This is a genomic window from Microcoleus sp. C2D2 (assembly GCF_036702495.1).
GTDB lineage: Bacteria > Cyanobacteriota > Cyanobacteriia > Cyanobacteriales > Microcoleaceae > Microcoleus.
In genome coordinates, this window is the sequence record NZ_JAUBTO010000060.1 from 1 (window position 1) to 43,575 (window position 43,575).

Annotated in this window: 47 protein-coding genes and 3 rRNA genes; 27 read left to right on the forward strand and 23 right to left on the reverse strand. The window is 46.3% G+C overall.

Annotation, left to right across the window (positions count from 1 at the left end; translation table 11 throughout):
- Positions 1-141 precede the first annotated feature (141 nt).
- The gene (gene nadC / locus QUB61_RS19595) at positions 142-1,005 is read right to left on the reverse strand and encodes a carboxylating nicotinate-nucleotide diphosphorylase (protein ID WP_333136814.1); all 864 of its coding nucleotides are present in this window, start codon (positions 1,003-1,005) and stop codon (positions 142-144) included.
- Positions 1,006-1,486: 481 nt separating this feature from the next.
- Here nadC and vapB point away from each other — a divergent pair, with 481 nt between their 5' ends.
- The 7 genes from vapB (at position 1,487) to QUB61_RS19630 (ending at position 6,333) form a co-directional block, all read left to right on the forward strand.
- The gene (gene vapB, locus QUB61_RS19600; RefSeq protein ID WP_333136816.1) at positions 1,487-1,714 is read left to right on the forward strand and encodes a type II toxin-antitoxin system VapB family antitoxin; all 228 of its coding nucleotides are present in this window, start codon (positions 1,487-1,489) and stop codon (positions 1,712-1,714) included.
- 274 nt (positions 1,715-1,988) lie between these two features.
- Positions 1,989-2,540 carry a hypothetical protein gene (locus QUB61_RS19605; protein WP_333131795.1) on the forward strand — a complete coding sequence of 184 codons (552 nt, stop codon included), beginning with the start codon at positions 1,989-1,991 and terminating at the stop codon, positions 2,538-2,540.
- Positions 2,541-2,958: 418 nt separating this feature from the next.
- A complete protein-coding gene (locus QUB61_RS19610) occupies positions 2,959-3,219 on the forward strand; it encodes a hypothetical protein (RefSeq protein WP_333131797.1) in 261 nt (86 codons plus the stop codon).
- A 30-nt stretch (positions 3,220-3,249) separates the two neighbouring features.
- Complete coding sequence (locus QUB61_RS19615; protein WP_333131799.1) at positions 3,250-3,453, forward strand: hypothetical protein; 204 nt, start codon at positions 3,250-3,252, stop codon at positions 3,451-3,453.
- A 100-nt stretch (positions 3,454-3,553) separates the two neighbouring features.
- On the forward strand, positions 3,554-3,712 hold the full coding sequence (locus QUB61_RS19620; protein ID WP_333131868.1) for an HNH endonuclease: 159 nt from the start codon (positions 3,554-3,556) through the stop codon (positions 3,710-3,712).
- 177 nt (positions 3,713-3,889) lie between these two features.
- The gene (locus tag QUB61_RS19625; RefSeq protein ID WP_333131801.1) at positions 3,890-4,078 is read left to right on the forward strand and encodes a hypothetical protein; all 189 of its coding nucleotides are present in this window, start codon (positions 3,890-3,892) and stop codon (positions 4,076-4,078) included.
- A gap of 392 nt (positions 4,079-4,470) precedes the next feature.
- Positions 4,471-6,333 (forward strand): ATP-binding protein, encoded by a 1,863-nt coding sequence (locus tag QUB61_RS19630; protein WP_333131803.1) that lies wholly within the window; start codon positions 4,471-4,473, stop codon positions 6,331-6,333.
- A gap of 158 nt (positions 6,334-6,491) precedes the next feature.
- On the opposite strand, the gene rrf (QUB61_RS19635) is transcribed toward QUB61_RS19630, so the two are convergent.
- The 9 genes from rrf (QUB61_RS19635) to sufR all read right to left on the reverse strand — a co-directional run bounded on the left by rrf (QUB61_RS19635) (position 6,492) and on the right by sufR (position 9,670).
- Positions 6,492-6,608, reverse strand: a 5S ribosomal RNA gene (rrf, locus tag QUB61_RS19635).
- A 45-nt stretch (positions 6,609-6,653) separates the two neighbouring features.
- A complete protein-coding gene (locus QUB61_RS19640) occupies positions 6,654-6,839 on the reverse strand; it encodes a hypothetical protein (protein ID WP_333131805.1) in 186 nt (61 codons plus the stop codon).
- On the reverse strand, positions 6,817-7,020 hold the full coding sequence (locus tag QUB61_RS19645) for a hypothetical protein (RefSeq protein ID WP_333190078.1): 204 nt from the start codon (positions 7,018-7,020) through the stop codon (positions 6,817-6,819). Before QUB61_RS19645 ends, QUB61_RS19640 begins: the two co-directional genes overlap by 23 nt.
- 193 nt (positions 7,021-7,213) lie before the next feature.
- A 5S ribosomal RNA gene (gene rrf / locus QUB61_RS19650) occupies positions 7,214-7,330 on the reverse strand.
- A gap of 45 nt (positions 7,331-7,375) precedes the next feature.
- Entirely contained in the window at positions 7,376-7,561 is a 186-nt protein-coding gene (locus QUB61_RS19655) for a hypothetical protein (protein ID WP_333131808.1), read from the reverse strand.
- Entirely contained in the window at positions 7,539-7,733 is a 195-nt protein-coding gene (locus QUB61_RS19660) for a hypothetical protein (RefSeq protein ID WP_333131810.1), read from the reverse strand. Before QUB61_RS19660 ends, QUB61_RS19655 begins: the two co-directional genes overlap by 23 nt.
- 201 nt (positions 7,734-7,934) lie before the next feature.
- Positions 7,935-8,051 (reverse strand): 5S ribosomal RNA (gene rrf, locus QUB61_RS19665).
- A gap of 208 nt (positions 8,052-8,259) precedes the next feature.
- Positions 8,260-8,667, reverse strand: a complete 408-nt coding sequence (locus tag QUB61_RS19670; protein ID WP_333131812.1) for a hypothetical protein — start codon at positions 8,665-8,667, stop codon at positions 8,260-8,262.
- A 298-nt stretch (positions 8,668-8,965) separates the two neighbouring features.
- Entirely contained in the window at positions 8,966-9,670 is a 705-nt protein-coding gene (gene sufR / locus QUB61_RS19675; RefSeq protein ID WP_333131814.1) for an iron-sulfur cluster biosynthesis transcriptional regulator SufR, read from the reverse strand.
- Positions 9,671-9,856: 186 nt separating this feature from the next.
- Here sufR and sufB point away from each other — a divergent pair, with 186 nt between their 5' ends.
- The 4 genes from sufB (at position 9,857) to QUB61_RS19695 (ending at position 15,120) form a co-directional block, all read left to right on the forward strand.
- Positions 9,857-11,296, forward strand: coding sequence for a Fe-S cluster assembly protein SufB (gene sufB, locus QUB61_RS19680; protein ID WP_333131816.1), 1,440 nt, complete (start codon positions 9,857-9,859; stop codon positions 11,294-11,296).
- Positions 11,297-11,527: 231 nt separating this feature from the next.
- Complete coding sequence (gene sufC, locus QUB61_RS19685) at positions 11,528-12,319, forward strand: Fe-S cluster assembly ATPase SufC (RefSeq protein WP_333131818.1); 792 nt, start codon at positions 11,528-11,530, stop codon at positions 12,317-12,319.
- On the forward strand, positions 12,316-13,680 hold the full coding sequence (gene sufD, locus QUB61_RS19690; RefSeq protein ID WP_333131820.1) for a Fe-S cluster assembly protein SufD: 1,365 nt from the start codon (positions 12,316-12,318) through the stop codon (positions 13,678-13,680). Before sufC ends, sufD begins: the two co-directional genes overlap by 4 nt.
- A 177-nt stretch (positions 13,681-13,857) precedes the next feature.
- A complete protein-coding gene (locus QUB61_RS19695) occupies positions 13,858-15,120 on the forward strand; it encodes a SufS family cysteine desulfurase (RefSeq protein WP_333131822.1) in 1,263 nt (420 codons plus the stop codon).
- A gap of 424 nt (positions 15,121-15,544) precedes the next feature.
- Here QUB61_RS19695 and QUB61_RS19700 read toward each other — a convergent pair whose 3' ends face one another.
- Positions 15,545-16,369 carry an NAD-dependent epimerase/dehydratase family protein gene (locus tag QUB61_RS19700; protein ID WP_333131824.1) on the reverse strand — a complete coding sequence of 275 codons (825 nt, stop codon included), beginning with the start codon at positions 16,367-16,369 and terminating at the stop codon, positions 15,545-15,547.
- Between the two features lie 79 nt (positions 16,370-16,448).
- On the opposite strand from QUB61_RS19700, the gene QUB61_RS19705 reads away from it, so the two are divergent.
- The gene (locus QUB61_RS19705; RefSeq protein WP_333131826.1) at positions 16,449-17,333 is read left to right on the forward strand and encodes a DUF1232 domain-containing protein; all 885 of its coding nucleotides are present in this window, start codon (positions 16,449-16,451) and stop codon (positions 17,331-17,333) included.
- Positions 17,334-17,482: 149 nt separating this feature from the next.
- Here QUB61_RS19705 and QUB61_RS19710 read toward each other — a convergent pair whose 3' ends face one another.
- Entirely contained in the window at positions 17,483-17,797 is a 315-nt protein-coding gene (locus QUB61_RS19710) for a zinc ribbon domain-containing protein (protein ID WP_333131828.1), read from the reverse strand.
- 369 nt (positions 17,798-18,166) lie between these two features.
- On the opposite strand from QUB61_RS19710, the gene QUB61_RS19715 reads away from it, so the two are divergent.
- The 5 genes from QUB61_RS19715 (at position 18,167) to QUB61_RS19735 (ending at position 21,058) form a co-directional block, all read left to right on the forward strand.
- On the forward strand, positions 18,167-18,748 hold the full coding sequence (locus QUB61_RS19715) for a hypothetical protein (RefSeq protein ID WP_333131830.1): 582 nt from the start codon (positions 18,167-18,169) through the stop codon (positions 18,746-18,748).
- 466 nt (positions 18,749-19,214) lie between these two features.
- Positions 19,215-19,688, forward strand: a complete 474-nt coding sequence (locus tag QUB61_RS19720; RefSeq protein ID WP_333131832.1) for a TspO/MBR family protein — start codon at positions 19,215-19,217, stop codon at positions 19,686-19,688.
- A gap of 147 nt (positions 19,689-19,835) precedes the next feature.
- Positions 19,836-20,180: an AAA family ATPase gene (locus QUB61_RS19725; RefSeq protein ID WP_333131870.1), complete on the forward strand. Its 345-nt coding sequence runs from the start codon at positions 19,836-19,838 to the stop codon at positions 20,178-20,180.
- Positions 20,161-20,523: a tRNA(His) guanylyltransferase Thg1 family protein gene (locus QUB61_RS19730; RefSeq protein ID WP_333131834.1), complete on the forward strand. Its 363-nt coding sequence runs from the start codon at positions 20,161-20,163 to the stop codon at positions 20,521-20,523. Before QUB61_RS19725 ends, QUB61_RS19730 begins: the two co-directional genes overlap by 20 nt.
- Before the next feature lie 145 nt (positions 20,524-20,668).
- Positions 20,669-21,058 (forward strand): hypothetical protein, encoded by a 390-nt coding sequence (locus QUB61_RS19735; RefSeq protein ID WP_333131872.1) that lies wholly within the window; start codon positions 20,669-20,671, stop codon positions 21,056-21,058.
- A gap of 660 nt (positions 21,059-21,718) precedes the next feature.
- On the opposite strand, the gene QUB61_RS19740 is transcribed toward QUB61_RS19735, so the two are convergent.
- The 3 genes from QUB61_RS19740 to hslO form a co-directional block, all read right to left on the reverse strand.
- Positions 21,719-22,078 carry an ester cyclase gene (locus QUB61_RS19740; RefSeq protein WP_333131836.1) on the reverse strand — a complete coding sequence of 120 codons (360 nt, stop codon included), beginning with the start codon at positions 22,076-22,078 and terminating at the stop codon, positions 21,719-21,721.
- 230 nt (positions 22,079-22,308) lie between these two features.
- Positions 22,309-24,372 carry a hypothetical protein gene (locus tag QUB61_RS19745; RefSeq protein WP_333131838.1) on the reverse strand — a complete coding sequence of 688 codons (2,064 nt, stop codon included), beginning with the start codon at positions 24,370-24,372 and terminating at the stop codon, positions 22,309-22,311.
- 246 nt (positions 24,373-24,618) lie between these two features.
- The gene (gene hslO, locus QUB61_RS19750; protein WP_333131840.1) at positions 24,619-25,518 is read right to left on the reverse strand and encodes an Hsp33 family molecular chaperone HslO; all 900 of its coding nucleotides are present in this window, start codon (positions 25,516-25,518) and stop codon (positions 24,619-24,621) included.
- Positions 25,519-26,105: 587 nt separating this feature from the next.
- On the opposite strand from hslO, the gene QUB61_RS19755 reads away from it, so the two are divergent.
- Together QUB61_RS19755 and QUB61_RS19760 are read left to right on the forward strand one after the other, a co-directional pair.
- The gene (locus QUB61_RS19755; protein WP_333131842.1) at positions 26,106-26,759 is read left to right on the forward strand and encodes a Crp/Fnr family transcriptional regulator; all 654 of its coding nucleotides are present in this window, start codon (positions 26,106-26,108) and stop codon (positions 26,757-26,759) included.
- A 60-nt stretch (positions 26,760-26,819) separates the two neighbouring features.
- The gene (locus tag QUB61_RS19760) at positions 26,820-27,038 is read left to right on the forward strand and encodes a hypothetical protein (RefSeq protein ID WP_333131844.1); all 219 of its coding nucleotides are present in this window, start codon (positions 26,820-26,822) and stop codon (positions 27,036-27,038) included.
- A 435-nt stretch (positions 27,039-27,473) separates the two neighbouring features.
- On the opposite strand, the gene QUB61_RS19765 is transcribed toward QUB61_RS19760, so the two are convergent.
- From QUB61_RS19765 to apcA, 4 genes are all read right to left on the reverse strand, one after another.
- Entirely contained in the window at positions 27,474-28,694 is a 1,221-nt protein-coding gene (locus QUB61_RS19765) for an FtsW/RodA/SpoVE family cell cycle protein (RefSeq protein WP_333131845.1), read from the reverse strand.
- Positions 28,695-28,990: 296 nt separating this feature from the next.
- Positions 28,991-29,194, reverse strand: a complete 204-nt coding sequence (locus QUB61_RS19770; protein ID WP_006634929.1) for a phycobilisome linker polypeptide — start codon at positions 29,192-29,194, stop codon at positions 28,991-28,993.
- A gap of 258 nt (positions 29,195-29,452) precedes the next feature.
- Positions 29,453-29,938, reverse strand: coding sequence for an allophycocyanin subunit beta (gene apcB / locus QUB61_RS19775; protein WP_006634930.1), 486 nt, complete (start codon positions 29,936-29,938; stop codon positions 29,453-29,455).
- A gap of 177 nt (positions 29,939-30,115) precedes the next feature.
- Positions 30,116-30,601, reverse strand: coding sequence for an allophycocyanin subunit alpha (gene apcA / locus QUB61_RS19780; protein ID WP_015176901.1), 486 nt, complete (start codon positions 30,599-30,601; stop codon positions 30,116-30,118).
- Between the two features lie 519 nt (positions 30,602-31,120).
- Between apcA and QUB61_RS19785 the strand changes: the two genes are divergently transcribed.
- Complete coding sequence (locus QUB61_RS19785; protein WP_333131847.1) at positions 31,121-31,315, forward strand: hypothetical protein; 195 nt, start codon at positions 31,121-31,123, stop codon at positions 31,313-31,315.
- Between the two features lie 133 nt (positions 31,316-31,448).
- Positions 31,449-32,651, forward strand: a complete 1,203-nt coding sequence (locus QUB61_RS19790; protein WP_333131849.1) for a hypothetical protein — start codon at positions 31,449-31,451, stop codon at positions 32,649-32,651.
- 379 nt (positions 32,652-33,030) lie between these two features.
- Here the strand turns inward: QUB61_RS19790 and QUB61_RS19795 are convergent, their stop codons facing one another.
- Entirely contained in the window at positions 33,031-33,615 is a 585-nt protein-coding gene (locus QUB61_RS19795) for an endonuclease dU (RefSeq protein WP_333131851.1), read from the reverse strand.
- A gap of 100 nt (positions 33,616-33,715) precedes the next feature.
- On the opposite strand from QUB61_RS19795, the gene glpK reads away from it, so the two are divergent.
- The 4 genes from glpK (at position 33,716) to QUB61_RS19815 (ending at position 37,061) form a co-directional block, all read left to right on the forward strand.
- A complete protein-coding gene (glpK, locus tag QUB61_RS19800; protein WP_333131852.1) occupies positions 33,716-35,203 on the forward strand; it encodes a glycerol kinase GlpK in 1,488 nt (495 codons plus the stop codon).
- A 74-nt stretch (positions 35,204-35,277) separates the two neighbouring features.
- Entirely contained in the window at positions 35,278-35,649 is a 372-nt protein-coding gene (locus tag QUB61_RS19805; RefSeq protein WP_333131854.1) for a c-type cytochrome, read from the forward strand.
- A 359-nt stretch (positions 35,650-36,008) separates the two neighbouring features.
- Entirely contained in the window at positions 36,009-36,509 is a 501-nt protein-coding gene (locus tag QUB61_RS19810) for a DUF3122 domain-containing protein (RefSeq protein WP_333131856.1), read from the forward strand.
- A 336-nt stretch (positions 36,510-36,845) separates the two neighbouring features.
- On the forward strand, positions 36,846-37,061 hold the full coding sequence (locus tag QUB61_RS19815) for a hypothetical protein (protein ID WP_332958130.1): 216 nt from the start codon (positions 36,846-36,848) through the stop codon (positions 37,059-37,061).
- Between the two features lie 150 nt (positions 37,062-37,211).
- Here the strand turns inward: QUB61_RS19815 and QUB61_RS19820 are convergent, their stop codons facing one another.
- Positions 37,212-40,490: a pentapeptide repeat-containing protein gene (locus tag QUB61_RS19820; protein ID WP_333131858.1), complete on the reverse strand. Its 3,279-nt coding sequence runs from the start codon at positions 40,488-40,490 to the stop codon at positions 37,212-37,214.
- A 297-nt stretch (positions 40,491-40,787) separates the two neighbouring features.
- Here QUB61_RS19820 and rplU point away from each other — a divergent pair, with 297 nt between their 5' ends.
- Together rplU and rpmA are read left to right on the forward strand one after the other, a co-directional pair.
- Positions 40,788-41,180 carry a 50S ribosomal protein L21 gene (gene rplU, locus QUB61_RS19825; RefSeq protein WP_333131860.1) on the forward strand — a complete coding sequence of 131 codons (393 nt, stop codon included), beginning with the start codon at positions 40,788-40,790 and terminating at the stop codon, positions 41,178-41,180.
- 27 nt (positions 41,181-41,207) lie between these two features.
- Positions 41,208-41,507: a 50S ribosomal protein L27 gene (rpmA, locus tag QUB61_RS19830; RefSeq protein WP_333131862.1), complete on the forward strand. Its 300-nt coding sequence runs from the start codon at positions 41,208-41,210 to the stop codon at positions 41,505-41,507.
- A 458-nt stretch (positions 41,508-41,965) separates the two neighbouring features.
- Here the strand turns inward: rpmA and thiS are convergent, their stop codons facing one another.
- Positions 41,966-42,178, reverse strand: coding sequence for a sulfur carrier protein ThiS (thiS, locus tag QUB61_RS19835; RefSeq protein ID WP_333131864.1), 213 nt, complete (start codon positions 42,176-42,178; stop codon positions 41,966-41,968).
- 185 nt (positions 42,179-42,363) lie between these two features.
- A complete protein-coding gene (locus QUB61_RS19840; protein WP_333131866.1) occupies positions 42,364-43,446 on the reverse strand; it encodes a thiamine phosphate synthase in 1,083 nt (360 codons plus the stop codon).
- Positions 43,447-43,575: the final 129 nt, after the last annotated feature.

Below are 43,575 nucleotides of genomic sequence, written 5' to 3' on the forward strand. Positions count from 1 at the left end.
AAAGGTTTCATCCTATTTTACCTTTTTTTGTCTACCCCCTTGACAATTTGCACTTTTTCTTAACTTGTCACAAATGGGTATGGGCCATACTTTCTCTCACTAATGACTGCTGACTAATGACTAATGACTGCTGACTAATGACTAATGATTCTGAATTTTCATGCTCAAATCCAGCCAAGTCGATCGCGTAATCGGAGCACTGGTAGAAATATAGTCAACTCCGGTTTCCGCTACACTTCTAATTGTTTCTAAAGTAACATTGCCGGAAGCTTCAATTTTTACCCGATCGCTCTTTTGGCGAATTATTGCCACTGCCTGCCGCATCAAATCAAAGGACATATTATCTAACATGATAATATCGGCTTTGTGCTGCAAAGCTGTTTCTACTTCGGCGAGAGTTTCGGTTTCGACTTCGATTGTCAGCGGATAGGGGATAGAATTGCGAATTAGGGCGATCGCCTCTGCAATTCCCCCAGCCGCGGCAATGTGATTGTCTTTAATCATCACGGCGTCATCTAATCCCATCCGGTGATTGCAAGCACCGCCGACTTGAGTTGCGTATTTTTCCAACAATCTCAATCCGGGCGTTGTCTTGCGCGTATCCACTAATTGCACGGGCAAATCGGCAATTTTGTCAACATATTTCTGAGTTAATGTAGCGATGCCGCTCAAACGCATTGCCAAGTTTAATGCTACTCTTTCTCCCGTTAGCAGCGCATCGAAATTGCCGGAAATTTCGGCGATTACTTCTCCTTTTTCGCACAGTTTCCCTTCTGGTACTTGGGGGATGAAACTGAGGCTGCTGTCTAAAAGTTTAAATGTGCGATCGGCAATTGGCAATCCGGCAATGACTCCAGCTTCTTTGACAATCCATTTAGCTGTACCCTGGATGCTGTTTGCGGGAAATAAGGCCGATGTTGTGCGATCGCCCCTACCGATATCTTCTAGTAGCCAGTTGTGCAATAGGGAGTCTAAAATTATCCAAGGCGGTAATATTGCTGTCATGTTTTTGTTGGTTGTTATATCAAGTTTAGGGCGGTGGGACGCAGAAACCGGGTTTTTTACGAAAACACTGGAGTTGAGCCTTTAACGCTGGTAAAAAACCCGGTTTCTTTGGTATTTATGCGTATGTCATAAGCCAGATTTGGGATGATATCTATTAGGAACGATAGTCGATCGGGTAATTTTAGGCAAGTTGCAAAATAAGGATGGTGTCAGTGCGATCGGGGACGATTCCCTTCGGGATAGCTTCGCTTCACGGGATTTTGGTTGCGGGGGCGATTCTACTACATTAGGGCTTACGCATGGAGGTCCAGAAACCGGGTTTTTTAGCGAATCTGTGGGCCCGAACGCGTCTTTTCGTAAAAAAACCCGGTTTCGAGGAGTCGGAGTGCGTCCAGGAATCTAAATAATCGGGAATTCTGTTGCTGACTTTGGGTGTGGGTGCTTTAATGGAGTAGATGGGTTACGATCGCGGCAAGAAACCATGATACAGCCAGTCATTTTAGAAAAATTAGCAGAACTCCCTGAGTTTCTTCAGACAGAAGTGCTTCATTATATTGAGTTTTTGATCGAAAAGCAGGCTAAAAACTCAACTCAAGAAAAGCCGACAAAGCGAGGGGGACTTGGAATTTGGAAAGGTAAAATCTGGATGTCTGATGATTTTGAGGAGCCGCTTGAGAATATGAAGAAATATGTGGATGCTGAGCATTAGATTACTTTAAGGTTATTAGTGAGACGGTCAATTTCAAAAAGAGACAACAAATGAACACAAAAAAATTTATGGAGATCGTCAATCTCCTGGACAGTGAACACCTTCGTTCCATACAGCGTGATTTCGCCGAATTGGTATTGGATTCTATTGTAAAGGAAGGTGTAAGCTGTGTTGCATCTAGATTGCCTATGGTATTAGAGAGGGAGAGGGGGTGAAGGGGAGAGGGGGAGAGGATTTGACGATTTTTGATCGGGACTCGAAATATACAATTTAAATGCACAACAGCTTATTGCGTGATATCCCATTTGTTAACACCTTGGATAGTTTACGCAAAATTCCTGGGGCAATCAAGCAGCAGCTAATTACCAATAAAATTAAAAAATTCTGGGAAGAGCTATCCAATCTATCCTCTGAAGAACGTCGAGAATTCGTTGAATGGATGAATCAAAATCCCAAGCAAAAGGCTGTAGTTGGAGAAACTTTATTACTACTAATTGACCGGGAAAACAGCGTTGAAAAACCATTAATTATAGCTCGATTACTCGAGCACTGTAGCCTCGGAAATATATCCGATGAGAACCTTAGGGAATTAGTGCGCAGAGTCAATCGTGTATATAATATGTCTGACTTAAATTACCTGACTAGCTTTACATCTGGTATTCAGAGCAATCCGCATATTGCTGCGAGTCTTCAAAGTGCTGGACTACTTAATTGGGCTGGTATGGATTGTGGAATTTTGGGTGAACCTTCTTCTGGAGGCGCTCTTTATGAATTAAATGATTATGGAAAAATGTTATTACAATATGGCTTAGATTCAGCAGTCTAACAATTCAGATACAGCCGATATCCTATTGACAATATGGGGTCTTAGTGATTTGATAGGAGCAATCTGAAATATCATATGCCTGTTCTTTGATAGCTGCGGCGGGTATCCTCTTGACAACGTTGGGTATTGGTGCTTTAGTGGGATGGATGGGTTTGTTTTGGTGTTAAGAGATATTTGCGCCCCAAATATATTATATCTAATAACATAATCTTCTTACTTTCGGTGGCTGATGTGCTTGAACAGCAGCGGAGACTATAATATTTATACAAAGGAAAAGCTGGCAAAATTATCAAACTACAGTTGCAATAATTCAGTAACAATATTTGTCTTAATAACCCGGGTCAGGTGTTACACTTTGAAAAATACTTTAAGTGCGACTGATGACTGTTTTTAAGCAATACAACAAGGAGCAGTAATTGTGGCAATAGAACTCAAAAAGATGACTGTCAAAATCCTGAAAGAAGGAGATCAAGTCATCAACGTCTGGTCAGATAAGTCGAGTTACTTTATCGCCGTTAAACAACAGAGTGGGGAAGTTTGTGTTTATTCCGTAACACTAGACGAAGAAAAAAAACCGAGACTCAGTAGAAATTCGCCGTTAACAGTTGCGTTTGGCGAGGGTGAGATAGAGTCAATATTTAGCACGGAAAGCGGAGATGTTAGAGTAATTACTGACTGAGCAAGGAATTGAAAATACAGGTTGTTATGTATGGCGAAAAAATCGGACAGAAATCGTGCTATAAACGCAAAAATTGACAACTTGACTCCTGAAGAGCAAGAGCAACTTAGCGACGCTATCAGACAAGCTAAAAGGAAGATTGCACCCGATGCCAGATCTACAGTTGTTGAATATGAGCAGGGCAAGTTACCTTCTTCCCCATCTCAAAATCAACTTGAAGGACAGGATGATTAAAGCAGTTTATTTGGGGAGTAATATTTTTATGGGACAAAAGAGACCATACGAACACCGAAAAGCGCAGAAGGAAGTTAAGAAGTTAGAGTCTTATCAATGTATGGTGTGTTGGGAAGTCAACCCTAAAGCTAACGGTCATCACCTGATTCCGTATAGTGAAGGAGGTTCCGCCGCAATGCAAAATATGATGACACTTTGTGCTTCATGCCATACCAAGTATCATAACGGTGAACTAAAAATCGATATTCATAGGTTTTGATATTTATCGCGAGAAACAAGTACGTTAAGTGTTCTTGACCAACACAGTACGGATTGTTTCGAGTCGGATGTTTAACAATCATGTTGTAGCGGGGGTCAAAAGTTCCCTTTTGCCTGTCAAACATTTAACCCCCGATTAAAATAAAGACGACTGAAAGAGGCATTATTATGACTATTCGTGATATTACGATCGCCCTTATTGCAGCAACTTCCAGAATCATTTTTGCCAGAAGTGAGCCACTACATCGACTTTGTGATGCACAAGCACCAAAATAGAATAGCTGAACCCAAACTCCCAGACGATATTGCTAAAGCTTGGGCAAAAGGGTTCGAGGAGGTCGATCGCTTGGAAGTAAGGAAGGACTAATGAACCGGATAGCGAATTTAAGCTACAGTAAAAGGTATAGCAGTTCATCTAACTCCAGAGCAGGCGGAGACTTGACGGTGGGCAACTAGCGCTGACGGGAAGTTTGCACGAAATTCGATCGGGTGGAATTCTGATAGTTGTGCTAATTGAGAATGCAAAAAAGATGTTCGGCGTTTGCGGGTAACTTTGGAAGTGGCGGGGTGGCAAACTACTTAGGGGTTCTGCACGATTTAGGTAGAGCCTTTAGAAAAGCGTAAATTCAAGACGTAAACCCTGTAAGGGAAAACCTATCGTAAACATAGGAGTTTTCCGTTTTCAAACTTAAGGGCTTAAAATGAGCAAATAGGGTGCACTCGGTCAAGCAAATCTCCTGTAGGGCTAGAGAAGGTTATATGGTGCGCCAGAGTGTGGGAAAACGGTTATCCAGTCTCAGAGTTGGGCAAAAGATCGGTTTGGGATACACCCTTGCTCTCAGCATTGCTGTGTGTGGAACAATTGCTGGGTTTGGAGTTGGCGATCGTTATCAACAACAGACTCAAGAGCGAGAAAAACACGCGCGTAACGAAGTGGAACTTCTGCATCGCTTGCAATCTCGTGTTCTCCAAGCCCGAACCCACCAGCAACAACTCATTCCTTTAGCGCCATACCCTGAAAAATTTGAGGCTGAATATGCTCACCTGCTGAAGCATGAAAGGGAAATTCAAGAAATTTGGGCTGAACTTAAGGCATTTGTGGCAAAGTCTCCGACCCTACAAGCTGGTGTGCGTCAAGCAACGATTACAGACTTGTTCCAAACCTATGAGGGTATACCACAACTCTACTCACAGGAATTAGAACGCCGAGTTGAACGAATTCGTAGTCTGGATCTTGCGTCACCCACTGATGTTGAGCAAGCCCAAGCGCTGATGTTGGAATTTACCAACAGCGATTTTGCGCTTGAATTCGATGGCATCTCCGATGATTTGGTGGGTTTAATTGACCAAGCTTACCAAGAACTTGAGGTAGCAAGAAGGTCATATCAAGAGGCTAGTGAAGTTGCTGAGAATGTGGTAGTTGCAAGTATCGGATTGTCTGTTGCGATCGCCATTTTTTTAGCCGTTTTGACCAGCCGAGCAATTGCCCAACCCATTCAATCTCTGACCAGCGTTGCCAGACGAACTGCTGAAGAATATAATTTTGAGTTACAAGCGACTATTGAGCAAGATGATGAAATTGGAATGCTTGCCAATGCCTTTAACCAATTAATTCGCGCTGTTCAACAACTGTTACAGCAACAGAAAACAGCCAACGAAGAACTCGAAAACTACAGCCAAACCCTTGAATCTAAAGTTGAGGAAAGAACCCAAGAACTCAGCGACAAAAATACGCAGTTGCAACAACTCTTAGAGGAACTGCAACACACTCATGTTCAAATGGTGCAAAGCGAAAAGATGTCTGCTTTGGGGCAAATGGTGGCAGGGGTGGCACACGAAATCAACAATCCAGTCAACTTCATTCACGGCAACTTGAGTCATGTGCAGGAATACGCCCACAATTTATTAGGTTTGGTGCAACTCTACCAGAATCACTATCCCGACCCAGCCCCGGAAATCCAAGCTGAGGCCCAAGAGATTGATATGGAGTTTATCCAAGCCGATCTACCTAAAGTCATCGACTCCATGAAAGTCGGCACGGAGCGCATTCGCCAGATTGTATTGTCACTCCGCAACTTTTCACGAATGGATGAAGCTGACTTCAAAGCCGTTGATATTCATGAGGGCATTGATAGTACCTTGTTGATTTTGCAACATCGCTTGAAAGATAAAGCAGAGCGTTTAGGGATTCAAGTAATTCGTGATTATAGTAATCTACCGCTAATAGAATGCTATCCAGGTCAAATCAATCAGGTGTTTATGAACATCCTGGCAAATGCCATTGATGCCCTGGAAGAAGCCAACGTCAAACGAACCTATCAGGAACTCAAGGAAAATCCAAACCTGATTACAATTCGGACTGCCATGATTGATTCAAAGTGGGTAAAAATTGCAATTTCTGATAACGGAATGGGAATACCTGAATCTGTTCAGAAACGCCTCTTCGATCCATTCTTCACCACAAAGTCTGTCGGTAAGGGAACGGGCATGGGGCTACCGATTAGCTATCAGATTGTCACGCAGAAACATCGCAGTAAATTAGATTGCTTCTCAATACCTGGTAAGGGAACCGAGTTTGTGATTCAAATCCTTGTCAAGCAGCAAATCCGTGATGCTGTCTAACAAAATGCGCCCCACTGCCGAAAGGTTTGCTATTAGGCTTTTGAGGTTATATGCTATGAGGTTTTAGTTGTAATATTCACTTTCTCTTTTCGCCTAAGTTCCCAAAAAACTAAAGCCCTTTTCCGTTGTTGCGGGAAAAGAGCTTTAATTTATTATTAACCTGGCACTGAGCTATTTTACCGGGCAGTGACCCGCCGAGTATCTTCGCCATAGCAACGTTTAACAACCGAGTTCGGGATGGATCGGAGTGGTTCCATTACATCATAAGCACCAGGAAAGCTTTTCAAACTTTTAATCCTGTGTCTGCGTTCTGCTTAATGCTAAGCTTGATGCGCTGCATCTGTTTCGCTCGACTTAATTACTGTATCAAGTTTTCCTTTGTCTGTCAACCCCAGAGTCAAAACTTTTTTTCGATCGCCCGAAACCCCCCCCAATAGCCGAGTTTGACGTATTATTTGCCAGTGTTGCCGATCGACCTTTAAGTCACAAATCCAAAAAAGTCGCATCCACACCTTGTTTTCTGGGAATCTTCCCGTCCTTCACAAACCACGCCACAACCTGCTTAACTGTTAATTGTTCGATCGCCCTCTCGGCTTCTGCCGCAATTTGCCTCTCATGTCGCAAAGACGCCACCACCCTATTCGTAAAAAAGTTTTCCTTTCCTCGCATCAAGTTCGAGCGACCCAAAATCTTCTGCTGGCCCAGAATATTGAGATTTCTACAAAACTCGCACCAAAGACCTCTCCAAAAATTCTTGTGGGGAGTAGCGGTTAGGCATCCTGCCGGCCGTAGACGAGCTTTTGTGTAGATGACTAATAACTCCCCAAAAAACTAAAGCCCTTTTCCGTTGTTGCGGGAAAAGAGCTTTAATTTATTATTAACCTGGCACTGAGCTATTTTACCGGGCAGTGACCCGCCGAGTATCTTCGCCATAGCAACGTTTAACAACCGAGTTCGGGATGGATCGGAGTGGTTCCATTACATCATAAGCACCAGGAAAGCTTTTCAAACTTTTAATCCTGTGTCTGCGTTCTGCTTAATTCTAAGCTTGATGCGCTGCATCTGTTTCGCTCGACTTAATTACCTTATCAAGTTTTCCTTTGTCTGTCAACCCCAAAGTCAAAACTTTTTTTTGTTCGCCCGAAACCGCCCCCAATAGCCGAGTTTGACGTATTATTTGCCAGTGGGGCCGATCGACCTTTAAGTCACAAATCCAAAAAAGTCGCATCCACACCTTGTTTTCTGGGAATCTTCCCGTCCTTCACAAACCAAGCCACAACCTGCTTAACTGTTAATTGTTCGATCGCCCTTTCGGCTTCTGCCGCCATTTGCCTCTCATGCCGCAAAGACGCCACCACCCTATTCGTAAAAAACTTTTCAAAACTCGCATCAAGTTCCATCGACCCAAAATCTGCTGCTGGTCCAGAACATTGAGATTTCTACAAAACTCGCACCAAAGACCTCTCCAACAATTCTTGTGGGGAGTACGGGTTAGGCATCCGGAGGGCCCTAGACCAGCTTTTGTGTAGATGACTAATAACTCACCAAAAAACTAAAGCCCTTTTCCGTTGTTGCGGGAAAAGAGCTTTAATTTATTATTAACCTGGCACTGAGCTATTTTACCGGGCAGTGACCCGCCGAGTATCTTCGCCATAGCAACGTTTAACAACCGAGTTCGGGATGGATCGGAGTGGTTCCATTACATCATAAGCACCAGGAAAGCTTTGAAAACTTTTAATCCTGTGTCTGCGTTCTGCTTAATGCTAAGCTTGATGCGCTGCATCTCTTTCGCTCGACTTAATTACCTTATCAAGTTTTCCCCGGTCTGTCAACCCCAAAGTCAAAACTTTTTTTCGATCGCCCGAAACCGCCCCCAATAGCCGAGTTTGACGTATTATTTGCCCGTGGGGCAGATCGAGCTTTAACTCACAAATCTAAAAACGCCGCCTCGGTTCCCTGTTCTGTGCGAATCTTCCCGTCCTTCACAAACCACGCCACGACCTGCTTAACTGTTAATTGTTCGATCCCGATCTCGGCTTCTGTCGCAATTTGCCTCAAAGGCCGCAAAGACGCCACCACCAAATTCGTAAAAAAGTTTTCAAAACTCGCATCAAGTTCGATCGACCCTTTAATACTCTCATCATTCTTAATCCAATCCATCACCTGCCCATTAGTCACCTCAGCCACCGGCTTCCCAGTCTCCCCAGCAATTTGCTTGAGCACCCTCAAAGCATATATTGCCACCCGCGCCGAAAACTTTTCCTTCGACGACAGCAGCGCCATATCAACTTCCGCACACTCTTCCGGCTTTAAAAAATCTGCTAGCGGTTCCATAGTTATTAGTTACTTGTTATTTGTTTATTTGTTATTGGTAATCGGTAAAAACATCTATCCGTGTATCCGTGTCAAAATCCGTATCGTGCTGTTGGTAATCGGTAAAAGCAAAAAACACCCATCCGTGTATCCGTGTCAAAATCCCTGTAGTGCTGTCGGTAATTAGTAATTAGTAAAAACACCCATCCGTGTATCCGTGTCAAAATCCGTGTAGTGCCTTCCCTCATCCTTCTTCCTTCTTCCTGACATCCGTTACATCCGTTACATCCGCCCTTGCGAATCCGTTGCCGAACTTCCCTCATCCTTCTTCCTTCTTCCTTCTTCCTTCTTCCTTCCTTCTTGCAATCAAATAACCGCAGCGGTGTTCCCCATTAATAATCCAGTGAGTCCGCTCCACAATACAATCCGGCAACACCCCCGCAAACATTTCCAACTCATTGCCACACACACTCGGAAAAGTTTCAGCAACATTAGAAATCGCGCAGTTGTGTTCCATCAACACAAATCGATCGCCCTTAAGGGCGCGATCGCCGATCCCAACCTCTACAGATTCTACAGGATAACACTCAGCCATATAACCTTCAGCCCTGCGGAGTTCCATTAACTTAGTCACCCTCTCTTGCAGCGAACCCGCACCCACCAGCCGCCGATACTCCGTCGCCTTGCGCTGCCACTGTTTTCGCAAGATAGTTATCACTTGCTCGCGGCCGACGGTTTCCGCCAACGTATCCAGGAAAGAGACAGCAAAATCGCGGTAACGATTCGGGAATCGATCGCGCCCCTGACTGGTAAGCTCATAAATGTGCTGAGGACGCCCCATACCAGCCTGAACCGACTGATACTGAATCAGCCCCTCCGCTTCCAAATCCTTCAAGTGACGGCGAATCGCCTGGGGGCTGATATCCAAAGACTCCGCCAACTCAAGAGCCGTCCCCTGACCCCCCTTGAGCAAAAATTGCAGGATGTCTTGTTTCGTGGAAGTCTGCTGAGTAGTCTCCATCATCTTCACAAAAAAATATTTATTGCACTTTGACAATATCACTGTTGTTAATGTAGCTTAAAATATACTAAAGCAACAAACCCGTTGTTTAACTTCCTTGCAGCAGCCCCCAGAACTCGCCGGGCCCCCGACAGTTGGGCGTCTGCCATCTTTGAGAGACTTATCCAGAACACTCGAAAGCGCAAAATAATGAGCTCTACAGTCACAACCCTAGTCAACCAGCCCTACAAATACGGTTTCGTCACCGACATCGAATCAGACACCATCGCCCGCGGCTTAAGCGAAGATGTAGTCCGCCTGATTTCCGCCAAGAAAAACGAACCGGAATTCATGCTGAAATTCCGCCTCAAAGCATACCGCAAGTGGCTGACAATGACCGAGCCCACCTGGCCTCACGTCAACTATCCCGCGATCGACTACCAACAAATTATCTACTACTCCGCCCCCAAACAAAAGCCCAAAAAGCTCAACAGTTTGGACGAAGTAGACCCGACACTGCTCGAAACCTTCGAGAAACTCGGCATTCCCCTTTCCGAACAAAAACGGCTGGGAAATGTCGCCGTCGATGCCGTTTTCGACAGCGTTTCAATTGCCACAACATTTAGAGAAAAGTTAGCCAAAGATGGCGTTATTTTCTGTTCCATCTCAGAAGCCGTCAAAGATTATCCCGAACTAATAGAAAAATATCTTGGCAGCGTCGTACCAGTCGGCGACAACTTTTTCGCAGCCCTCAACTCAGCCGTATTCAGCGACGGTTCTTTTGTTTACATTCCCAAAGGCGTAAAATGCCCGATGGAACTGTCAACCTATTTCCGTATCAACAACGGAGATTCCGGCCAGTTCGAGCGCACACTAATTGTTGCAGAAGAAAACAGCTCAGTGTCTTACCTAGAAGGCTGCACCGCGCCGATGTTTGACACCAATCAACTGCACGCCGCCGTCGTGGAATTGGTAACAATGGACAATGCCGACATCAAATACTCCACAGTGCAAAACTGGTACGCCGGCGACGCCAACGGCAAAGGCGGTATTTACAACTTCGTGACGAAACGGGGTTTGTGTCAAGGAGTCAATTCTAAGATTTCTTGGACACAAGTAGAAACCGGTTCCGCGATTACTTGGAAATATCCCAGTTGCGTGTTAGTCGGCGACAACTCGGTGGGCGAATTCTACTCGGTAGCGCTGACAAATAACAAACAGCAAGCTGACACCGGCACCAAGATGATCCACATTGGTAGAAATACTCGCAGCACGATTATCTCTAAGGGAATATCGGCGGGTAATTCATCCAACAGCTATCGCGGTTTGGTAAAAATGGGGCCGAATGCTAAAGGCTCTCGCAATTACTCTCAGTGCGATTCCATGCTGATAGGGGATAACGCTCAAGCGAATACTTTCCCTTATATTCAAGTGCAGAACCATACTGCTAAAGTGGAACACGAAGCTTCTACTTCTAAGATTGGGGAAGAGCAATTGTTCTTCTTCGCACAGCGGGGAATTTCCGCAGAAAATGCTATTTCGATGATGATTAGCGGTTTCTGTAAAGATGTTTTCAATCAGTTACCGATGGAATTTGCGGCGGAAGCTGATAAGCTGTTGAGTCTGAAGCTGGAAGGAAGTGTCGGGTAGAAGGAAGAAGGAAGAAGGAAGAAGGAAGAAGGAAGAAGGAAGAAAATATTTGGGCGGGCGAGAAACCCTCGTTACCAGGCAGAGCCTGGTAACGCATATAAGCGAGGCTCTGCCTCACATTTCTCTCTCCCGTTTCCAACGAGGCAGAGCCTCGCGACACGCATTCCTAGGCAGAGCCTAGGAACGAGAAGAAAAAACTGTAAAGTGCATTGAGGAAAAGGACAAAAATAGATGATTGTAGAAAATAGTCAAGTGGTGCTATCCGTCCGCGATTTAACGGCAAATGTGGAAGATACCCAAATCCTGAAGGGTTTGAATCTGGAAATTAAATCGGGTGAAATTCACGCGATTATGGGTCCCAACGGCTCGGGGAAAAGCACTTTATCCAAGATATTAGCCGGCCATCCTGCTTATACAGTAACGGGCGGAGAAGTTACTTTTTTGGGTCAAAATTTGCTGGCATTAGCGCCGGAAGAACGCTCTTTAGCTGGCGTGTTCCTAGCTTTCCAATATCCTTTAGAAATTCCCGGCGTTAGCAATCTGGATTTCTTGCGCGTGGCTTACAATTCTCACCGCAAACATCGCGGCTTGGAAGAATTGGATGCTTTTGATTTCCAAGATTTAATCGAGGAAAAGCTGGATATTGTCAAGATGAATGATTCTTTTTTAGACCGCAGCGTTAATGAGGGTTTTTCCGGTGGCGAGAAAAAGCGGAATGAAATTTTACAAATGGCGCTGTTGGAACCCAAGTTAGCTATTTTGGACGAAACAGATTCGGGTTTGGATATCGATGCTCTCAAGATTGTCGCCGGCGGTGTGAATCAGTTGTCAAATGCTGAAAATTCGATGTTGGTGATTACTCACTATCAGCGGTTGCTGAATTACATTATTCCTGATTTTATTCACGTCATGGAAGGCGGCCGAATTATTGCGACAGGCCCGAAAGAGTTGGCGCTGGAATTGGAAGAGCGCGGTTATGACTGGGTTGGGGAAGAGGAAGCAGCAGGAGTAGGCGCGCGATGATGAATACGCAAGTTGCTATTAGGGAAATGTTTTTGACTGATTTGGTGAATCAGTGCGGCAAGTTGGGCGCAGCTAATAAGGAAAGTTCTGCTTACGGGTTGCAGGATTTGCGGGATGCGGCGAGGGAATACGTGCTTTCTTCGAGTTTTCCGACGGTGAAGGATGAAGAATGGCGCTTTACTGATTTGTCGCCGGTGTTGCAAATTCCTTTTCATATACCCCAGAGCAATCAGTCACAAGTTAAGCTGGCTGATATCATTATGCCCGTGAAAAATCGGGATGATTTACCATTAAGATTGGTATTTGTCAACGGTTTTTATGCGCCGGATTTGTCAACGGTGGAGTCGTTGGTTTTGCCGAATTTGCCGTTAGCGGAGCCCTCGAAGAGGATCGACTTTTACGCAGGTAATCTATCCAATGTACCCGAAAAATATCAAGGGCGCATCAGCGATGTTTTGAGCAAGCACAGACAGCAAACCGAGGTGTTTACCGCGCTGAATACTGCGGGTTTGGCGGATTCTGCGGTGGTGTTCGTGCCGGCCAATAAGTCGATCGACCTTCCGATTCACTTGCTGTTCCTGACAGCGCCTGATGCATCTGGCACGATGTGCCAGCCGCACTGCTTAGTCATAGCTGAGCCTGGAAGCAATGTCACGCTGATTGAGGATTACGCAACTATCGGTAATGTCCCTGCATTTACGAATGCTGTAACGGATGTTATTGTCGGCGAAAACGCCACTGTGAATCACGTTCGGCTTCAGCGGGAAGGTGGAGAGGTTGTTCATATCGGCAAAAGTGCGATCGAACAATCTCGTAATAGCCGTTACACTTGCCATGCTATCAGCTTGGGAGGCAAAATATCGCGGCACAATTTAGAAGTATTTCAGCGCGGCGAAGCCACTGAAACAACTTTAAACGGCTTAAGCGTAGCCTTTGGGGAACAGTTGGCGGACACTCACAGTTTAATCGATTTTAATCACCCTCACGGTACAAGCCGCCAATTGCACAAGTGCATTGTCGGCAACAAAGCCCGCGCTGTATTTAACGGCAAAGTTTTCGTTCGCAAGGCCGCACAATTGACAGATGCCGGACAATTGAGCCGGAATTTGTTGCTGTCGCCGAGAGCTCGCGTAGACACTAAACCGCAGTTGGAAATTGTCGCCGACAACGTTAAATGTTCCCACGGTGCAACTGTCAGTCAATTAGAAGATGATGAACTTTTCTACTTGCAAAGTCGCGGTTTGGATTTAGAAAGAAGTCGCTATTTGTTAATCGATGCTTTTGCAGCCGAAATTCTCAATCAGTTGCCAATAATTGGCGTGGCGAAAATGCTTTCTACCTGCGTGGCTATCCAAGGATAAAATAATCAGCCACAGCGTCGAAGCCTGTTCCACAACAATAAATATTCTTGTGGGGTGGGCGAATAGCCCGCCCAGAATCAGCAACAGCGTCGAAGCCTGTTCCACAACAATAAATATTCTTGTGGGGTGGGCGAATAGCCCGCCCAGAATCAGCAACCATACTAACTTCTGAAATTTATGACACTTATTCAAGAAAAAACACTTGCATCAAAAGTTCGTGGCGACTTCCCTATTTTGACTCAAAAAGTCAACGGCAAACCGCTAATTTATCTAGACAATGCAGCTACTTCTCAAAAACCCCTAGCTGTGCTCAACGCTTGGCGTGATTACTACGGACAATACAATGCAAACGTGCACCGCGGCGCTCACACTCTCAGCGCCAAAGCGACTGATGCTTACGAAGGTGCTAGAGACAAAGTTGCGGCGTTTATAAATGCCGCGTCGCGGCAAGAAATTGTTTACACTCGCAACGCCACCGAAGCGATTAATTTGGTTGCTTATTCTTGGGGCTTGAGCAATCTGCAAGCCGGAGATGAAATTATCCTGTCGGTGATGGAACACCACAGCAATCTCGTTCCGTGGCAAATGATGGCTCAAAGAACCGGTGCGGTGCTGAAGTTTGTCGAGTTAACGGAAACTAACGAGTTTGATGTGGAACAGTTTAAAACGCTGATTTCCCATAAAACTAAATTGGTGTCAACCGTTCACGTTTCTAATACTTTAGGCTGCATTAGTCCTGTTAAAGAAATCTGCGAAATTGCCCACAGTTTCGGCGCGAAAGTTTTAATAGATGCTTGCCAAAGCGTGCCGCACATGATAGTAGATGTGCAAGCAATAGATTGCGATTGGCTGGTTGCTTCCGGTCACAAAATGTGCGCTCCGACTGGCATCGGTTTTCTGTACGGTAAACTGGACTTGCTGAGAGAAATGCCTCCGTTTTTCGGCGGCGGCGAGATGATTGCTGAGGTGTTTCTCGATTATTCCACCTATGCCGATTTGCCGCACAAGTTTGAGGCCGGCACGCCTGCAATCGGCGAGGCGATCGCCCTCGGTGCAGCAATCGATTATCTTAGTAACATTGGCATGGATAAGATTCACGCTTACGAAGCAGAATTGACTGCTTATATGTTCCAACAATTGCGGCAAATTCCCGAGATCAAAATTTACGGGCCAGAACCAGACAGCAACGGCGAAGGTAGGGCAGCTTTGGCGGCATTTACAGCCGGAGAAATTCACGCTCAAGACTTGTCTACCATGTTAGATCAGGAGGGAGTCGCGATTCGTTCGGGGCATCACTGCACGCAAGCTTTGCACCGCTATTTGAACGTTTCATCTACGGCGCGGGCGAGTTTGTATTTTTACAATACTCGCGAGGAGATTGATGTGTTTGTGAAAGCGTTGAAAGAGACGATCGACTTTTTTGCTGAGATTATGGGATAAGTTAATTAGTGATTGAACGGGCTTTTTTGGGAACCGCAGATGTCGGCAGATGAACACGGATGAACGCAGATGAAGAAAAAATCTAAATCTGTCAATATCGCTCTTTCTTCATTCGCGTTCATCAGCGTCTATCCGCCTACATCTGCGGTTAAAAAAAAGATTAGCCTAATTAAAATTCCCTAATCTCAGGATGAACAAACTGATAACCAGCCACCTTAATCTTTTGATTCGACACCCTCGCATTATTGGGATAATTTAATTAGTGATTGAAATGGCTTTTTTTTGAACCGCAGATGTCGGCAGATGAACACGGATGAACGCAGATGAAGAAAAAATCTAAATCTATCAATATCGCTCTTTCTTCATCCGCGTTCATCAGCGTCTATCCGCCTACATCTGCGGTTCAAAAAAAAGATTAGCCAAATTAAAATTCCCTAATCTCAGGATGAACAAACTGATAACCAGCCGCCTTAATCTTTTGATTCGACACCCTCGCATTATAAGGCCGCACGCTAGGACTTCCATCCCAAGAAACTTGAGGCAGATTGTGAGTTTCAAAAATGCGATCGAGCAATTCGCGACTCGATAGCGACACATCCCCGACTAAATTATAAATTCCCTGCAATCGATTTTCCAAAGCAAAGGTTAACCCTCCAACAATATCATCTCGATGCACCCAATTAGTAGTATCTTTCCCCCTACCTGGACGAGTGCTCCCAGCCCAGCCTCCAAAGATTTTAACTAATTCTCGCCCAGGCCCATAAATTCCTCCCAAACGGAGAATGCAGACGTGAAGATTGGGACTAGATGCTGCTAATAAAACCCGTTCTGTTTCTGCGATAATTTCACTGTTTGGATTAGCCGGCGCGACGGGTGATTCTTCATTTACCAATTCACCTTGGCGATCGCCATACACAGAATAAGTACCCGTATAAATAACCTGCTTTACTGTCGGTATCTGCTGTAAAACCGATACTAAAGTTGTCGCAGTATCTAAATAACTTTCCCGATAAGTATGAGGATTTCGGGCACCGACGCACAGCATAACAGCATCTTGTTCTTGCAGTACAGAGGCGATCGCATCTTTGTCATTTCCTTTGAGCACGGCTACCCGCTGCGCGACACCCTCCAACTCAACTACTCGCGTCGCCGTGGTAGTTGTCGCCGTCACGGTACAATCAGATTTGCCGCGTAAATGTTTGGCTGTCGCAGTACCCACATAGCCGCAGCCGACGATCGCAACTTTCATAAAAAATTCTCCATTGTGTCATGTTCTCTAAAATTATTGCCGGTTTCTGAAATCATGGCGCGCTGAGTTTTGTGGTAAAATGCAAAGCGTCGTTATCAATCGGAGTAGCATCGTGTCCGAGAGAGATATTTTTGCCACATCCTCAGAAAGCGAACTTTTAGCTTTTTATGGTTCTTTGTTTGCGATCGCAGCCGCCGATGGTTCCGTTGATATTGACGAACTAGATTTGTTGTTTAAAACCATAAATTTAGACAAATTTTCTGACTCTGCAAAGACTCAAATCCAATCCTACACAGCCAGTCCCCCATCACTCAGCGACTGTTTGCAAACACTCAGCAAGTCCGAAGAACCGCTGCGTTTGGGAGTCATGTATTTTTTAATTAACATTGCTGGGGCAAATAAGACGCTGCATCCCGCCGAAAGCGAGGCGATCCAATCCGCAAAAAAACTGCTGGCGGTTTCCGACTTGCAAATCCAAGCCATGCAGGAATTCATCGCAGACCTGAAACAAATACGGGAGGCAGCCCCTAATAAAAATCAGGCATCAGCATCTTTCAAGTCGGCTGTTTCCCAGCTTAAAACTAAGGGGATTCCTCTCGATTTGATCGACCGGAAAGGAACCACAACAAACCTCAGCAACCCCCAAATCAACTATTCCGATGAAAGTTTTTGGACTAAACTTAAAAACTTTGCTTTAACCGCAGGAAGAGAAGTAGTTGAAAAAGCTTTGATTCTCTACTATACGGCTCACAACCCAAACGTGCCTGCTTGGGCAAAAGGAGTTGTAGTTGGAGCTTTGACCTATTTTATATCTCCTGTCGATGCCATTCCCGATATATTAGTCGGCATGGGATTTACGGACGATTTGGGAGTATTGCTGGCGGCGATCGCTACTGTTTCAGTATACATTAATGCTGATACTAAAGAACAAGCCAAACAAAAAATGAAAAATTGGTTTAGCTAATAATATTATGTCCGGCGGATCGTTTTGTTTCCGTCTGTATCGGAATAATATAGCAGTTGTCAATCGGATGAAATACAAGACACGTGAGTGCCGTGTCCCTACCCAATATCTGTAATTCACTAAACTGAAAACTTGATTATTGTGGGTTATCAGTCTTTAATTGGCTTGCCATCTCGATTGACAATACGGCTTTCACCATCCTTAGCCGTGACATTTTCATAAACCCCTTCATCCCGCTTCACATACTTGCTGAAACCCGAATTTTTATAATCGGTGTCGGATGTCGGCTTCATCAACCTCGGAGCGCTCAGCAGCCGACGTACCGGAGCATCTGCGGGAGTCTCCCCGGGTTCGCACTTAGCCAACTCGCACAGTTGACCCCAAGTCGAAACTTCCAGGTTCATGCTGTGCGAAACTTCTAACTGCTGGTTGTTTTTGGGACAAAAATAATCGTATACAGGCATACTAAGAATCTCGTTTGCAACTACTAAAATTACTAATTGCACGGTTATTGAGAATATTATAGCTCAACCTTACTAAAAATTCAAGCCCAAAAATCAAACTTTACTATTTTTAACGGTTGTTGAAACCTTAAATCAGCTATATTATTAACCCAGTGTGCTTGCTCCCGGATGCGATCGAGACAGAGCCCAAAACTACCCTACCCTGACATCCTCTGACTCGCTCGAACGATCGCACGATCGACCGCTAGCAAATGCCCGCAAGACTTCCGTGAATGCCGTCAAAGGATCGATCGTCATTTTCAGACTGTACGCAAATCACAGATTCTAAGTTTCAATTTTATTTATTTACTCACCAGCGAGGATTTACCGATGAGCGATTTCAAAGTTACGCCAGAAGTAGAGCTGAACACAGCTCAAATGTTGGAGCGATACGAACTGCAAGATGAGACTACTCTGCGGCGTTGGGCAAAACTGCACGGCATCAACAGCACTCGCGGTTTCTTCTATCCGAGTGAAGTAGATTTGATGGATCACGCTCACCACCATCTTTACAATTTGGGAATGAGCATTGCTGACTACCAAAGTCTTTTAGACCGGCGCCGCACCCATTCCCAGACATCAGGCGACCAAAATAAAACAGTAGCAAGTCAAGTTGCTGACGAAGCATACGATGCCATAGAAACGCTGACAGATCAGTATGCTGAAGCTATAGATTTAATGGGAGAACGTATCGCAGACCATTTCATAGATGAACTCGATTTATCTGTGATGCGACACCTTTCTCAAAAAGTGAAAGACCGCCGCACTCTCAACGGTCAAACTAAAAAGCCTAACCGTTTTCTCCAAGTGATTAAAGCTGTGTTACAACCGAGCAGCGAAAATACGCTTCTGGTTCCCAAAAAAGAGAATGACTCTAGTTTAGAATTAGAACAGCATCATCGGCTCGGCTAGTCGCCGATTTTTTTTGAAAGACTAAGAGACTTTTTGTAAAATTTACTGGTCAAATTTACTGAAAAGCCCACCCGAACCCTCCCCTAGTCAAGGGGAGGGAGCAAGAGTCAATCGATTTTAGATTTTAGATTTTAGATTTTAGATTTTAGAATTGAAGCATTGACCCCACAGATAAATTGGGCGGCTTGTTTATCGGATACAGGTTTTTTATTTCTGGGTCCTGAGTCTGCGAAGGAATGAATCCGGGGGCTTGTATCCTGGATGCTTTCGGTCACATTTTTTATATTATGAAGGGTAACTGAAGAGAATAAATTAACGTTTCCCAGAAGTCTAAATAACTTTTAAACTGATGTGGGGTTTCGCGAATCAGCCCAACCTAATATAACTCGGGACAGATGGCGCGATCGCCAAAATTAGAGATAATATTTGCTGAATTGAACCTGTCAACCTCGCCCAAGGTAAAAAAATGATTAAATCCTGGATGGTAATTGGAGGCGTCGCCTTGATAGTAGCACTAGCCACTAACATAATCCCGCCCAGCGACATCCAATGGTTCAACCGCTTGCAGCGTCCGAGATGGCTAGTATTTGAAAGAGCAATTCCCCTAATTTGGACAGTAATTTTTATTTGTGCAGCTTGGTCAGCAGTGATTGTTTGGGAAAAAGAACCAGGAACTCAGGAGACTTGGCTGAGAATGGGTTTGTACCTGCTTTTAGAAATAGTAACTATGTCTTACACGTCGGTTATGTGCAGACTTAGGAGCCTAAAAGTCGGCACAATAATCGGCGGAACGGGCGCTATTTTAAGCGTAATACTAGCTTTAACTGTGTTGCAAGTTTCCGAGCCTGCCACCCTGTTATTGCTGCCTTACATACTTTGGAGTCCGATCGGCACTTACACCACTTGGGTAATGATGCATTTGAATCCGGCGGATGTTTAGCCTCTCAGGGAATTAGTCATTTTAATGGGATTGCAAGCATCGGGAAAAAGCACTTTTTTCCGCGACTGTTTAGCTGCCACGCACGTTTTGGTCAGCAAAGATTTAATGCGAAACAATAAAAATAAATCGCGCTGACAAATTCAATTAATTGAAAATGCACTGCCAGCAGGTCATTCAGTCGCTGTTGACAATACCAATCCCGAAGTTCTCGATCGCAAGCCGCTGATTGATATCGGTCGCACCTATAATGCCCAAATCATCGGTTACTACTTTGAATCAACAGTCAGCGACTGTTTAGCTCGAAATCAAAAGCGATCGGGCAAATCTCAAGTTCCAGACATAGCAATTTATGCTACTCTAAAAAAAATGGTATTGCCCAGTTACGCCGAAGGGTTTGAACGTCTGTTTTCCGCCCGCATAGCAGAAAACTTTACCTTTGAAGTAAAAACCTGGCCCGCAGAGAAAGTTATTCATGGACAATCAGACATTTGAAAAAAAAATGCGCGAGCTTGAATATTTTCACAGCCTGCGTTTATTGCCGGGCACTCACACAATAATTCGCGCCGACGGTCGCAGCTTTTCCAAATTTACTTCCTCAAGTTTTGATAAGCCTTTCGACTTAAAATTCCACGAATTAATGGTGGAAACTGCCAAAGCGCTCCTGTTAGAACTAGATGGCATTTACGCTTATACCGAAAGTGACGAAATCTCAGTTTTGTTTCCTCCAGATTGGGATTTATTTGACCGCAGCTTAGAAAAAATTGTCTCTATTTCTGCCAGTATTGCCAGTGCAACTTTCACTCGCGCCGCCCAAACAGCAGTCAATCGATTTTAGATTTTAGATTTTAGATTTTAGATTGAAGCATTGACCCCACGGATAAATTCGGGGGGCAAGTTTCTCGGATACACGTTTTTTCTTTCTCCACGGATGAATCCGGGGGCTTGTATCCTGGAGGCTTTCGGTCAGTTTTGACAGCCGCATTTGTTCCGCAGCCAACAAATCGCAAGTAGTAGATTATTTTCTATGGCGCCAAGCAGATGCAGCGCGCTGCGCTTTGAATGGCTGGAGTTATTGGATGCTGCGAAAAAATGGCGAAACGGGTGAAAATGCAGCAGTTATATTAGAGAAACAATCGGTGGCTTTCAAAAACGAATTGCTGTTTCAAAACGGAATTAACTTTAATGAACTGCCGGCTTGGCAGCGCCGGGGAACGGGATTGTATTGGGAAAAATACGATAAACCCGGTTATAACCCGATCGAAGGCAAAGAAGTTGTGGCAGTGCGGCGGCGACTCAAAGTCGATGAAGATTTGCCCGTGAAAGATGAATACAAAGAATTTATTAACCAATTTTTAAATGTTGGCGATTAACCATTAAGGAGATGTTGTAAAATGCGGTGGCAATTGATGAATTCTTAGTGGGTTTTAACCGAATGCAAGCTGTGAGACGGGGGTTTAACCCCTGCCCAATGTTGAGCAAGCGAGTTAGCCTATTTTCGGTAGTATCTACCTGCAACGCAGGTTTTAGTCAGCAAAGACTTGATGCGAAATAATTGTACAGTTGCACAACTGGAAACTTATCAGGAAATTGGGTTTAAAACCCCTTCTTCAGTGGCCGGCTTTAATTTCTTAAATCCCTTCCTAAAAATCAGGAATTGCTGGTATTTGTAGTATACTAAAATAGTCAAGGTTAAACTCCTTTACCATCGTGAAACAGTTAAGACACACTTTTAGGTATAAACCGGGGGACGCAGAGCGGCGAAAACTCTTAAAACAGCTAAAGGATTAACGCATCCTTAAACCAGTAAAAACAAACAATTTCTTGATTTGTTAAGTAGGGTAGGGCATACCCAAACTCTAGGCTTGTATCCTAGTACGCTTTTGGAGATAGACCCTCTGGGGTTACTGTGAATTAGACTCGTCAATTTGTACTATTGTACGGTTGAAAGGTTTAAGGACTGCCGCTCTTGACATGGTGCTTAAAGGTCAGTCGATGAATTAAGAATCCCCACGCCTGATAGCCCGGGAGTGTCAAGATATCGGTAACCCAAGCTGCATGAACCAAGTGTGCTTGTCTATGTAACGGCGTTGAAAATGGATTTTGCCCTCAACAACATGAAAGAAGCCACACCCTTGCAGGGTAAAACTTTTGCCAGTTGGTAGGTTGCCACCAAACTCACCTAGAAATTTGCCGCCACCAGTCCACTCGCCATCCTCAAACAGATTCTCAGCGTGCGTGTAATTGTCCCGAAAGGCTTGCAAGAAGGTAACTAAACTTTCAAGCAATGCCTCACGCCCGTTTAGAGAACCGCCAAAGGCAACTTGATGGTTCTCTGCATCGTCGTGATAAGCAGAAACCCAGTCTTGGAGCACTTGCTTGGGCGTTTTCATTTTTGGTTCCCTAATACAGATAAGTAAAATACAGCATATTCCAGCTTCATGAAGTACAGTAGCAGATCTATTGTGTGGTACGTGTTATGTAGGGTGCGTGGCTGCCGCCGCAGGTTCAATGAAACTTGCAGATTCTTGATGATGGCAACGCACCTTACTTACTACAAGATTGTGCGTACCAGACATACATGGAATATGCTGTATTGCTCCTGGGCTTCTCACCCTCAAATTTACCGACTTGGAGACCTGCTAGGTGCCTCTGTTTCCGGGGGCTCGGGAGGGGGAGATTCAGCATCGGGAGGGTTCAGGGACTCCTCCCAAACTTCGATTTGCGATCGAGCTTGCTCAAAAGCCCGAGTGCCCGAGGGAATTTTCTTCAAAGTTGCGATCGCCCCAGCCAGATCCGACGACGACTGTTCCACACCAAGCGCCAAAATCCGCTGGCTCCACTCATCAATCGCCTCACTCGCCTGCCACCGGAGCGAACTCGACTCGGGTACCTGAAGAGCCAGCCCAATCGCCCTTTGCAGAGCGTCCGCAGTCCCCACTCGGGCGGCCTGACGGGCGCTCTCCAAACCTTGCTCGCCCTCAAATTGAGCCTCCCAAGTCCGAATGTTCGATTGAGCTTCCTCATAAAGCACCCGTCCCGATCGAATCCGGCGCGCCATCTCAATTGCCCCCACCAAATTGCCGCCCGCCGCTAGCTGCTGAGCTCTATCCAAAAACGGCTGGTCAACAAGCCGCTGTCTCCTGTCGATCCAAGCTTGAATTTTGGTTTGAGCTTCCCCGTAAAGCGCCCTACCTCTACTGATCCGAGAAGCTTGAGCAACGGCGGCCTCCAGAGAATTGGGATCGCCCTCCCGAGCCAAATCGTTCGCTCTTTGCAGAAACGGACTGTCTTCCAACAGCTCGATTTGACGGCTCAAGCTGCTAATTTGACGGAGAGCTTCCTGGGAGCGGGGATTTGATTCCGGGACTGTTTCCAATTGCGCGATCGCAGCCCTCAAATCCTTTACCCCTCCCGGCGCTGCCAGCCTGCTTGCCATATCCAAAACTTTGACATCAGCCATTTCTTGCTGCCAGCGGCCGACTAAATCTTGAGCTTGTTTGTACAAAGGGCGGCCCGACTTCAAATTTTGAGCAATCTCGATCGCGTTGGAAAAACCCTCAACAGAGCCAGTCAAAGCCTGAGAAGTAGCATTCGCCAACTGGTTAAAATCCTCAACTTGTTCCCTTAAATTTGCAGTGTCGGGAATCTTGTTAGCGATCGCGATCGCCTCCTGCCAATCCCCAGCCTGCAAGCGTTTTTGGGCGATCTCCATAATTTTCTTGCTAAATTCCGCGATCGCCTTATTGGCAGCTTGATACAAATAACTGTTTTGACCTATTCCCTGAGCCAGCTTAATCCCCATCACCAGATTGTCTAGACCTCCCTCTGCTGCTTTATTCCGGGCTTTTACCAACTTATTGCCCTCAGCCCGAGTCGTCTGAATTAGCTTAGTCAATTCCTCGTACTTAGCCGATTCCCAGAAAGTATTTCCCAAATCCAAAAGCAGAGTAGCTTGGCGGAAAGCCAGCGTCCACTCTTCCTGACGCAAGTGGTCTTCTGCCGTGCGGTAAATTTTCTCTGCATCGCTCCATATCGACTGCCACTTTTCAATCTGCTTTTCCACCGTCGGGTAAGCGGGAACGTTTCTAGGAACTTTGTTCGCTATCGCAATCGCCTCCTCCAGCTTTCCTTCTTGAAAACTAACATTTCCCAGCCTGAGAAGATCCTCTGACCACCGATCGATTTGAGTGTTAATTCTCGGCCGCAGCGGATGGTCTTGTGGCAAAGCATTCACTAATTCGATCGCCAACAGCAAATCATCCGCGGTCCGCTTGCTTGCTGCTTGTTGAGCACAAAAAAAGCGATCGTTAGCAGAAGCCGTCGGCCAAAAAATCTTTGAGCAATTCGACTGCGAGGTCAGGTTGAGCAAAGACGCAATTGCCACAAACCCCATACCCACCGACAGCATCAAACTCACCGCCAGCCAAAACTGCCACTTCTTCGACCAGATCCGCCACAACTGATTGTGTTCCTCCGGCGGCTGCGAGTTTTCCTCAGACAAATTCGGCGGTAGTTCCAGATGCCCTCCCGGCATTTTTCCCGAAGTAACCAACTCTCGGAGCTCTTTAAGTCGTTGAGCCCGGTTTTTCCTTGCTGGTACCCTCACCAGCGACGAAGTATCCTTTGTTGACTCCAAGGATTCTGATGCAGACCAACGGTCTGGTGTTTTGCGCTCTTGACTCATATCCTCACCACAAACAACAATCAGCCTGTCTTAATTATTTCAAAACAGCGATCGCTGCTATTGACTGCTTTATAGAATGTATTCATCACTTTTAAATACTCCTGCAGGCGAAAGACTACAAGAGGCAATCGCCAAATCGCAAAAATTAAAATTTTGTGATTAGGTAATTGATAATGGGTAATTGGCAATTGGTCAAGGCCTTTATCCCCAACTCGCACTCATGATTGCCAATTACCAATTATTATCTCAAGAACCGGAGTTCGATCGCAAATCGCCGATCAGTTCCGCAAGCTGATCGCTGCTAGCTTGGTAAACCTCGTTGCAGAAATGGCACGTAGCCTCAGCCCCGCCATCTTTTTCTATCATGTCTTGGAGTTCCGCTTCGCCCAACAGTTTCAAAGCTCCCAAAACTCGATCGAACGAACAGCCACAGTGAAAGCGCACCATCTGAGTTTCCGGGAAAATTTCCAGCCCCATATCTCCCAATAACTGTTCGAGAATCTCGTGCAGCGTTTTCCCCGAGCGCAGCAGCGGCGTAAAGCCCGACAGTGCAGCCACTCTAGATTCTAAAGTTTGCACCAATTTTTCGTCCGTTGCCGCCTTAGGGAGAACTTGCAACAGCACACCCCCAGACGCTTGTACCCCGCCCGCCCCCACAAACACCCCCAAAACCAGAGCCGAAGGCGTCTGCTCCGAGGTTGCCAAATAGTGACTCAGATCGTCGCCAATTTCGCCGGACACCAATTCTACCGTACTTGAGTAAGGGAAGCCGTATCCAACGTCCCGCACGACGTACAAATAACCGTCACCTATTGCTCCGCCGACATCGAGTTTGCCTTTAGCATTGGGCGGCAGTTCCACTTCGGGATTGTCCACATAACCTCGAACCGTTCCATCAAGTCCCGCATCAATCAGAAGTCCGCCCAGCGGCCCATCTCCTTTGATGCGAATGTTGACTCTCGATTCTGGCCGTTTCATGCTGGAGGCGAGTAACAGCCCCGCCGACATCGTGCGGCCGAGGGCGGCTGTAGCCACGTAGGAGAGCTTGTGCCGCTGTCTTGCTTCTTCGGTGAGGCGGGTGGAAATGACGCCTACAGCGCGAATTCCGCCCTCTGCGGCTGTAGCGCGAATTAATTGATCGGCCATGAAAAACCTTACTTTGTCTTTTGATACCTTCTTGAACTATTTTAGAAGTTCTTGAAGGTTGTGGCAGGAGATAGCAGCTGTTGACTCGGCGGGCCTGTCCGTGCGATCGAACTTCTGAACTCGCCTCTGTTTTCTATAAAACCTTGATTAACCGACTATTTATTAACAAATCTTCTGAGGAATTCTTCAACACAAATATTTATTTGAAAAACCCATAACAACGAGTGCCTTTATTTTTCACAATCCACCGTGTTCTCAGTCATTTTATAACAACTAACAAATAACCACTAATAACTAATAACTATAGTCCTGAACGCACTCCGAAGAAATAAACCGGGTTTTTCAACCGAGCTAGAGGCTTTTAAGCCCGTGTATTTAATCTAAAAAACCCGGTTTATGACTACCGAGGCATAAATCCTAAACTAATGACTAATGACTAATGACTAATGACTAATGACTAATGACTAATGACTAATGACAAAAGCTTATCTTGTCGCTAACCAGACGATTACCAAACCTTTACCTTTGTCGTATAGAGTCAGAGGCGTAGGTCTCAGACAAATATTTTTTAGCTGGAAATAAGGGATATGCCACCAACATCCAAAGCACTTTTAGCGGAAATCCAGCATAACACAGGAGCGACTCGAAACTTGCATTTTTATGCCAAGGGCGAAACCATTCCTATGATGTCGCATGGCCTGTGGCGAGTCTGTCAAGGTCTAGCACAACTGAGTACGCTTTATCCAAACGGGGAAGAAGGACTTTTAGGTTGGGTTGGGCCTTCGATGTGCTTCGGTTTGTGGTTGACAAGCTTGCAGACTTACCGAGCTACGGCGACATCAGATGTTTATTTGATGTGGTATTCTATGGTGGAAATCGAAGCTTCTCCTCAATTGTCTCACGAGTTGTTGCCTCAAATGGTACGGCGGCTGCGGCAAATGGAAGCAATTTTGGCGATCGCCGGACAGCGGCGAGTAGATGACCGTTTGTATCAGCTACTGCTATTATTGCAACAGGAATTCGGTCAGCCTGTGGTTGAGGGAACTCGTTTGAATATCCGCTTGACGCATCAAGATATTGCTAATGCGATTTGCACGACGCGGGTAACAGTAACTCGAATGCTGGGAAAATTGCAGCAGCAAGGGTTAATCAGTCGAGATGGCGATCGGCATTTAATTCTTAACAAAGGTGTTTTTGCGTCCACGTCGGATTTGTTTGGCTGCAACCCTCAAGCAGTATAGAACCGACAGCAATTTGCATCTACATAAATTCTTCTAGTATTAGCTATCAAATCTCAGTGCATGAGAATTGTTTGTCTGGCTCTTCCTCCCGCTATCTACAGCAATATCTTTGCAGCCGGAAAAGATATAATTAACAGGTGCATCTACTTAAAAAATAAAGCAATGGTTAACTCAACTCAAGAAACACCCCAACCCGACAAAAAAGAATTAACTCAGATCGCAGCTAAACCTCAAGAACAACAAGAAGAACCGCCAAATAAGGGTGACGGCCGGAAATAGTCGATAGTTAGTTTTTATCAGAAGATTGGGTTTAAAACCCCGTCCTTGTAGGACGGGTTTTTCCATTTTTAAGTAAAATAACACATCCATCTAAACAAATGAATATGGTAGAATAAGCAGATCGGACTTGATTTAAAAACCTACCCCCGGACTGGGGGAAAGTCTACGCCCAAAACATTTTTGAGGAGATATGACTACGCACCTATGTGCTTTCCGTGGTCAGCCTGGGAACCCTATTACTAGGGATATTAAGATCGAAATGTCTTAAGAATCCTCGTGCCTTCAGGGCGAGGAGTGTCAACAGCTATTACTCGTTACCAGACTCTGCCTGGTAAGGCGGAGCCTCCAATTTGCCCCAGCAAGAATCGAGGCTCTTCCTCTGGGTATTTCCAGGCAGCTCCTGGAAGTTAATCGGGTGTGTTTACTATTGACAAATCACTCAACTTGTGTATTGCCGTTGTTCGATCGCAGCGAAGGCTTTCCCGGCTTTCCACGGAGGCGGTCCAAAGAAACCACATCAGCCTCAGAGCTCTCCCTCGCCACCCGAATCAGCAACCCCGACAACAACAAACTCGCCAACATCGAAGAACCGCCGTAACTAAAAAACGGCAGCGGCAAACCCGTAGTCGGTAAAACCCCCGTCGCCACCCCAATATTCAGCAGCGACTGTCCCACCATCACCACCATCACCCCAATCGCCACCAACTGACTCTCAAGATTCCGGGCCCGCGTCGCCACCCTCAAAGCCACCGTACCGTAGGCCGCCAACATCAGCAACAGTGAGAAACCTCCCACCAAACCAAACTCCTCAGCAAACACAGCAAAAATAAAATCGCTGTACTGAATCGGCAAATAAAATAACTTTTGCTGCGACATCCCCAAACCCACACCCCAAATGCCGCCAGAACCGACAGCCAGCAGACTTTGAATCAACTGATAGCCGTCTTGCATCGGATCCGCCCAAGGATTGAGAAAAGACATAATCCGGCGGCGCTGATATTCCCTAAAACTAATACTTAAAACCGCTAAAAGCATTCCCCCCACAGCCGTTGCGCCCAACTGCAAGTAAGGCAAGCCCGCCGCCAAAGCCACCAACCACAAAGTCATCCCGCACAAAGCCGTGGTGCTTAAATTCGGCTGCAACAAAATTCCCAACAGCATTGCGCCAAAAATTCCCAGCCAAGTAAAGCGAACTTTATTCGTCAACCGCGGCCAGTTGCCGAAAATGCGGGCGCTTTGGAGAACAAAAAATGGCTTGATCAACTCAGAAGGTTGAATAATCGGAACCGGGCCCAGAGATATCCAGCGAGTGGCCCCGTTGATGGTGGTTCCCACTCCCGGAACTAAGGTCAACCAGAGCAATCCCAGCAGCAACAGGACGCCTAACTGAGCTGTTTTCAGCAGGTAGCGCAGGGGGGAGTATACCATCAAGTTAAAACCGGCCAGCCCGATCGCGACTGCGATTAGCTGTCGTTTAAAATAATAAAGGCCGTCTCCAAATTCTGAATTTGCAATGGGATAGGAAGCCGAAAACAGTGCTGTGAGCCCGACAAACAGCCACAGAAAAGTCAGCCACCTCAGCCACCGAGCCTCAGCAGCCCATTGAGAGGCGCTGGGGTCAAAAAATGGAATGAAGCGTCGAATGTCATTAGCCATCAGTCATTATAGCCTTTCGAGCGTAACATGTTCCGACGTGCATAGGGCATAGGGCATAGGGCATAGGGCATAGGGCATAGAGCATACCTCACCACGCTTGAAAACCGCTATAGTTTAAGAATTACAGCTATCAACCCGGTTTCTAAGCCAAAGCTTGGGTTAGCAACGAGAAATTTACGACGAAACCGGGCTGAGGACAACAAGTACATAAGTCTTATAGTTATTAGCTAAAATCATAACAAACAAAAAAGAGGTCATCGCGACCTCTTACCCCTCTATTAATCCAGCTTCGGATCTTAAAGTAAACCTGTATTAGCTCCGGGCTTACCGGTAGCCAGTTGCACTTTAATAATTCTGCCGCCCATTTTCATAATTCTTTGCTGTTCCCGGAACCAGTTATCGTAGGGAACCAGCTTAGTAAAATAGGTATTTTGCAATTCGCGCTGAGTGCGGATGCGAGTTTGACTTGGGACGCAAGCAGTCACCTTAAACATTCTCATGGGAAACTAACTCCTGAGTAGGTTTACAGATTATTAGATGGATTTTTTAAAGATTGAAGGCAGGGAGTTAGGAGTCAAAACTAGCTCGTTAAAACTCGTCGGGCTTTCTCGACCAGCCTTTGACGGTCTAGCAATCACTCTCAACTTCCCTGACCTCTTTTCAAAGCCAAAGGTAACAAGTTAAAAGTTAAAAGAAGCAAGAAATAAATGTTATTCCTTCTTTCTTCTTCCTTCTTCCTTCTTCCTTCTTCCTGAGTCTTAGCTCAAGCCAGAGCAGATGTAGTCGAAATAGACGCCCATTTCTTTACCAGCGTCAGAACCGACCAAACCAGCGGTGACTTCTTTCATTGCTTGGATTGCTTGTACGGTAGAACCGATGGGCACGCCCAAGGAGTTGTAGGTTTCTTTCAAACCGTTGAGCACGCGCTCATCGAGGATGGAAGGGTCGCCAGCTAGCATGGCGTAGGTGGCGTAGCGCAGGTAGTAATCCAAGTCGCGGATGCAAGCTGCATAACGACGAGTGGTGTACATATTGCCGCCGGGACGAGTTACGTCAGAGTACAACAGAGACTTAGCCACTGCTTCTTTGACGATTGTAGCTGCATTGGCGCTGATGGCTGTAGCGGCGCGGACGCGCAGTTCGCCAGAAGCAAAGTAGTTCTTGAGCTTGTCTAGAGCGCTGATGTCGAGGTACTTACCTTGAACGTCAGAGGAATTGATAACGGCGGTAATTGCGTCTTGCATGGTTGTCTTGTTTCCTAGAAAGTGGCTGAGTCAGTCCAATTTTGGAGCTAGAATTTGGGATTTGGGATTTGGGATTTTAAGATTTTTAAGTGGCCCTTTATCTGCAAAAGCTTTTAGCTTGTTACCAGTAACGCCCAATTCTTCAATCTAAAATCGAAAATCTAAAATCGAAATTCCTTACTGCATCGCACCGATAACGTAGTCGAAGTAAGAGGAAGCTTCGGAAGCATCTTCTCCAGACAGCAGCGAACTTGCTGCACTTTTCATAGCGCGAACGCCTTCGGCGACGGCTTCAATCGGGGTGCCGAGAGATTTGTACATTTCGCGGACGCCGACAATACCGATTTCTTCGATCGGAGTAATGTCGCCAGCTACGATTCCGTAGGTGATCAAACGCAGGTAGTAGTCTAGGTCGCGCAAGCAAGTTGCGGTCATTTCTTCGCCGTAAGCGTTGCCGCCGGGAGAAACAACATCAGGGCGCTTTTGGAAAAGTTGGTCGCCTGCTGCCTTGACGATGCGTTCGCGGGATTCGCTCAAAATTTGGGCGATGCGGACGCGGCGTTCACCAGAGGTGACAAAGCTCTTGATCCGATCTAATTCACCTGGGCTCAAGTAGCGAGCTTCGGCGTCTGCGTTGACGATTGATTTGGTGACGATACTCATCTTGTGTGTACCCGCTGGATATTTTGCTATACGAACTGCTCCGCGCTGAGCTAGCGACGGGGGGCGCTTGCATCCCTTACCTTTCATGCTCAGGCAGGAGCTTTGACGGGGAAGGCTGGACTTTCCACAGTCAGCAACTGTTAAAGTTGTTGACCGGAGGCTGCCTTCGCTGTTTAACGGCGCTTGTTCTTCACGCCGGTGCGCTTATGAGTGCCTGCACTAAGCCTGTCGCTTACAATACCACAAATGACTGATGCGATCTTTAATTTACGATCGAGATTGCAGCAGACCACTTAGTGGCGATCGAGTGACTGTCCGGCAGTTAGTAAGGATATTGCTCCTCTGACACAACTACCTCTCGCAAGTATTTTGAGGCATTATGTTCACATTCTGAGTGTTACTGTAATAGTTTGTAATATTCCTTTTCATTTTTGGGCCCCCGCTGGGGTCTTCTCAGTTAAAATTTCACAGATAAAAAACTAGGTATAATTATCTCGCAGCAAGGGTTGCAGGCGATCTATGCCTCGCGAGGGAGTGGTAACGGGCGACGAGGCGAGGTTCAAAGACTTGGCCCTGAGAGGGAGGGAAGCCGGACATGGGGGGAGACAGCGGGGAGACAGGGGCCAGATGTGCGATCGTCTCACATCTTGCACAATTCTCAATAAGTCTTGGACGGGCCCGCTAGGAGGGCCCAACCCCTACTCCCCACAATAAAACTCACTCTTTGTGTTTGTGGAACAGGCTAGGGAAGCCTGTTCTGGATCGTAGTGCCAGATATCAGATCGTCGGAAATCGTGACTTTCGAGCTTGTAGCTAGATTTGACTCTCACTTTTAATTTGGTGCGCTGTGAAAAGAAATCTATCAGCCCTTAAAAAAGCTTTGCAGTTTGGCATTAGCGGTGCAGTCGGCGGTTTCGCCGGCAATCTAATCACCGAACCTTTCATGCAGCGACTCACTGGTTCGGCATCTTTTTCTGATAGTGTATTGTCCACAGCTAGCTGGTTTGGGTTGGTAGGCTGTGGCATTGCTACTGCTATCATGTTGGGCTATTATTACTATATCAAAGGCAAGCCTCAAATTAAACAGGCTTTAAAAAATGGCGGATTGTTTGGTTTAATAGCAGGAGTCATTTCTGGGGCGATCGCCGAAGCTATTTACAGCGGGATTGGCGGGGGAGACAACGAATTATTGCGAGTAATTTGCTGGGGAATAGCTGGCAGTTTGTTAGGATTTGGACTTGCACAGCGGATTCCTAATTTGGGATCGCTTCGCGGCATGGGAGGCGGCGGGGTTGGGGGTGTGTTGGGCGGCTGTTTGTTTATTCTGTTTGCTTACAGTCTATCCGGTACGGCGGGCCGTTTAGCTGGCTGTGCTGCGATCGGTTTTTGGATTGGCATCATGTTGGTTGTAGCCGAAACTTTGTTCAACAAAGCTTGGCTGGTAATTAGTTACGATACCGGAGCAAATCGCACTCTCACTCTGGGTTCGGAACCGATCACTTTTGGCAGTGATGAAAATTTGTCTATTATCTGCATTCCTAATGTTTCGCCCTTGGCGATGCGGTTTCAATTGGAAGCCGGTCAAATTGTTTGCGAGAATGTTGATAGCGGGGCGGTGAGTTATTTGCGATCGGGCGACCAAAAGAAAATTGGCAACTGTACAATTACAGTAGGAAACTCTGACTTGCCCGCTGCAACTTCTGTTCAGGTTCCGCCTACTATTAGATCGGAAAAATCGGCAGCCGATTCTTTTACCAGCGGTCGATTTTTTCTGAGATTAGGCAGTCGAGTTATTCCTCTGACTGCGGGAACTCAACTATTCACCTCTGATATACCGAGTTTAACAGCTACCGCCTCTAACGGTGTTGTCGCTACTGTCAATTCTCGATCGAGTGACGAGTTTTCGTTGCAATTGACAAATTTGTGCGATCGCGCTTGGTGGGCTACAGACATTCAAGGCGATCTAAAAATGGTAGAACCTGAAACTACCCTGACTTTGGCGGTGGGAACTAAAATCGAATTCGGTGAAATTGACGGCGAGATTGTGTAAGTAAGCGAGTACAAACTGAGATATTGCACCATTGTCAATAAACCTTTCACGGGCGGGCAGGATGCCCACCCCACAAGAAAATTTCCTCTTTGTGGAACGGGCGTCAATAAGCCTTTCATGGGCGGGCAGGATGCCCACCCCACAAGAAATTTACTCTTTGTGGAACGGGCGGGCAGGATGCCCACCCCACAAGAAAATTTACTCTTTGTGGAACGGGCCGAAGAGCCCGTTCTTAACAGGATCTTCGGCCCACCCCACAAGAAAATTTACTCTTTGTGGAACGGGCCGAAGAGCCCGTTCTTAACAGGATCTCCGGCCCACCCCACAAGAAAATTTACTCTTTGTGGAACGGGCCGAAGAGCCCGTTCTTAACAATAATTCAAGCAGAACTGCCGCTAACTCCAGTAATTACAGCCGCACCAATCAAATGAGCCAAACGCAAAGCTTCAGGAACTTTACCAGTGTCTGTCAAACGCTGGAGCACCCTCGCTATTACTTCTGGTTGTTCGCCGCACACTTGAAAAAAGAAAGGTTCAAAAGCGTAAATTATACCAGCGCGGCGCAACAATTCTAAACGGTATTCCGAGTCGGGTAAATGGCGGAGGGCTTTTTCAACAGCAGCTAAATCTGGTTGGCGGCGCATGACAGCAACGCAAGGAATTTGCAGCCGCGATGCTAACTCCGGAAGGTCAATAATATTGAAGCCGCCGAAAGCAATTCCGTCTAGCAAAACGAGATGCAATTGCGGCAGAAATTTGCCTCCGAGGAGTAGCCCAGAAATAGCATCTGTGGCATCTAATCCGTCTGGGAGGACTTGTCCCCACACCATTCCTTCAAATCGAGTTCCCCCGCAGACTATGCCCGCGATCGACACTAGACTGCCGCTTTTACGAGAAAACGGAGCGTCGTCAAAGCCAATAACCTTAATTGTGCGATCGAGCCTCAGCAAATCTGCCAGTTTCAACTTGGGGAATTCCGTAAGCTAAAGTTTTTGACATTAATTTGAATTCTAGATATAGTATCATATACGTTAAAGACCTCATTACTAAAAATATTTTAGACAATTGGCAAAAAAATACGTAGCAGCGATCGACCAAGGAACCACCAGCACGCGATTTATCGTATTCGATCGCCAGGGACAGATAATTTGCAGCAACCAACAAGAACACCAGCAAATCTATCCGCAACCAGGATGGGTTGAACACAATCCCGAGGAAATTTGGCAGCGCACCCAAAGCGTGATTAAAAATGCCCTCGAAATCGGCAATATCGACCCCAAAAATATTGCTGCACTCGGTATTACCAACCAGCGCGAAACTACAATTGTTTGGGACAGAAAAACTGGCAAACCTTACGGTAATGCGATTGTTTGGCAAGATACCCGCACTCGCTTTCTTTGCGATAAATTAGCTGAAGTTGAGGGCAAAGATCGATTTCGAGAACGATGCGGTTTGCCACTGGCTACTTATTTCAGCGGGCCAAAAATTAAGTGGATGCTGGACAATATTCCAGGATTGCGGGAAGCTGCAGATCGAGGGGATGCGATTTTTGGCAATGTCGATACTTTTCTGATTTGGCACCTGACTGGCGGCGCGCACATTACCGATGTTACCAACGCCAGCCGCACGATGCTGATGGATTTGCAAACCCTTGATTGGGATGCCGAAACTTTGCAAATAATGGCAATTCCCCGCCAGATGCTGCCAGAAATTCGCCCTTCGAGTCAAGTTTTTGGAACTGCAAAAGGATTGCTTGCAGGTGTTCCGATTGCTGCTGCTTTGGGCGATCAGCAAGCCGCTCTCGTCGGGCAAACTTGTTTCAGTACCGGGGAGGCGAAAAATACTTACGGTACGGGCTGTTTTATGCTGCTGAATACTGGTGAGGCGATCGTCCCTTCAAAGCAAGGATTACTGACAACAGTCGCCTACAAGATGGGGGAATCGCCCGCTGTGTATGCTTTGGAAGGCAGTATTGCGATCGCCGGGGCTTTAGTGCAGTGGCTGCGGGACAATTTGGGCATCATCAACACATCTGCGGAAGTAGAAACATTAGCAAATACAGTCGAAGATAGCGGCGGAGTTTACGTTGTCCCGGCCTTTTCTGGACTCTACGCGCCCTATTGGAAAGACAGCGCCCGGGGAGTAATTGCAGGTTTAACTCGCTACGCGACTAAGGCACACATTGCCCGCGCAGTATTGGAAGCTACCGCGTGGCAAACGCGAGAAGTATTGGATGCGATGAATCAGGATTCTGCTGTGCAGCTTTTGTCTTTAAAGGTAGACGGAGGTATGGTGGTAAATCACACGCTGATGCAGTTTCAGAGCGATGTTTTGGGAGTGCCTGTGGTGCGGCCTGTGGTAGCAGAAACAACTGCACTCGGTGCGGCTTATGCTGCCGGTTTGGCGGTGGGTTTTTGGAGTCAGCTAGCCCAATTGCGGGACAATTGGGCGGTGGATTTTATTTGGGAACCGAAAATGCCGATCGCACTTCGCGAGCAAAAATATCGCTTTTGGAAAAAAGCAGTTTCCCGCACATTCGATTGGGAAGAATAAATCGCTGAGTTAACCCGAAAATGCGTATTTAGTGATATCCTTAAATCCAGCACTATTTTTCAAGTTGCAAATAAATGATTTCGCTAAAGAACTTAAAAAAAATTCTCACCGCCTTTCTATTGATACTGACACTGGCATTTGTAGAAATCGCCACTAATTCCCAAATCGCCCTCGCAGATACAGCTACAAATCCCACAACGGCAGCCGAAGTTTTCAGCGCCAACTGTGCAGGCTGTCACATCAACGGCGGCAACATTATCAGGCGCGGCAAAAACTTGAAACAAAAAGCATTAAAAAAATACGGCATGGATTCCATCGCCAACATTTCCAACTTAGTAACTAACGGCAAAGGTATTATGCCCGCTTACAAAGATCGTTTGTCGGAACAACAAATTATCGATGTTTCAGCTTACGTGCTATCCCAAGCCGAAACCGATTGGAAATAGTACCTCGGTAGATTATTTAGGACTTGCGCAATCGTGCCTCATCAACCCTGTTTCTTCCTGTCTTCCTAGTTACTCAACCAATATTTTTCGGAGAACCGGGGTAACTGGTTCCCAGGCTAAACGCCTGGGAATCAATGTCCCGAGGCTCTGCCTCGCCTGCTACAATCGAGGCAGAGCCTCGGGATCTGCATTACCAGGCTCTGCCTGGTAACGAGTAGAATACAGCAGATTCCACGTTGATAAAGTACACTCATCAAGCGATCGCTGTAGGGAAACGGCACTGCCGTGTCCTCTATATTTGCTGTGTACCTCACTTACCTAAAAAATGCTGTAAATGTAAATCATCGGAGGATCGCAAATTGAAAAGACATTATTCTTGGCGTAAAACTTTAACTATTATTAGCTTGTGCTTGTATCTAATCCTCGCGGTTAGCGCGCCCGCTTTCGCGTCGATTCACAAATATCCAGAAACAGCCGACAGAGTAATGTTCCGCTCGGTACAAAGCCTGCGCGATACAGACGATAAAGCATGGCAAGTTGTTTTGTACAAGCGAGTAAAGTCGGGAGTAGTCAACTCTTTAAACCTCAGATTAGTAGGGTTCCCAGGCACAGAATTGCAGCACCCTGCGCCGCTGAAAGTTGCTGCCGGAAAGCTGGAACTTGGCAAGGCAAATGATATTTGGAGCGAGTCGGATTTGCCAATTAATGTCGGAGAATACGATTTCAAATCAATAATTTCACAAGTGGAAAGTAATCGACCTTTGCTGTTGAATTTGCCCTTGAAAAATCAAAATGAAACAAAATTGCTGGTTCCTCCTTTTGCTGTCAGAGAATGGCGGCTGTTATTAGATACCAACTAAATCTACCAATTTAATCGTACTCTACACTTAAAATCCATACAGTTTCAAATGTTACAAATCGCTATGTTTAAATTATGCCTTAAGGTAGATTTAACATACTTGAACAATAATGTGGTCAGCCCCAAAGTAAATAGATCAATTTAATCGCACTGTACATTTAAAATCGCTACAGTTTCATGTATGTATCAAATATGTATCAAAAGTAACTACATTTAAATATGAATTAAGGTAAATTTAACGTAGGTGAAGGGTAATTAGGAAATAAACTCAAAGCGGGGTCTGTCTAATGACAGAACTCGATTGTTTGAACGTGTACGTCTTCAGGGTGAATGGACTATGACTTTAATTTGTAAAATTGTCCGAAAAGCTTTGGCAACTGGTTATTTAACGGTTGAGGCAGAAGAACTGTTGCGGCAGCAGTTGCAGATGACTAAGTACGGTTTAGAAGATTTTGACGCTTTTATTACTTTGCAAAAAGAGGTGATGGAAGGTAGGGTAAAACAGCAAGCTTTGGAATTGTTGCGATCGCGCAAATGTTCTGCGATTGCTTGAATTGAGTTCGATCGACCTTTTGCAGAGAATAAGATCGATCGGTCTTTCGGGCGGGCAAGATGCCCACCCCACAAGAAGAAAATTCACTCTTTGTGGAACAGGCATCTTGCCTGTTCATAAAAATGATATGCCAAGCCAGGAAAAAGGTTTCTACTGCATTCCTAGCTGTCGCCTTAACGCTTCTGGAACATCAACGGCTGTATCCAAACCTCGAACATTCTCCCACTTTGTATTTTCATCCCATTTGAAATCGCCAAAAGTGCGATCGCTGAGGTTTGCGTCGCTGAGGTTTGCGCCGCTGAGGTTTGCGCTGCTGAGGTTTGCGCCCCTGAGGTTTACGCCGCTGAGGTTTGCGTCGCTGAGGTTTGCGCCGCTGAGGTTTGCGCGGCTGAAGTTTACGCGGCTGAAGTTTGCGCTGCTGAGGTTTGCGCTGCTGAGGTTTGCGCCGCTGAGGTCTGCGCCGCTGAGGTTTGCGCCGCTGAGGTTTGCGCCGCCGAGGTTTGTGCCGCTGAGGTTTGCGCCGATGAGGTTTGCGCCGCTGAGGTTTGCGCCGATGAGGTTTGCGCCGCTGAGGTTTGCGCCGCTGAGGTTTGCGCGGCTGAGGTTTGCGCCAATGAGGTCTGCGCCAATGAGCTTTCCGCAGTTGAGGTTTGCGCGGCTGAGGTTTGCGCTGCTGAGCTTTGCGCCAATGAGGTCTGCGCCAATGAGGTCTGCGCGGCTGAGGTTTGCGCTGCTGAGGTTTGCGTCGCTGAGGTTTGCGTTGCTGAGGAGGTTTGCGTCGCTGAGGTTTGCCCTGCTGAGGTTTGCGCGGCTGAAGTTTGCGCCACTGAGGTTTGCGCCACTGAGGTTTGCGCTGCTGAGGTTTGCCCTGCTGAGGTTTGCCCTGCTGAGGTTTGCGCCAATGAGGTCTGCGCCGCTGAGGTTTGCGCCAATGAGGTTTGCGCCAATGAGGTCTGCGCCACTGAGGTCTGCCCTAGTGAGGCTTACGCCGCTGAGAAATCTCCCAACTGTTTGGAGAAAGCCAGAATCCCCAATACAACAGCTATAACCAATGAGACGCAACAACCGACTTGCATCGTCAAGTTTACCTTCAGCATTAGGTGTCCCACAGGGATAAAACATTATTTTGTCTTTTAATTCATCTTTCTCCTGACCGTAACGGTGCAACTCCAACAGCAAAATCATCGCATTCAAACCAGCGTAAATATCTATTTGTCGCTGCCCCAATGTTGAGGTTCTCAATTGATCTCGCAGTAGGCGCATCTTCTTTTGAGGCAAGCTTTCCGGCAGCATATCAATAAATTCCCCCTCGCACCACCGCAGATAAAAATCTTCCAGACGCTGGAATAACTCCACAGGGCGAAACAGACTTGTTTCCCCTGCACCAGCCGGAGTTGTTAACAACCCCATCAAATATTCCACAATCTCTCGCTTCAGCCCTCCATAACCCAACAAATCATAAATTTCCCAGTCCATATCAGAGTCTTTAGTATTAAACCCTCTACCTTTCTTTCCCGGTTCCGCCCACTCTTCAAGACTTTCTTTCAACCGTTCCGCACACAGAAATTCACCAAAACTCTTGTGTACAAACTCTACAGAACCTTCTTTGCTGCCTTGCTGAAGATAAAAAACAGCCAAAGCATTTCTCAGAGGATGATCGTTAATCCGTTCTCGTGCTTTTTCAAGTAATGCTTTAACCGAGTTATCTGCTTTCAATCGTTGCTCAATCATCCCTACAGGAGCGCATTCCCCTCCCGACTGCACCACGCACAACGCTGCTTCTGTAAGGATGCGCCGCAACTCCTCTGTTTCCATTTCGGTCAAATTGCGATTGAGCAATTTAGACCGCTGTTTTGTGAGTACCCAATTCACAGCTTGGTTGTAAATCAAAACTTTTGCTTGAGTGCTGTTAGTTCCTTGAAAATCCTCAATTTTCAAGGTTTCGTCCCGGTGCATCGCCGCTAACAGATAAAGCAATAGCGGTTCTCGCGACAGTTCTGATTTTACATTGTCTGGACAGCATTTATCTTGCAAAAACTGCTGAAAAGCTGAGGTTTTTTCCGCCCCAAATTGGGCTTTCCACTTCCTCAACCACTGTTGCTGTAGTCCGTCATCTATCACCTGAATTTCGACTCGATCCAGGTTATCTGGCATTTGCCTTTCAATCCCTTGCAAAGCTAAAGTTCTGCCAGTAATCAAAACCCGGTGTCCCATTTCCGAACTCTGCTGACAATCCCGCTGAAATTGCCCTACTTGCTTGAGAAATTGCTCTAAACCGCCGCTACTTCTCCCCTCCATCAGCAACTCGTCAAAGCCATCCAAGAAAAACAAATATCGCGTGTTTCTATCTGTCAACCAACCGTCATCGCTAGCAAAACCAGTATTAACAGCTTCTTTTAGCGTGTCTCGAAAACTTTTTTGCAATGTGGGAATATCTCGCAGTCGAATTAACACAGGCGTCCAAATTGGATGCAAATGTTGTCGCACCCAGTCAGCAAACATCCGACAAAAAACGCTTTTACCGCGTCCGGGCCCTGCTTCGACAAACATCACCCGATTTTGTTTATTTTCATCTGCAAGCAATTGCTTTGCCCAAGTTTCTAAATCAAATGCTAGGGCACGCTGATTAACCTCACCATTTACATCAATTGGCTTTGCCTTCAGAGGCACGTAGATATCCTTGAATGAGAAATTTTCTGCAAATACAGGTTCTAGGGGTAGAGAGGCAATCTGTTCTTGCAGGTATTTGTCAATGCTTTGATATTTCTCCTGTTCCTCCCGCCATTCGCTGATAGAAGGCTGGCCAAGATATTTCATTGCTTCGCCGGAAACTGCCCAAGCTTCGATTAAATAGCGGTGAGTATTAGCAGCAACTCTCTTTGTCAAAATTTGAGCTTCATCGGCATTTAGTCCGGCTTGTTGCAGCCGCTGTGATAGCACTAGGTTAAATTCCGTGGCTAATATCGAATCCCGGAAGCAAATAACAGTTTCTTTGGCTGCTTTATCGCTCAATTCCAAATCCGCTAATTTTTTAAGCAACTGCTTAACTCCATCAGAAACCGGAGTTTGCCCGATGCGATTTAACAGACTCTCGTCTTGTCCAAGAAAATCCTTAAAACTTTCCAGATAAGCCGCCTGACTGACGAGGAAAATGCACTCAGCTAAAGTCGGCTGCTGTTGAGTTTTTTCAATGAAAAACGCCAGCAGTTTCGCCGCCATCCCGATAAATGGCAATCCAGTTCCCACAACTTGAGCTAAGGGAGAGTTCAAAACCTCTAGCAGCAAATTGCTATTGTCCAGCCCTTGTTCTTTGAACATTTTTGCCACTTCGGCGGCTGTTTTCCCAGCTTCTCCGATTCCCTCCGCTGCTTCGGCGGAACACAGTTCTTTGATATCAGTCTTTAAGAATTCCACGATGCGATTTGCCATTTTTACCTGCCCTATTTCAGAAGAGAGAATCTGAGAAAATCTACATTTAACTCTGTAAGCATTCCGTAGTTCGTCGCCACAAATCTGTTCTCAAACTAACAATTAGAAAAGATTAAGTCTCTTTTACCTTGACAAAACTCCAACAATCCGCAATAATAGTAGATTGTCTGTCTAAATCCGGCTCGGATCAGGTTAAGACATTCCAAAAGCTGGAGAGCAGTCAGCAGTCAAAAGTCCACAACGACCAATGACCAAAGACTCATCAGCTACCTGTACGGCAATTTCAACCACCATCCCATGACTTACGCAATCATTGAAACCGGCGGCAAACAATTTCGGGTAGAACCAGGCCGCTTCTACGACATCGAACTGCTTCACGTTGAAGCTGAATCCAAAGTCACCATAGACAAAGTATTTCTGATCCAGCACGAAGGCGAGGTTCATATCGGTCAGCCTCTACTAGAAAATGCCACTGTAGAAGGAACGGTTCTGCGGCATTTCCGGGGCCGCAAAGTCCTCGTCTACAAGATGAAGCCGAAAAAGAAAACTCGGAAGAAAAAAGGCCACCGTCAAGAAACAACTCGCTTTATGATTGACTCCATCAGCGTCAACGGTACAGTCTTAGCAGCCAGAGACTTAACTGCAGCAGTTGTGGAAACCCCCCAAACCGCCGAAACTGCATCAGAATAAAAAATAGTAAATACAGTTGAGGATATTATGGCTCACAAGAAAGGTACAGGCAGCACGCGTAACGGACGCGACTCTAATTCCCAGCGTCTGGGTGTCAAAAAGTACGGCGGTCAAGTTGTCAAAGCTGGCAACATTTTGATCCGTCAGCGCGGCACTAAAGTTCACCCCGGTAATAATGTTGGTATCGGCAGAGATGATACTCTGTTTGCCATGATTGACGGTGTGGTGACTTTTGAAAGAAAAGGCAAAACTCGCAAGAAAGTCAGCATTTATCCTGTTGTAGCAGCACCTGTGGCCCAAGCCGCGCCTGAAGCTGTCGCAGTTTAGTTGCGATATTTTGGGGCGTTTCTTAAGTCTCTTTTGTTTGTCTCAAAGTCTCGATCCCCCCTAGCCCCCCTTAATAAGGGGGGGACAAGATTTCCTCGTTCCTAGGCTCTGCCTGGGAACGCATATAAGCGAGGCTCTGCCTCCTCATTTTCTATGTTATTAGAAACTTACAGGAGGCAGAGCTTTTTGCAATTTGTTTCCTAGTTCCTAGGTTCTGTCGGTTCCTGACAACTTAACGTAAAACCGATAGTCCGGCAGGGGTTGAAACCCCTCCCTCAAAGCTAAAGTCCTCTAAAGAGGACTGAAGAACTTATTTTAACTGGTTCCAAGGCAGAGCCTTGGAACCCATATCTAGAGGCTCTGCCTCGACACAGGATTAGGGAGGCAGAGCCTCCGGATTAGCATTACCAGGCTATGCCTGGTAACGAGTAAGGACTGAAGTCCTCACTACGAATCGGTTAGCCTCCTCCGACAATTGTGACAACTTCTAAGATGTCGCCCTCTTGTATTTGTGTAGTTGCCCAAAATTGTTTGTGCAGAATTTCGCCGTTGTACTCCACAGCCACCAAGCGCGGGTTTAATCCCAATTGTTTGAGTAATTCTGGTAACGGTGTGCCGGTCGCACACCTGCGGCTTTCTCCGTTAACTTGCAGCAGAATTTGAGTGATCATTAGTTACTACTTATTGGTTATTAGTTATTAGTTATTAGTTAGATGCCCGATTTTTTCAAGAACCGTCCTAGATGCACTTTTACCAGAGAAACCGGGTTTTTACCGAATTTGCGGGCTGCATGGCGTCTTCTCGCAAAAAAACCCGGTTTTTGACTACCGGTGTGTAAGTCCTAGCTTACTTAAACCTAGCTTTTGCCGTGCAAAGCTTTCTGAGCTTTCAGATTCTGCATCCGAATCAACTGCGAGATGAAAAACTGCGTGACTAAAGTAGGCTGTTCTGCTTCCATAATCGCGCGTACTGCCGCAACCCTTGGAGCTCCGGCATCCAATACTTCATCGAGGTTGTTGATATCAATTCCGCCGATCGCAAACCAAGGAATCGGCGACTTAGCAGCAGCATATTGCACATATTTCAAACCCGCAGCCTGTTTATCAGGTTTAGTAGGAGTGGGGTAAACGGGCCCAACTCCAATATAATCTGCTCCCTCTTCAACGGCTCGCTGCATTTCCTGGGCATTCGTAGTCGAACGACCGATGATGCGTCCCGGGCCGAGCAACTTGCGCGCTTCCGCCACAGGCCAATCTTGCTGTCCTAAGTGTACGCCGTCGGCATCCGCTGCGAGCGCCAAATCCACGCGATCGTTCACAATCAGCAAAGCATCGTAGCGGTGACAAAGTTCGCAAAGCTGGCGCACGGTGGCCAATTTTACGCCCTCCTCTGAGGTTTTGTCGCGGTACTGCACCAAAGTCAGTCCGCCTTGCAAAGCAGCTTCCACGACTCCCAACAAGTTGTCTCTCGGCGAAGTTACAAGGTATAACTGCGATCGAAGTAACTGCTGGTAGCGCCGATAAGCCAGCAAATTGCTTTCGAGAGTATAAACCCGATAGCGCATCTGCTTAAAAGCCGCGCCCATATTTCGATCGTAAACTTTGCCATACTCTTCGAGTACCCGCAGAGCTTCTTCCACCCGAGAGAAATTCGCCTCCAGTAGCTGCTGAATGCTCGAACGCTCCTCTTCCTGCGGGTGAGTCAACTCCGTACCCGGATCTGCCGGCGTATCCCTAGCACTGCGAAGTTCTGCGACGTGCCAAGCAGCCAATTCTTGACGCAGTTGCTTGCACTCGCCAGCTAAATCGGCGCTGTTGAGACCAAACCTGCACCATTCTTCAATAATTCTCAACCCTTCGCGCGATCGATCTAGATTTGCATCTAAAATCCGGCAGAGAGCTGGCTGTGCAGGTAAAGTTCTGTTTTGTTTGTCGGTCATCGAAAATTGTGGGTGGAAACCCCGTGCTAGAAGCACGGCTTTACATTAGAAGCTACATATCTCACGGAATAATTGCTATAATGTGAGACATGACACAGAGAGCCTTTAAGTACCGCTTCTATCCCACGC

What these genes read in the sequence shown, in the direction of transcription:
- QUB61_RS19820 (WP_333131858.1), bottom strand. Translation starts at nt 40,490, where the DNA reads ATGGCAAATCGCATCGTGGAATTCTTAAAGACTGATATCAAAGAACTG.
- QUB61_RS19840 (WP_333131866.1), bottom strand. Translation starts at nt 43,446, where the DNA reads ATGACCGACAAACAAAACAGAACTTTACCTGCACAGCCAGCTCTCTGC.
- QUB61_RS19620 (WP_333131868.1), top strand. Translation starts at nt 3,554, where the DNA reads ATGGTGTGTTGGGAAGTCAACCCTAAAGCTAACGGTCATCACCTGATT.
- nadC (WP_333136814.1), bottom strand. Translation starts at nt 1,005, where the DNA reads ATGACAGCAATATTACCGCCTTGGATAATTTTAGACTCCCTATTGCAC.
- QUB61_RS19715 (WP_333131830.1), top strand. Translation starts at nt 18,167, where the DNA reads ATGAGCGATTTCAAAGTTACGCCAGAAGTAGAGCTGAACACAGCTCAA.
- QUB61_RS19755 (WP_333131842.1), top strand. Translation starts at nt 26,106, where the DNA reads ATGCCACCAACATCCAAAGCACTTTTAGCGGAAATCCAGCATAACACA.
- QUB61_RS19660 (WP_333131810.1), bottom strand. Translation starts at nt 7,733, where the DNA reads ATGGAACTTGATGCGAGTTTTGAAAAGTTTTTTACGAATAGGGTGGTG.
- QUB61_RS19745 (WP_333131838.1), bottom strand. Translation starts at nt 24,372, where the DNA reads ATGAGTCAAGAGCGCAAAACACCAGACCGTTGGTCTGCATCAGAATCC.
- sufD (WP_333131820.1), top strand. Translation starts at nt 12,316, where the DNA reads ATGATGAATACGCAAGTTGCTATTAGGGAAATGTTTTTGACTGATTTG.
- QUB61_RS19730 (WP_333131834.1), top strand. Translation starts at nt 20,161, where the DNA reads ATGGACAATCAGACATTTGAAAAAAAAATGCGCGAGCTTGAATATTTT.
- QUB61_RS19760 (WP_333131844.1), top strand. Translation starts at nt 26,820, where the DNA reads ATGAGAATTGTTTGTCTGGCTCTTCCTCCCGCTATCTACAGCAATATC.
- QUB61_RS19765 (WP_333131845.1), bottom strand. Translation starts at nt 28,694, where the DNA reads ATGGCTAATGACATTCGACGCTTCATTCCATTTTTTGACCCCAGCGCC.
- QUB61_RS19720 (WP_333131832.1), top strand. Translation starts at nt 19,215, where the DNA reads ATGATTAAATCCTGGATGGTAATTGGAGGCGTCGCCTTGATAGTAGCA.
- QUB61_RS19640 (WP_333131805.1), bottom strand. Translation starts at nt 6,839, where the DNA reads ATGCGACTTTTTTGGATTTGTGACTTAAAGGTCGATCGGCAACACTGG.
- apcA (WP_015176901.1), bottom strand. Translation starts at nt 30,601, where the DNA reads ATGAGTATCGTCACCAAATCAATCGTCAACGCAGACGCCGAAGCTCGC.
- QUB61_RS19740 (WP_333131836.1), bottom strand. Translation starts at nt 22,078, where the DNA reads ATGAAAACGCCCAAGCAAGTGCTCCAAGACTGGGTTTCTGCTTATCAC.
- rpmA (WP_333131862.1), top strand. Translation starts at nt 41,208, where the DNA reads ATGGCTCACAAGAAAGGTACAGGCAGCACGCGTAACGGACGCGACTCT.
- apcB (WP_006634930.1), bottom strand. Translation starts at nt 29,938, where the DNA reads ATGCAAGACGCAATTACCGCCGTTATCAATTCCTCTGACGTTCAAGGT.
- QUB61_RS19710 (WP_333131828.1), bottom strand. Translation starts at nt 17,797, where the DNA reads ATGCCTGTATACGATTATTTTTGTCCCAAAAACAACCAGCAGTTAGAA.
- QUB61_RS19695 (WP_333131822.1), top strand. Translation starts at nt 13,858, where the DNA reads ATGACACTTATTCAAGAAAAAACACTTGCATCAAAAGTTCGTGGCGAC.
- QUB61_RS19705 (WP_333131826.1), top strand. Translation starts at nt 16,449, where the DNA reads ATGCAAAGCGTCGTTATCAATCGGAGTAGCATCGTGTCCGAGAGAGAT.
- QUB61_RS19630 (WP_333131803.1), top strand. Translation starts at nt 4,471, where the DNA reads ATGGTGCGCCAGAGTGTGGGAAAACGGTTATCCAGTCTCAGAGTTGGG.
- vapB (WP_333136816.1), top strand. Translation starts at nt 1,487, where the DNA reads ATGATACAGCCAGTCATTTTAGAAAAATTAGCAGAACTCCCTGAGTTT.
- QUB61_RS19770 (WP_006634929.1), bottom strand. Translation starts at nt 29,194, where the DNA reads ATGAGAATGTTTAAGGTGACTGCTTGCGTCCCAAGTCAAACTCGCATC.
- thiS (WP_333131864.1), bottom strand. Translation starts at nt 42,178, where the DNA reads ATGATCACTCAAATTCTGCTGCAAGTTAACGGAGAAAGCCGCAGGTGT.
- sufC (WP_333131818.1), top strand. Translation starts at nt 11,528, where the DNA reads ATGATTGTAGAAAATAGTCAAGTGGTGCTATCCGTCCGCGATTTAACG.
- QUB61_RS19615 (WP_333131799.1), top strand. Translation starts at nt 3,250, where the DNA reads ATGGCGAAAAAATCGGACAGAAATCGTGCTATAAACGCAAAAATTGAC.
- QUB61_RS19605 (WP_333131795.1), top strand. Translation starts at nt 1,989, where the DNA reads ATGCACAACAGCTTATTGCGTGATATCCCATTTGTTAACACCTTGGAT.
- sufR (WP_333131814.1), bottom strand. Translation starts at nt 9,670, where the DNA reads ATGATGGAGACTACTCAGCAGACTTCCACGAAACAAGACATCCTGCAA.
- QUB61_RS19700 (WP_333131824.1), bottom strand. Translation starts at nt 16,369, where the DNA reads ATGAAAGTTGCGATCGTCGGCTGCGGCTATGTGGGTACTGCGACAGCC.
- QUB61_RS19785 (WP_333131847.1), top strand. Translation starts at nt 31,121, where the DNA reads ATGCCTCGCGAGGGAGTGGTAACGGGCGACGAGGCGAGGTTCAAAGAC.
- QUB61_RS19805 (WP_333131854.1), top strand. Translation starts at nt 35,278, where the DNA reads ATGATTTCGCTAAAGAACTTAAAAAAAATTCTCACCGCCTTTCTATTG.
- QUB61_RS19815 (WP_332958130.1), top strand. Translation starts at nt 36,846, where the DNA reads ATGACTTTAATTTGTAAAATTGTCCGAAAAGCTTTGGCAACTGGTTAT.
- hslO (WP_333131840.1), bottom strand. Translation starts at nt 25,518, where the DNA reads ATGGCCGATCAATTAATTCGCGCTACAGCCGCAGAGGGCGGAATTCGC.
- sufB (WP_333131816.1), top strand. Translation starts at nt 9,857, where the DNA reads ATGAGCTCTACAGTCACAACCCTAGTCAACCAGCCCTACAAATACGGT.
- QUB61_RS19655 (WP_333131808.1), bottom strand. Translation starts at nt 7,561, where the DNA reads ATGCGACTTTTTTGGATTTGTGACTTAAAGGTCGATCGGCCCCACTGG.
- QUB61_RS19670 (WP_333131812.1), bottom strand. Translation starts at nt 8,667, where the DNA reads ATGGAACCGCTAGCAGATTTTTTAAAGCCGGAAGAGTGTGCGGAAGTT.
- rplU (WP_333131860.1), top strand. Translation starts at nt 40,788, where the DNA reads ATGACTTACGCAATCATTGAAACCGGCGGCAAACAATTTCGGGTAGAA.